63 protein-coding genes (1 of these 63 running past the window's edge) are annotated in these 57,671 nt (G+C 30.0%); 44 read left to right on the forward strand and 19 right to left on the reverse strand.

Annotated features, from left to right (window positions below; all coding sequences use genetic code 11):
* Window positions 1-295: 295 nt before the first annotated feature.
* Complete coding sequence (locus tag ACJDT4_RS18335) at window positions 296-853, reverse strand: flavin reductase family protein (protein ID WP_406789039.1); 558 nt, start codon at window positions 851-853, stop codon at window positions 296-298.
* A 511-nt stretch (window positions 854-1,364) separates the two neighbouring features.
* On the opposite strand from ACJDT4_RS18335, the gene ACJDT4_RS18340 reads away from it, so the two are divergent.
* Entirely contained in the window at window positions 1,365-1,706 is a 342-nt protein-coding gene (locus ACJDT4_RS18340) for a winged helix-turn-helix transcriptional regulator (protein ID WP_406789040.1), read from the forward strand.
* Here the strand turns inward: ACJDT4_RS18340 and ACJDT4_RS18345 are convergent.
* From ACJDT4_RS18345 to asd, 3 genes are all read right to left on the reverse strand, one after another.
* Window positions 1,691-1,933: a hypothetical protein gene (locus tag ACJDT4_RS18345; protein ID WP_406789041.1), complete on the reverse strand. Its 243-nt coding sequence runs from the start codon at window positions 1,931-1,933 to the stop codon at window positions 1,691-1,693. The genes ACJDT4_RS18340 and ACJDT4_RS18345 overlap by 16 nt on opposite strands.
* Before the next feature lie 61 nt (window positions 1,934-1,994).
* Window positions 1,995-2,534 (reverse strand): nitroreductase family protein, encoded by a 540-nt coding sequence (locus ACJDT4_RS18350; protein ID WP_406789152.1) that lies wholly within the window; start codon window positions 2,532-2,534, stop codon window positions 1,995-1,997.
* 412 nt (window positions 2,535-2,946) lie between these two features.
* Window positions 2,947-4,029, reverse strand: a complete 1,083-nt coding sequence (asd, locus tag ACJDT4_RS18355) for an aspartate-semialdehyde dehydrogenase (protein WP_406789042.1) — start codon at window positions 4,027-4,029, stop codon at window positions 2,947-2,949.
* A gap of 285 nt (window positions 4,030-4,314) precedes the next feature.
* On the opposite strand from asd, the gene ACJDT4_RS18360 reads away from it, so the two are divergent.
* The 6 genes from ACJDT4_RS18360 (at window position 4,315) to ACJDT4_RS18385 (ending at window position 7,351) form a co-directional block, all read left to right on the forward strand.
* The gene (locus tag ACJDT4_RS18360; protein ID WP_406789043.1) at window positions 4,315-4,887 is read left to right on the forward strand and encodes a zinc dependent phospholipase C family protein; all 573 of its coding nucleotides are present in this window, start codon (window positions 4,315-4,317) and stop codon (window positions 4,885-4,887) included.
* Between the two features lie 72 nt (window positions 4,888-4,959).
* Window positions 4,960-5,325 (forward strand): hypothetical protein, encoded by a 366-nt coding sequence (locus ACJDT4_RS18365; protein WP_406789044.1) that lies wholly within the window; start codon window positions 4,960-4,962, stop codon window positions 5,323-5,325.
* Window positions 5,318-5,929, forward strand: coding sequence for a DedA family protein (locus tag ACJDT4_RS18370; protein WP_406789045.1), 612 nt, complete (start codon window positions 5,318-5,320; stop codon window positions 5,927-5,929). Before ACJDT4_RS18365 ends, ACJDT4_RS18370 begins: the two co-directional genes overlap by 8 nt.
* A gap of 89 nt (window positions 5,930-6,018) precedes the next feature.
* Window positions 6,019-6,498 (forward strand): S-ribosylhomocysteine lyase, encoded by a 480-nt coding sequence (locus ACJDT4_RS18375; RefSeq protein WP_406789046.1) that lies wholly within the window; start codon window positions 6,019-6,021, stop codon window positions 6,496-6,498.
* 343 nt (window positions 6,499-6,841) lie between these two features.
* Window positions 6,842-7,021 (forward strand): hypothetical protein, encoded by a 180-nt coding sequence (locus ACJDT4_RS18380; protein ID WP_406789047.1) that lies wholly within the window; start codon window positions 6,842-6,844, stop codon window positions 7,019-7,021.
* A gap of 9 nt (window positions 7,022-7,030) precedes the next feature.
* On the forward strand, window positions 7,031-7,351 hold the full coding sequence (locus ACJDT4_RS18385; protein WP_406789048.1) for a DUF402 domain-containing protein: 321 nt from the start codon (window positions 7,031-7,033) through the stop codon (window positions 7,349-7,351).
* 431 nt (window positions 7,352-7,782) lie between these two features.
* On the opposite strand, the gene ACJDT4_RS18390 is transcribed toward ACJDT4_RS18385, so the two are convergent.
* Together ACJDT4_RS18390 and ACJDT4_RS18395 are read right to left on the reverse strand one after the other, a co-directional pair.
* Window positions 7,783-8,247 (reverse strand): chemotaxis protein CheX, encoded by a 465-nt coding sequence (locus tag ACJDT4_RS18390; protein WP_406789049.1) that lies wholly within the window; start codon window positions 8,245-8,247, stop codon window positions 7,783-7,785.
* Entirely contained in the window at window positions 8,229-9,101 is an 873-nt protein-coding gene (locus ACJDT4_RS18395; protein WP_406789050.1) for a response regulator, read from the reverse strand. The genes ACJDT4_RS18390 and ACJDT4_RS18395 overlap by 19 nt, the downstream gene beginning before the upstream one ends.
* 466 nt (window positions 9,102-9,567) lie before the next feature.
* Between ACJDT4_RS18395 and ACJDT4_RS18400 the strand changes: the two genes are divergently transcribed.
* The 8 genes from ACJDT4_RS18400 to ACJDT4_RS18435 all read left to right on the forward strand — a co-directional run bounded on the left by ACJDT4_RS18400 (window position 9,568) and on the right by ACJDT4_RS18435 (window position 19,060).
* Window positions 9,568-11,178 (forward strand): RNA polymerase sigma factor, encoded by a 1,611-nt coding sequence (locus ACJDT4_RS18400; protein WP_406789051.1) that lies wholly within the window; start codon window positions 9,568-9,570, stop codon window positions 11,176-11,178.
* Window positions 11,171-12,910 carry an ABC transporter ATP-binding protein gene (locus ACJDT4_RS18405; protein WP_406789052.1) on the forward strand — a complete coding sequence of 580 codons (1,740 nt, stop codon included), beginning with the start codon at window positions 11,171-11,173 and terminating at the stop codon, window positions 12,908-12,910. The genes ACJDT4_RS18400 and ACJDT4_RS18405 overlap by 8 nt, the downstream gene beginning before the upstream one ends.
* Window positions 12,907-14,634, forward strand: coding sequence for an ABC transporter ATP-binding protein (locus tag ACJDT4_RS18410; RefSeq protein ID WP_406789053.1), 1,728 nt, complete (start codon window positions 12,907-12,909; stop codon window positions 14,632-14,634). Before ACJDT4_RS18405 ends, ACJDT4_RS18410 begins: the two co-directional genes overlap by 4 nt.
* A 62-nt stretch (window positions 14,635-14,696) precedes the next feature.
* The gene (locus ACJDT4_RS18415; RefSeq protein WP_406789054.1) at window positions 14,697-16,241 is read left to right on the forward strand and encodes an FAD-dependent oxidoreductase; all 1,545 of its coding nucleotides are present in this window, start codon (window positions 14,697-14,699) and stop codon (window positions 16,239-16,241) included.
* Window positions 16,242-16,413: 172 nt separating this feature from the next.
* Window positions 16,414-16,776, forward strand: a complete 363-nt coding sequence (locus ACJDT4_RS18420) for a GNAT family N-acetyltransferase (RefSeq protein ID WP_406789055.1) — start codon at window positions 16,414-16,416, stop codon at window positions 16,774-16,776.
* Between the two features lie 40 nt (window positions 16,777-16,816).
* Window positions 16,817-17,461, forward strand: a complete 645-nt coding sequence (locus tag ACJDT4_RS18425) for a serine hydrolase domain-containing protein (protein ID WP_406789056.1) — start codon at window positions 16,817-16,819, stop codon at window positions 17,459-17,461.
* A 14-nt stretch (window positions 17,462-17,475) separates the two neighbouring features.
* Entirely contained in the window at window positions 17,476-18,354 is an 879-nt protein-coding gene (locus tag ACJDT4_RS18430) for a GNAT family N-acetyltransferase (protein WP_406789057.1), read from the forward strand.
* Window positions 18,335-19,060: an MBL fold metallo-hydrolase gene (locus ACJDT4_RS18435; protein ID WP_406789058.1), complete on the forward strand. Its 726-nt coding sequence runs from the start codon at window positions 18,335-18,337 to the stop codon at window positions 19,058-19,060. The genes ACJDT4_RS18430 and ACJDT4_RS18435 overlap by 20 nt, the downstream gene beginning before the upstream one ends.
* Here the strand turns inward: ACJDT4_RS18435 and ACJDT4_RS18440 are convergent.
* On the reverse strand, window positions 19,040-19,960 hold the full coding sequence (locus tag ACJDT4_RS18440) for a LysR family transcriptional regulator (protein ID WP_406789059.1): 921 nt from the start codon (window positions 19,958-19,960) through the stop codon (window positions 19,040-19,042). The genes ACJDT4_RS18435 and ACJDT4_RS18440 overlap by 21 nt on opposite strands.
* A gap of 222 nt (window positions 19,961-20,182) precedes the next feature.
* Between ACJDT4_RS18440 and ACJDT4_RS18445 the strand changes: the two genes are divergently transcribed.
* Entirely contained in the window at window positions 20,183-20,524 is a 342-nt protein-coding gene (locus ACJDT4_RS18445) for a GlpM family protein (protein WP_406789060.1), read from the forward strand.
* A gap of 85 nt (window positions 20,525-20,609) precedes the next feature.
* Window positions 20,610-21,059, forward strand: a complete 450-nt coding sequence (locus tag ACJDT4_RS18450) for a GNAT family N-acetyltransferase (RefSeq protein ID WP_406789061.1) — start codon at window positions 20,610-20,612, stop codon at window positions 21,057-21,059.
* 334 nt (window positions 21,060-21,393) lie between these two features.
* On the opposite strand, the gene ACJDT4_RS18455 is transcribed toward ACJDT4_RS18450, so the two are convergent.
* The gene (locus ACJDT4_RS18455) at window positions 21,394-21,588 is read right to left on the reverse strand and encodes an RNA polymerase sigma factor (protein ID WP_406789062.1); all 195 of its coding nucleotides are present in this window, start codon (window positions 21,586-21,588) and stop codon (window positions 21,394-21,396) included.
* A gap of 129 nt (window positions 21,589-21,717) precedes the next feature.
* Here ACJDT4_RS18455 and ACJDT4_RS18460 point away from each other — a divergent pair, with 129 nt between their 5' ends.
* The 23 genes from ACJDT4_RS18460 (at window position 21,718) to ACJDT4_RS18570 (ending at window position 45,196) form a co-directional block, all read left to right on the forward strand.
* The gene (locus tag ACJDT4_RS18460; protein ID WP_406789063.1) at window positions 21,718-22,815 is read left to right on the forward strand and encodes a heparan-alpha-glucosaminide N-acetyltransferase domain-containing protein; all 1,098 of its coding nucleotides are present in this window, start codon (window positions 21,718-21,720) and stop codon (window positions 22,813-22,815) included.
* Window positions 22,816-22,942: 127 nt separating this feature from the next.
* Window positions 22,943-24,142: a glutamyl-tRNA reductase gene (hemA, locus tag ACJDT4_RS18465; RefSeq protein ID WP_406789064.1), complete on the forward strand. Its 1,200-nt coding sequence runs from the start codon at window positions 22,943-22,945 to the stop codon at window positions 24,140-24,142.
* Window positions 24,100-24,753, forward strand: coding sequence for an NAD(P)-dependent oxidoreductase (locus ACJDT4_RS18470; RefSeq protein ID WP_406789065.1), 654 nt, complete (start codon window positions 24,100-24,102; stop codon window positions 24,751-24,753). The genes hemA and ACJDT4_RS18470 overlap by 43 nt, the downstream gene beginning before the upstream one ends.
* Complete coding sequence (hemC, locus tag ACJDT4_RS18475) at window positions 24,750-25,622, forward strand: hydroxymethylbilane synthase (RefSeq protein ID WP_406789066.1); 873 nt, start codon at window positions 24,750-24,752, stop codon at window positions 25,620-25,622. Before ACJDT4_RS18470 ends, hemC begins: the two co-directional genes overlap by 4 nt.
* A 2-nt stretch (window positions 25,623-25,624) precedes the next feature.
* A complete protein-coding gene (gene cobA, locus ACJDT4_RS18480) occupies window positions 25,625-27,091 on the forward strand; it encodes a uroporphyrinogen-III C-methyltransferase (RefSeq protein WP_406789067.1) in 1,467 nt (488 codons plus the stop codon).
* A complete protein-coding gene (hemL, locus tag ACJDT4_RS18485) occupies window positions 27,084-28,352 on the forward strand; it encodes a glutamate-1-semialdehyde 2,1-aminomutase (RefSeq protein ID WP_406789068.1) in 1,269 nt (422 codons plus the stop codon). The genes cobA and hemL overlap by 8 nt, the downstream gene beginning before the upstream one ends.
* 27 nt (window positions 28,353-28,379) lie before the next feature.
* Entirely contained in the window at window positions 28,380-29,348 is a 969-nt protein-coding gene (gene hemB, locus ACJDT4_RS18490; RefSeq protein ID WP_406789069.1) for a porphobilinogen synthase, read from the forward strand.
* Window positions 29,349-29,664: 316 nt separating this feature from the next.
* Window positions 29,665-30,900 (forward strand): ROK family transcriptional regulator, encoded by a 1,236-nt coding sequence (locus ACJDT4_RS18495; RefSeq protein ID WP_406789070.1) that lies wholly within the window; start codon window positions 29,665-29,667, stop codon window positions 30,898-30,900.
* A 20-nt stretch (window positions 30,901-30,920) separates the two neighbouring features.
* The gene (gene thiS / locus ACJDT4_RS18500) at window positions 30,921-31,136 is read left to right on the forward strand and encodes a sulfur carrier protein ThiS (RefSeq protein WP_406789071.1); all 216 of its coding nucleotides are present in this window, start codon (window positions 30,921-30,923) and stop codon (window positions 31,134-31,136) included.
* Complete coding sequence (locus ACJDT4_RS18505; protein ID WP_406789072.1) at window positions 31,126-31,950, forward strand: HesA/MoeB/ThiF family protein; 825 nt, start codon at window positions 31,126-31,128, stop codon at window positions 31,948-31,950. Before thiS ends, ACJDT4_RS18505 begins: the two co-directional genes overlap by 11 nt.
* Before the next feature lie 4 nt (window positions 31,951-31,954).
* The gene (locus ACJDT4_RS18510) at window positions 31,955-32,365 is read left to right on the forward strand and encodes a M67 family metallopeptidase (RefSeq protein ID WP_406789073.1); all 411 of its coding nucleotides are present in this window, start codon (window positions 31,955-31,957) and stop codon (window positions 32,363-32,365) included.
* A gap of 14 nt (window positions 32,366-32,379) precedes the next feature.
* Window positions 32,380-34,692 (forward strand): sulfurtransferase TusA family protein, encoded by a 2,313-nt coding sequence (locus tag ACJDT4_RS18515; RefSeq protein ID WP_406789074.1) that lies wholly within the window; start codon window positions 32,380-32,382, stop codon window positions 34,690-34,692.
* 21 nt (window positions 34,693-34,713) lie between these two features.
* Window positions 34,714-35,943: an O-acetylhomoserine aminocarboxypropyltransferase/cysteine synthase family protein gene (locus tag ACJDT4_RS18520; protein WP_406789075.1), complete on the forward strand. Its 1,230-nt coding sequence runs from the start codon at window positions 34,714-34,716 to the stop codon at window positions 35,941-35,943.
* A gap of 10 nt (window positions 35,944-35,953) precedes the next feature.
* On the forward strand, window positions 35,954-36,562 hold the full coding sequence (gene cysC / locus ACJDT4_RS18525) for an adenylyl-sulfate kinase (RefSeq protein ID WP_406789076.1): 609 nt from the start codon (window positions 35,954-35,956) through the stop codon (window positions 36,560-36,562).
* 2 nt (window positions 36,563-36,564) lie between these two features.
* Entirely contained in the window at window positions 36,565-38,250 is a 1,686-nt protein-coding gene (locus tag ACJDT4_RS18530; protein ID WP_406789077.1) for an adenylyl-sulfate reductase subunit alpha, read from the forward strand.
* Window positions 38,234-38,548: a 4Fe-4S dicluster domain-containing protein gene (locus ACJDT4_RS18535; RefSeq protein ID WP_406789078.1), complete on the forward strand. Its 315-nt coding sequence runs from the start codon at window positions 38,234-38,236 to the stop codon at window positions 38,546-38,548. The genes ACJDT4_RS18530 and ACJDT4_RS18535 overlap by 17 nt, the downstream gene beginning before the upstream one ends.
* A gap of 26 nt (window positions 38,549-38,574) precedes the next feature.
* The gene (locus ACJDT4_RS18540) at window positions 38,575-39,603 is read left to right on the forward strand and encodes an aliphatic sulfonate ABC transporter substrate-binding protein (protein WP_406789079.1); all 1,029 of its coding nucleotides are present in this window, start codon (window positions 38,575-38,577) and stop codon (window positions 39,601-39,603) included.
* A gap of 20 nt (window positions 39,604-39,623) precedes the next feature.
* Window positions 39,624-40,463 carry an ABC transporter ATP-binding protein gene (locus ACJDT4_RS18545; RefSeq protein WP_406789080.1) on the forward strand — a complete coding sequence of 280 codons (840 nt, stop codon included), beginning with the start codon at window positions 39,624-39,626 and terminating at the stop codon, window positions 40,461-40,463.
* Entirely contained in the window at window positions 40,375-41,172 is a 798-nt protein-coding gene (locus ACJDT4_RS18550; RefSeq protein ID WP_406789081.1) for an ABC transporter permease, read from the forward strand. Before ACJDT4_RS18545 ends, ACJDT4_RS18550 begins: the two co-directional genes overlap by 89 nt.
* A 12-nt stretch (window positions 41,173-41,184) precedes the next feature.
* Complete coding sequence (gene cysD / locus ACJDT4_RS18555) at window positions 41,185-41,985, forward strand: sulfate adenylyltransferase subunit CysD (protein WP_406789082.1); 801 nt, start codon at window positions 41,185-41,187, stop codon at window positions 41,983-41,985.
* A 12-nt stretch (window positions 41,986-41,997) separates the two neighbouring features.
* Entirely contained in the window at window positions 41,998-43,734 is a 1,737-nt protein-coding gene (locus ACJDT4_RS18560) for a GTP-binding protein (RefSeq protein ID WP_406789083.1), read from the forward strand.
* 158 nt (window positions 43,735-43,892) lie between these two features.
* Window positions 43,893-44,669 carry a sirohydrochlorin cobaltochelatase gene (locus tag ACJDT4_RS18565; protein WP_406789084.1) on the forward strand — a complete coding sequence of 259 codons (777 nt, stop codon included), beginning with the start codon at window positions 43,893-43,895 and terminating at the stop codon, window positions 44,667-44,669.
* Between the two features lie 218 nt (window positions 44,670-44,887).
* Complete coding sequence (locus ACJDT4_RS18570) at window positions 44,888-45,196, forward strand: alpha/beta fold hydrolase (RefSeq protein WP_406789085.1); 309 nt, start codon at window positions 44,888-44,890, stop codon at window positions 45,194-45,196.
* 125 nt (window positions 45,197-45,321) lie between these two features.
* On the opposite strand, the gene ACJDT4_RS18575 is transcribed toward ACJDT4_RS18570, so the two are convergent.
* Window positions 45,322-45,822, reverse strand: a complete 501-nt coding sequence (locus tag ACJDT4_RS18575; RefSeq protein WP_406789086.1) for an AAA family ATPase — start codon at window positions 45,820-45,822, stop codon at window positions 45,322-45,324.
* A gap of 171 nt (window positions 45,823-45,993) precedes the next feature.
* On the opposite strand from ACJDT4_RS18575, the gene mntA reads away from it, so the two are divergent.
* Both mntA and ACJDT4_RS18585 read left to right on the forward strand, forming a co-directional pair.
* Complete coding sequence (mntA, locus tag ACJDT4_RS18580) at window positions 45,994-46,416, forward strand: type VII toxin-antitoxin system MntA family adenylyltransferase antitoxin (RefSeq protein ID WP_406789087.1); 423 nt, start codon at window positions 45,994-45,996, stop codon at window positions 46,414-46,416.
* Complete coding sequence (locus tag ACJDT4_RS18585; protein WP_406789088.1) at window positions 46,397-46,576, forward strand: hypothetical protein; 180 nt, start codon at window positions 46,397-46,399, stop codon at window positions 46,574-46,576. The genes mntA and ACJDT4_RS18585 overlap by 20 nt, the downstream gene beginning before the upstream one ends.
* A gap of 259 nt (window positions 46,577-46,835) precedes the next feature.
* On the opposite strand, the gene ACJDT4_RS18590 is transcribed toward ACJDT4_RS18585, so the two are convergent.
* The 7 genes from ACJDT4_RS18590 to ACJDT4_RS18620 form a co-directional block, all read right to left on the reverse strand.
* Window positions 46,836-47,042 (reverse strand): helix-turn-helix domain-containing protein, encoded by a 207-nt coding sequence (locus ACJDT4_RS18590; RefSeq protein ID WP_406789089.1) that lies wholly within the window; start codon window positions 47,040-47,042, stop codon window positions 46,836-46,838.
* A gap of 11 nt (window positions 47,043-47,053) precedes the next feature.
* A complete protein-coding gene (locus tag ACJDT4_RS18595; RefSeq protein ID WP_406789090.1) occupies window positions 47,054-47,518 on the reverse strand; it encodes a DUF2975 domain-containing protein in 465 nt (154 codons plus the stop codon).
* 363 nt (window positions 47,519-47,881) lie between these two features.
* A complete protein-coding gene (locus ACJDT4_RS18600) occupies window positions 47,882-48,490 on the reverse strand; it encodes a response regulator transcription factor (RefSeq protein ID WP_406789091.1) in 609 nt (202 codons plus the stop codon).
* Window positions 48,468-50,039 (reverse strand): sensor histidine kinase, encoded by a 1,572-nt coding sequence (locus ACJDT4_RS18605; protein ID WP_406789092.1) that lies wholly within the window; start codon window positions 50,037-50,039, stop codon window positions 48,468-48,470. The genes ACJDT4_RS18600 and ACJDT4_RS18605 overlap by 23 nt, the downstream gene beginning before the upstream one ends.
* Before the next feature lie 19 nt (window positions 50,040-50,058).
* Window positions 50,059-52,026 (reverse strand): FtsX-like permease family protein, encoded by a 1,968-nt coding sequence (locus tag ACJDT4_RS18610; RefSeq protein ID WP_406789093.1) that lies wholly within the window; start codon window positions 52,024-52,026, stop codon window positions 50,059-50,061.
* Window positions 52,027-52,041: 15 nt separating this feature from the next.
* Window positions 52,042-52,779 carry an ABC transporter ATP-binding protein gene (locus tag ACJDT4_RS18615; RefSeq protein ID WP_406789094.1) on the reverse strand — a complete coding sequence of 246 codons (738 nt, stop codon included), beginning with the start codon at window positions 52,777-52,779 and terminating at the stop codon, window positions 52,042-52,044.
* A 201-nt stretch (window positions 52,780-52,980) separates the two neighbouring features.
* Window positions 52,981-53,586: a sugar O-acetyltransferase gene (locus ACJDT4_RS18620; protein ID WP_406789095.1), complete on the reverse strand. Its 606-nt coding sequence runs from the start codon at window positions 53,584-53,586 to the stop codon at window positions 52,981-52,983.
* Window positions 53,587-53,809: 223 nt separating this feature from the next.
* Here ACJDT4_RS18620 and ACJDT4_RS18625 point away from each other — a divergent pair, with 223 nt between their 5' ends.
* Complete coding sequence (locus ACJDT4_RS18625; RefSeq protein ID WP_406789096.1) at window positions 53,810-55,141, forward strand: aminotransferase-like domain-containing protein; 1,332 nt, start codon at window positions 53,810-53,812, stop codon at window positions 55,139-55,141.
* Here the strand turns inward: ACJDT4_RS18625 and ACJDT4_RS18630 are convergent.
* Window positions 55,138-56,019, reverse strand: a complete 882-nt coding sequence (locus ACJDT4_RS18630) for a hypothetical protein (protein ID WP_406789097.1) — start codon at window positions 56,017-56,019, stop codon at window positions 55,138-55,140. The two genes, ACJDT4_RS18625 and ACJDT4_RS18630, sit on opposite strands and share 4 nt — an antisense overlap.
* A gap of 353 nt (window positions 56,020-56,372) precedes the next feature.
* Here ACJDT4_RS18630 and kduD point away from each other — a divergent pair, with 353 nt between their 5' ends.
* Window positions 56,373-57,152 carry a 2-dehydro-3-deoxy-D-gluconate 5-dehydrogenase KduD gene (kduD, locus tag ACJDT4_RS18635; RefSeq protein WP_406789098.1) on the forward strand — a complete coding sequence of 260 codons (780 nt, stop codon included), beginning with the start codon at window positions 56,373-56,375 and terminating at the stop codon, window positions 57,150-57,152.
* A gap of 36 nt (window positions 57,153-57,188) precedes the next feature.
* On the opposite strand, the gene ACJDT4_RS18640 is transcribed toward kduD, so the two are convergent.
* Together ACJDT4_RS18640 and ACJDT4_RS18645 are read right to left on the reverse strand one after the other, a co-directional pair.
* Window positions 57,189-57,464: an STAS domain-containing protein gene (locus ACJDT4_RS18640; protein ID WP_406789099.1), complete on the reverse strand. Its 276-nt coding sequence runs from the start codon at window positions 57,462-57,464 to the stop codon at window positions 57,189-57,191.
* A gap of 11 nt (window positions 57,465-57,475) precedes the next feature.
* Window positions 57,476-57,671: the final stretch of a methyl-accepting chemotaxis protein gene (locus tag ACJDT4_RS18645; RefSeq protein ID WP_406789100.1), read on the reverse strand. The gene runs 1,070 nt beyond the window's last position; 196 of the gene's 1,266 nt are visible here — the last part of the coding sequence; its start codon lies beyond the right edge, outside the window; it ends in the stop codon at window positions 57,476-57,478.

Genomic DNA, 57,671 nt, shown 5'->3' on the forward strand with positions numbered 1-57,671 from the left:
ATTATAATAAAAATAAGTGCAGATTACTTAATCAAATGAGATTAAGTATCTACACTTATAGTACAAGACAATTGAAATATCTTAGCATTTTACAATTTTTGAACCAAGATTTATTAGGATTTTTTTAAATCGCTTCTTCAGCATTGTTACTTCGCTCCACGGTAGTGCAAGGAAAAAATTCCTCCGTACCTATGGAATTTTAGGCATGAATCTTTGTAATCAATTAAATTTTTACATAATATATTGCTTTTAATTTCTATTAATTAATTTTATTTAAACTATTCCTTCAATGATGTTACTTCGCACCTACACTCCAGGCTTTTCCTATTTTTTTTCCAACATTGTAATAATTGAATTCGTATATAGAAAGTAATATAGGATTAATTTTTTTCAAATCTAAAGTGTCATTTGTAAAATATTTTTCTTCAGTATAAACTTCTATTACTTTGCCTATAAAAATCACATTACTTCCGCCTAAATCTAATTCTTGTATAAGTTCACATTCAACATTAACCGGGCATTCCTCAATCATTGGAGCATTTTTAAGTTCACCATAGAAGTTATTAAAAAGTTTTGATTTGTCAACAGTATTTCCCGATACAATACCGCAATAATCTGTTACTTCTAGCATTTCCACGGATGGAATGTTAATACTAAAAGAATTGTTTTGTCTAATACCATCACAAGTATAATGAGATTTATTAAGTGAAATTGACATCATGGCAGGGGTGCGATTTACTATGCTACAGAACGAAACATTTAAATAGTTAGTTTTATCATTTACAGTTGTACCAACGAGTACTGTAGGTAGTGGGTAAAGATAACCTTTGTTTCCAATTTTCATTTTATTCATTAGATACATCTCCTTGTATTACATTTATGTATATGCAATATAGATAAATAAGCTGAAAGCTCAAAGTAGCTGATGTTAAAACTTTGCAAGTAATATTTTGGAAGCTTTAATCAGTTGACAATGTACAGAGGACAATTGACAGTTAAGGATGATTTATCTTTCGCTTCTCTCAGATAAATCTTTAATTATAACTAATGATGCTTAGCTTTGCTAAGCGAGAAAAATAGGCAATTTTTAAGAATTGGCGTAAGCATTAAGTTTAAGACTTTCTGTAGTGAAACGGAAAAAAAGTCAACCTTAACTATCATCTGTCAATTGTCCATTGTCAACTGATATATGTTCATATAACCAACATGTTCCAAAACAGAATTCAGCTAATTTTAATCTTTCAAGTTGTTCATCTGCAGTACTATCATTACTTTAAACTAAGATTATATATTGTACAAGTACCTACATTTTTGTATAATACTATATAAAAGGTAAGTATAGACAAATTGGAGATGTGTAATTTATGTCAATAAAGGATAAAAAAATATATACTTGTCCTATAGATTTTACTATTGATTTAATTAGTGGTAAGTGGAGTATGTGGATTTTATGGACGTTACAAAATGGAGATGGACCTCTTCGTTTTGGACAAATTAGGAGAAGTATACCTAATATCACTGAAAAAATGTTGATGCAGGAACTTAAAAAATTTGAAGGCTATGGCATTATAAATAGGAAGGTATATCCAGAAGTGCCACCCAAAGTAGAATATTCCCTAACTGAAGCAGGCAAAAGCCTAAAACCTATAATGGTATTAATAAAACAGTGGGGAAATGAGCATTTATGCATTCAAGAAAAATTGTAAAATAAAAACTGGATTTTTATTATAAGTATTACGCAAGGTTCATATTTTTCTGTAATCAAAACATCTTTATAATTATTTATGCTGAGCAGTTCTGCATGTGGGACAACAAAAACTAATGCACATTTATAACTTTGCTTATATTCACTAAAATCTATATTAGAAATTTCAAATAGAATGTTAGGATCTTTATTGAAAATATTTACGATGTTATTATATAGATTAGCCATGTGAGATCTCCTTATAAGTTTTATTCAGTATTCTTTTAAAACATAGCTATTCAATTAAATATTACCAGGATTCATAATGAACTATATTATCAAGGCTTTTTCTTGGACGAGTATTAGGAGTTTCATTAGGATAGCCGATTGTTATAACGCCAACTACATATTTATCAGGGGGGATATTTAGGATTGGTCTAATTTCTTCTTGTGTAAATTCTGCAACCCAGCAAACTCCTAAACCTAAATTATTTGCTTGTAGGAGCATGTAGCCTGTTGAAATTGAAGTGTCTCTAATTATGCGCTTCACCTCATCTTGAGGACTGTTATCATCGATTGTGATTGATATGTCTTTTTTTATTCTGCATCGAACATCTGCAACACTTACAATAAAAACAGGAGCTGTTAGCATCCATTTTTGATTGTGACAAGCCTCTGTTATTTTTTGTTTCATTACTTCAGATTTTACCACTATGTAATGCCATGGTTGAGTGTTATTCCCTGATGGTGCTAATCTTCCACTTTCCAATATTTCAACTATTTTTTCATTTTCAACTTTTTTGTTAATATAATTTCTTATGCTTCTACGCATCTGAATTTCTTTAATTATCAATTTATTCACCTCTATGTAGTTTATTATCTTACTTAATTTTCACATATCATAAAAATTGTGAAGTAACGCATAACGAAAGAATTTACTGATTGAAGGCAGCAAATAATGAAAGCTTTGACGATGTATAGCACGTCAAAAGTAAACATACGCGGGGTTTGGGCTTTGCCCATTATCCTTCTATAACCAAAAGCAAACACTGTTTAAGCAACAGGCAAAAACTAAAAGCAAGCAGAAATTAAGAACACGAGGTTTGGGCGAATATATAGATGACTAATACAAGTTAAAGAAGGATAATGGGATTACATCCCAAACCCCGTATATGATCGTTATCCTTCTATAATATAGGTAGGTACTTGCTTAAATTTACCACCTTAGATTTATAGAATTTTTTTAATGCGACGAGGCATTGTTACTTCGCAATTAAATATCCTTGAGCCTTTAAAAGTTCTGCAGTTAATACTCCACCGCCAGCTGCTCCACGCAAAGTATTGTGGGAAAGGCAAACGAATTTATAGTCATATACCTTGTCTTCTCTAAGTCTTCCCATAGTTATACCCATTCCATGTTCATAATCCCGATCTAGCTTAGTTTGAGGTCTGTTGTCTTCGGTAAAATAATGCAAAAACTTCTTAGGGGCACTTGGAAGATTAGCAACTAAGTTTGAAGGTTTATAGTTTTCCCATGAGGATATTATTTCTTCCCTTGAAGGCTTTTTTTCAAAACTTACAAAAACAGCTGCTAAATGTCCATCTGATACTGGAACTCTTATACATTGAGTTGTTATAATTGGACTTTCAGCATTTACAATTTGATTGTTTTTTATTTTACCCCATATTTTTAATGGCTCATTTTCACTTTTTTCTTCTTCTCCACCAATAAAAGGTATTACATTATCTATTATCTCAGGAAAGTCGTTAAAGGTTTTGCCAGCACCTGATATGGCTTGGTAAGTGCATGCAAGTATTGTTTTAGGTTTAAATTCAAGTAGTGCGCTAATTGGAGGAACGTAACTTTGAATTGAGCAGTTTGGTTTAACTGCAATAAAGCCTCTTTTTGTTCCAAGACGCTTTTTTTGAGCTTCAATTATTGCTGTATGCTCTCCATTTATTTCTGGTATAATCATAGGAACATCAGCAGCATATCTGTTAGCAGAGTTATTTGAAATTACTGGTGTCTCATGCTTTGCATATGCCTCTTCTAATTTTCTTGTTTCCTCTTTATTTAATGAAATTGCACAAAATACAAAATCAACCTCATTACAGATTTCATCAATGCTTAAAGCATCTTTAACTATCAACTTCTTTACATTTTCAGGGATTGGCTCGTTCATTTTCCATCTATTTTTAACTGCTTCTTCATAGGTTAGACCAGAAGACTTTTTACTTGCAGCAATTACAGTAACTTCAAACCAAGGGTGATTTTTTAAAAGGCATGCAAATCTCTGTCCTACCATGCCTGTACCGCCTATTAATCCAACTTTTAACTTATTCATGTTAGCACCTTCTTATTAATATTTCTTACATTTATAGTAGCATATAAGGTTGGATTAGTAAAATTGATAATTTCAATATAAATAATCAAAAATTTTGATAGAAGGCTATAATGTACATAAAAATGATTTTCAATAGCTAATACTAAATTGGGTTAAAATAAGTACTATATTTTTTACGTAAATAGTAATTTACATTAATATACAAACAATTAACAGAATCTTAGTTTCAAATAACTATATACAATAATATTATTATAGTAATAGCAAAGAGAAGAGGGTGATGGAATGATTACAAATACCCATATATTATTTTCAAAAATTTTATATGAAAGTTGTTTGAAGGATTTGAATTTTAAGCTTAGGAAGTATAAATTCATGTATGGTAATATTAAACCAGATATATTTTGTAATCATTTTAAAGACAACCATACAATAAAAGATAGCATAAATATTGTAGAAGATTATTCTAAAGAATTAATAAGATGTAAAAGTGATATAGATAAATTTTCAATTAAATTAGGAGTAATATGTCATTATGTATGTGATTATTTTTGCATATATCACACAGAGGGTTATGTTAATAATAGCATATTTGAGCATATTAGCTACGAAAAAAAGCTTCATGCTAAAGTAATAGAAATGGTTGAAAAGAAGAAAATAAAAACTGGAAACAGCTTGGCAGAAAAAGATATAGTTAAATTTGTTTATAAAATGCAAGAAAAATACTTAAATGAAAAACAATCTTTAATTACGGATATAAATTATGCACTAGAAACTGCCAATGCAGTAGCAGAGGGAATTATATACTATAGTATTTTAGAGAATGGGAAGATAAATAATTTTGAGCACATATCTTAACAGCATATATTATTATTTTAATTATGGCCGATTTGGATTATAATAATTATAAAAAATACAAATAGGTGTGTTATGAAGAAAAAAGGAAAATTAAGTATATTATCAATATTAATTATTATTATTGTGATTTTAATAGCAAAGCATTCTTTATTATTGCATAAGGAAATAAAAACTATTAAGCCGCCTACAATAGAAAACAGGCAGTTAGGAAATATGAGTGTTTATAAATGGGTGACTGTAAGAGATTTAGCAGCAAGACATAATATAAGGGAAGAGGATATTTTTAAAGCTTTAGAAATTAAACCAGAAAAAGGTGATGAGCATATACCTATTAGGGCGTTATTAAAAAAATATAATAAGAATCCACAATACATTAAAAGCAATCTAAGGAAAATAATAAAAACTCATAGAAATATAGAGGGTATAAGATATGAGTAGCTTTATGGAATTGTTGATGCAATATTTCCGTCAGTATAACATATTGTTTTTGAGTGTTCTAATGATACTTCAAGGAATTGGAGTACCCATTGGAATGTCAATGCTGGTAATAGCCTGTGGTGCTTTTGCATATGCTGGTGAGTTTAATATAATCAGTATTTTGCTAGAGGTCTGGATTTTTGCATGGCTTGGTGATTGTGCAGGATACTTTTTGTGGAGAATTATTGGATATAGGGTTCTTAATAAATTTCCTAAGATAAATAATTATTTTGAGCCTAAAATATTAAAAGCACATAATTATTTAGACAAGCATGGGAAATTAGCTGTATTTTTAACGAGATTTTTAATTTCACCCATGGGACCATTTGTTAATGCTTCAGCTGGTATTGTAAATTATAGTTTGGTTGAGTTTAGTTTATTTGCCTTACTTGGAGAACTTTTTTGGACAATTATATATATTGCGCTTGGATACTGGTTTGGAGATTCGTGGGAAAACATAATACCATTGGTATCACAATTTGGACAAATAATTACATATGTAGTTATTTTAATGATAATAGTGTATATGTTTATTAAAATTATTAGGGGGAAAAATAAGAAATAAATTCAGAATTATAAATTTATTTTTAAATACAATACTTGAAAGTTAACTTTATAAATGCTACTATACAAGTATGTAAAGGAGGAATTAATATGGAGAAAATTGCAAGCTTCACAGTTAATCATTTAAAGTTAAAGCCAGGTGTTTATGTTTCGAGAAAAGATAAGTTTGGTGATGTAGTTATAACTACCTTTGATATAAGGATGACAAGTCCTAATGATGAGCCAGTTATGAATACAGCTGAGGTTCATACTATTGAGCATTTAGGGGCAACTTTTTTAAGAAATCACAAAGAATATTCAACAAAGACTGTATACTTTGGACCAATGGGATGTAGAACAGGGTTTTATTTAATTTTGCACGGAGATTATAAGTCCAGCGATATCGTGGATTTATTAAAAGAAATGTATAAGTTTATGGCAGATTTTGAAGGGGATGTACCTGGCGCTGCTGCAAAAGACTGCGGGAATTATTTGGATATGAATTTGCCAATGGCAAAATATTTATCAAAAAAATATCTATCCGAAGTTTTAGAAAACATAGGTGAAGATAGACTTAATTATCCACAATAAAGGATTAGTGTAGACAGACAAGCTGAAATATAAAAATTGCATATGTCAAATGTATACTGAAAAATTGGAAGTTGAAGCAATGCACAATTTACAATGAATGACGATTTTTCTCCGCTGCCTCTGCGAAAATCTAAAACTTAATGCCTGCGCATAGTGTAAAGTATAGTGCTCAGCGTAGCTGATTCTATTAAGTTCTAAGATTTACCTGAGAGTAGCGAAAGGCAAATCATCCTTAATTGTGCATTGAGTCAATTTTTAGTTTAACAGAATCAATTTGATATTAGCAATTTTTATATTTCAGTTTTTTTATAGAAAAGGTGCAGGAGCGAGGTGAATATAAATAATGAAAAGAACCTTTGCAAACAGGCCCAATTGGACAAGACTTATAAATAAAAGATTTAAACTTAAGTATATAGAACAAAAAGAATTTAAGGGATATGTGTCAATAATTTATGCTGATAATGTGAGAGAACCGCTAGGTGTAAAAGCGGGAAATAAGAAGTTATGTGTGCTGGACAATTGATTTATATGGATGCAGCATTTCCCAAGTGACTGCAAATATGCCTTAACTACTATGTTTAATGGTAAGCAGGAGGTTGTACAATGGTATTTTGATATATGTGATGGTAATAAACTTAGCTCTTCAGGAATTCCATATTATGATGATTTATATTTAGATGTTGTTTTTCTTCCAACTGATGAATTGATATTATTAGATGGAGATGAACTTCAGCAAGCCTTGAAAGATAAGGATATTACAAAAGACCAATATGAATTAGCTTATGGGGAAGCACAAATGATTATGAAGAATATGCAAGAAAATAAGGACTTGTTGCTATTTGACAGTAAATAGAATTTGAAACAACTAATGTAAATAAACGAATTATACAATAAAAATAATGATAAATTGTTTAAATAATGATCTATAAAGATTCACTCAAAAATTCCGTAGGAACGGAGGAATTTTTTCATTGTACTACCGTGTGAGTGAAGTAACAATGCTGAAGGAACGATTTAAAAAAATCATAATAAATCTTGGCTCAAAAATTGTAAAATACTTAGATATTTCAATTTGTTTGAGCGATAGCGAGTATAAACATATGCGAGGTTTGGGCTTTGCCCATTATCCTTCTTGAACTCAAAGTAAGCACTATTTTAAAATAGCCACCAAGATTTATAGGATTTATTATTGAAAGTGCTTTTATCTTATTCTAGAAGGATAATGGGCTGACGCCCAAACCTCGGGCATGTTTATGCGACGAAGCATTGTTACTTCACGTTATATTATGCAATATTATCAATTGCCACATTTATTTCAAAAGGAAGATTGCAAACTCTCATTTCTATGCATATTACTTTATCTGCATTTGTTGTAGCGGTAGAATCACCGTATATCATAGTTGGAGTTGAGATATCTATCATTATGCTATTTTTTGAGAAAGTTGTAGAAGCATTTGCAGTAAGCATATTAGATAATTCTGAAATTGCGCTTTGTGCCATTGCATCAAACTCTTTTATTTCCATGCCCATCATCATTGCAGAAGCTATTTTTTTTGCGCATTCTATGCTTGTACCATAAATTATATTGCCTTTAAAATCCCCAACTATTCCAACATTTATTAGCACACCTGGGCTTTTTACGTATTTCTCTTTTATTGATAAATTTCCTTTTTTTAAATCATTTATACCAAGTTGCGGCATTACATTTATAAAAGCAGAAATAAAAGGATTTACATATTTGACATCCATTCTACAGACCTCCTTTGAAAACCTACACTCATGTATATATTACCAAATGCGGTTGAAGCATTTGAACAAGAGACGTTTTCTAATTGTGATTTTGATATAGTAAGTGAATTGCCATGAAATATAGTTGGAGGTGAGACTCTAAATCCAAATATTTTATTTTTTCTATTTAATACAGAACAAGCATTTCCTGAAATTACATTAGATAGTTCACTAAGTACATTAAATACTTCTTGAGGATTTTTTACTTCTCTTTTTAATAAAAATGCTGCAAGTTTATTAGCTGTTTCAGGTGAAATGTCAAATAATACTCTTCCTGAATACTTACCTATTATTCCAATAGTAATAGAAATTCCGCTAGAGACTTTTTCGTTCTCTGGAAGTGTATTTGAAAATTTAGGAATTGATTTCGTTAGTTTATTAAATGTATCTACAAAACATTCTTTGAAAACCGAATAATATATTGGGTCTAATGTTTCATATAATTCGTTATCTGCTGTAATTCTATTTATACTTAAAGAAAGTTCCTCTTTGTCAATTGGTTTTTGGACATATCCAGATATATTGCTTTTTTTAGCTTTTCTTATTATTTCATCGTCCATCATTGAACTTATCATTATTACTTTTATCTTTGGATTTATCTTATGAATAGCTTTTGTACATTCAAATCCATCTGCCCCAGGCATTGTTACATCCATGGTTACAATGTCTGGAGAGGTATTTTTAACAACATTTACAGCCTCTTCTAGTGAACTTGCATCACCAACAACATTACAACCAATTTCGGTGAGAATATCCTTGATTAAGACAATGGAAAAAGGAGAGTCATCTACAATAGCAATTTTTACTTGTTTCATAATTCCACCAACTTTCTTTGATATGATTATTTAAATTATACATTGAATAGAATTGTTGTGCAATTCTTATTATTATAAATTGTTGAAAAATATTTACATAAATTAGTTTATGTACTTTTTTGTTGGAAACAAAAGATTTGTGTATATTGTAGATTTAAATAGGAATATCAAATAAAAAAAGTACGAGTATAATTGAAGTTCATATCCACTCATTTGATGGAGGAAAGCCAATATTTAGATTTTGCAAAAAATTGATAGAAGGGGAAGAATAGAAATGAAACTATAAAGCAAAAGTATAGAAGTGGCAGTACAATAGATAAATTAGCAGAAGAGTTTTTTTATCTGCTGCAAGTATAAAAAAATTATATATGCGAGCAAATAATTTTAGGATAGGTTGAAATTTTTTTTTAAAACACCTATCCTTTTTTTGTTTTTTGGTATTTTATATATATGAGGTGAATTTTACATGGAAAATCAAATTGCAATTGAAAAGCAACTTATAGATAAGCTTATAAATGAAAATTTGGAAAAAATCTTTGGCTTCGCAGTAAAGCGCACAGAAGACAGCAGCGAGGCAGAAGATTTAATGCAGGATATACTTTTAGAGGTTTATAAATCTTATATGAAAATTAAATATTATGAAGGTAAAGATGCTCTTTTAGGATGGCTTTGGACTGTAGCTAGGTATACATATTATAAGTGGCTTGGAAGAAAAAATAAAAATTCTGTTACATATATCGAAGGAATAGGAACAGAAAAGTTGAAATTGCAAGCTAATATAGATGAAAAAATTATAAAAGATGAAGAATACAACTTCTTGCGAAGAGAGATAAGTTTGCTTTCTAAAAGTTATAGGGAAGTAGTTGTAAGCTATTACGTTCATGATAAAAAATTCAGTGAGATAGCAGAAGAAATGGACATAGCTGTAACGACAGTAAAATGGCGGCTTCATGAAGCTAAAAGAATGTTAAAGGAGAGAATGGAAAAAGTGAAAAATTATACAGAAAGAACCTATTCACCTGGAAAGTTAAGTGTAATAACAGAAGGAACTTTTATATCACCATATTCAGGGTTTTATTTAAAGAATCAAGTAAAAAGCTTACTTAGGCAAAATATACTTCTTTATGCAGCAAATAAGACTGTGAGTATTGAAGATATAAGCCTAGAACTTGGAGTCCCAAGAGTATACTTAGAAGAAGATATTGAAGCACTTGTAAGTGAAGATGTTTTGAAAAAAGTAAGTAATGATAAATATAGAACCAATTTTCTTATATTGTCAAAGGAAAGTCAGAAAGCAATAATACCACTTTTAAAGGAGCTAGCTGAAGCTGTAGCTAAAAATATAATAGAAATATTAAAAAAATATGATTTAAAGTATGCACAGCCTAAAAGGAATTTTAAAGAGTTTATGTGGATTATATTTCCGGAAATATTATCTGACTTTTTTGAAGGACAAGCTATTTGTAATGAAATGTCTATGAGACCTCATGGAAATAAGTGGTGCATGCTTGGCTTTGAAGAAGGAGAAATACTCAAAGGAGTACAAAGGGAATATACAACAAGCAAGTATCCTGTAATTGGATTATTGGAAGTTGTAAACTGTGAACAAAACTCAAATGAAAAAATAATCTCGGAAAAGGAAGGCAAATTTTATATTAAGGTTGTAGGTAATAATGTGAATGTAAATATACTAAGTAAGGATGAAGAAGAAATTGCATATAGACTTTTAAATAAAAAAATAATTAAAAAGCAAGGAGAAATTTTAAGTTCCAATGTAACTGTTTTTAGTAAAGAAGAGTACATAAAGTTAAACAAAGAAATTGAAGCAATAAAAAATATGATGGATGTAAATTTGTTTAAAAGATTATGGAAAAATATGTTAAATGAATTGTATAAGGCCTCAAAAATTATAGGTAAAAAGGAAGTACAAGAAGGTGCTTGTACACTTTTTAATATTCTCCACGAATATGCTATTGAATATTTAAAGAACAATAAGCTTATAAGTATTCCTAAAGATGAAAATGAGTTCATGGATAATATTTATTTTGTTATAGAAGGAATTGGTGAGGATGAATAAAAGTGATATAAGAAGACTTGTATTAAGCTTAAAACCGTATTATTTAATTATATTTGTTTGCAGCTTAATATTGCTTTGCGATGCAGCTATAAAAGTTAGAATTCAATATGGAATTCAAAAGGTCATGGATAGTGTTGTTAATAAAAATAGTAGTGTTTTTATTAAATATTTGTGGCTTTCAATAGGATTAACTGCACTTGGTATGGTTACAGCTTATTTTTCAAAATATTTTTCGGAAAAATTTTGTAACTTATTTAACTATAATACTAGAAATAAGTTGATTTCACATGTACAGGAATTGCCAGTTTATGTTTTAAAAAAATATTCCAGTGGAGATTTAATTTCAAGAATAAACAATGATTTGCCCATCTTAGTTCAATTCTTAAATGGAAGTTTGCAGTGCGTAGCTAATTTAGTACTAATAATTTTAGCTTCAGCTTACATGATTTATATTAGTCCTAAGTTATTCTTAGTTACCTTCATATTAATGCCGCTATCAACCTTAATATATGACAAAATTAATAGACCAGTACAAGAATATTCATCAAAATTAATGAAGGACTCTTCTAAAGTAAACGACATACTTCAAGATGTTCTTTCAGGAATGTATGTTTTAAAAGCGTTTAAGCTTGAAAAGATATTTTATAAAAAGTTTGAAGATATTTCAAAAGGTATAAAATTTAAAAATCTTAAAATAGATAAATTGAATGCATATTTAACTCCTATTTTTTTAATAGTTAAGCTAGCACCTCAGTTAATATATATAACCTACGGAGGGTACCTTGCTATTCATAAGGAAATGTCAATTGGAGGTCTTTTTGCATTTTCTACGCTTGTGTTTTATGTGGCAGGACCAGTAGAAATTATTTTGAATTTTATAGGAAGTGCAAGGGGGTCTATTCCAGCAGTAAAAAGGATATTTGAAATTATTGATTTAAAGCTTGAAGAGAATAATAAAAAGGATCTAAAAGTTAATTATGAAAGTGATCCAATTGAATTTGAAAATGCTACATTTTCTTACGATGGAAAGAATAAGGTTTTTCAAAATATTTCATTTAAAGCTTCAAAAGCAAGTTATACAGCATTGGTTGGAAGTAGTGGAATTGGTAAAAGTACAATTTTAAAGCTTATATGTGGTTTTTACAACTTAGATGATGGAAAAATAAAGGTATTTGGAAATGATATTGCAGATGTAAATATTAAAAGTGTAAGAAAACTTGTTACTTATATGTCACAGGAAAGTTACCTTTATCCTATCACAATTTCGGAGAATATAGCTATGGGAAAAGAAAATGTTTCTATGGAGGAGATAATAAAGGCTGCTAAACTTGCAAATGCTCATGAATTTATAGAAAAATTACCGAGCGGCTATGATACTTTAATTGGAGAAGGTGGAGGTGGACTTTCAGGAGGTCAGTGCCAGAGAATTGCTTTGGCACGTATGATACTTAAAGATGCGGAAATAGTTCTTTTGGATGAGCCAACGGCAGCACTAGATGCTAAGGCGGAGGCAATATTAAGTGAAACTTTAGAAAAAATAACAAAGAATAAAACTGTAATAGTTGTGGCCCATAAATTAGCTACTATAAAAAATGCTTCAAACATAATTGTATTTGATAAAAATGGAATTATAGAAATGGGAACTCATAAAAAATTAATGGAGAAGAAAGGTGCATATAGAAGGTTATATGAAAATAGTTTTGGGGCAAATAAGGGAGGCTTAGCAATATGAAAAATGGGGGATTAAGCCAAATTTTATCTCTTATGAGAAAAAGAAAAAAGCTATATATTTTTTCAATGATAGTCGAAAATGCAGTAACCTCTATTTGTTTTAATTTAATAATTGCTTTTATTACTCAAGATGTATTTAATGGCATTATATATGGCAAAATGGGGTTAATAAGAGAGGCTTTATTAATTGCAGCCTTAGCCTTTATTATAGGAATAATAATAGATCCTATTGCTTCTTATATTAGACATTTGTGTATTAGAAAAACTATGCAGGAAGTAAGAAGTTCGACCTTTAGTAAATTAGAAAAAATCAAAATTAGTGAATTTGACAAGGAACACAGCGGAAAATTTATTTCAATTTTAACTAATGATATTAACAATATAGAAGGTGCATATGTGACGCAGATAAGGCTGCTTTTTTTTGCAGTAATACACAGTTTTACTGCACTTGCAATTGTATTTTATATGCAGTGGCAATTAGGACTAATTATAATTTTATTTGGAATTATTACAATAGCAGTAAACAAAGTATTATCATTAAAAATTAGTTTTCTAAATGACAATATGCAAAAATTAATAGGAAACATTACGGAGAGAATAATAGACCTAATAAATGGCAGTGCAATTACAAAAATGTTTTTGCAGGAAAATAAGGTATACGGCTATTACAAAAAAGAAAGTGATAAAGCGTACAAGGTTTCAATGGAACTTACAAAATTTGATGCAATATTTGAAGGAGCAAATGTATTTTTATCTAGTTTTCAGTATATAGGAGTTTTGGCTATAGCTCTTTATATGGTTTTTAAAGGCTATCTTATTATTGGTACAGTTGCAGCAGTAGTAAATCTTATGGGAAATGCAAATTATGTATTTCAAAGCATTGGAAGTTTTATGAAAGATATTAAAAAGTCATCGGCTTCATTAAAAAGACTTAATGCCTTTATGGAAATTGAAGAGGAAAATTTAGAAGGCAAACAAATATTAAAGGAAAAGGCTGAAGGTTTTGATATAAAGTTAAAAAATTTAAATTTTGGATATAATGATAATTTAATATTAAAGGGAGTTAATTTAACAGCAGAAAAAGAAAAAATGACTGCTGTTGTTGGGGGGAGTGGCTGTGGTAAAAGTACGATAATTAAGATTTTGTTGGGATTCTACAGCATTGGTAAAGATAACATTTATATAGGGGATAGTGATTTATCCAAGCTTAATCTTAATTCTATTAGAGAAAAAATAGCTTATGTTCATCAAAAACCTTATTTATTTAATGCAACTATTGAAGAAAATATAGCTTATGGAAATGAAAAAGCTTCGAAGGAAGATATAATAAATGCTGCAAGAAAAGCAAATGCACATGATTTTATAATAAAACTTCCTAATGGATATGAAACTGTAGTGGAAAAAGATGGCGAAGGCTTATCAGGTGGACAAAAACAGCGTATAGCGTTAGCAAGAGCATTACTTAAAAATGCACCTATAATGCTTTTGGATGAACCAACTTCAGCTTTGGACACGGAATCAGAAAAATTAATTGTAACTTCTCTTGATAAAGCCTGCAAAGATAAAACCTTAATTGTAATAGCTCATAGATTATTTACCATTGAAAATGCGGATAAGATATATGTTATGGATGGTGGAAAGGTAATTGAAGAGGGAAAGCATGAAGAACTTATAAAAATACCATCTAGATATAAAGAATTATATGACCTTCAATATGGAAAATGAATAATTTAGTGTAAATATCAAATGCTAACAATAGGAAAAATTATTTGTAGAGGAGAATTTCTATGGGAAATGTAAATAATGAATATTTAAAATCTTATTGGGTAGCATCAACAAAAGGCACAAATTATCCTTCTTTAAAGGAAGATATAAAGGTGGATGTTGCAATTGTAGGTGGAGGAATTGTTGGAATAACAGCAGGTTATCTTTTAAGTATGCAGGGAGTAAAAACAGCAGTTTTGGAAGCTAGCAAAATACTTCAAGGAGCTACTGGCTTTACTACTGCTAAAGTTACATCACAGCATGGTTTGACCTATGGCAAGATAATAAATTCTATGGGTATAGAACGCGCTAAAGAGTACGCCGAAGCCAATGAAGCGTCTATAGGCTTTATTGAAAAGACAATAAATGATTTAAATATAGAATGCGATTTTGAAAGAATGCCAGCAGGTGTGTACACAAACGATGATAAATATGCTAAAGACATTGAAAAGGAATTAGAAGTAGTTTCAATGCTTGGGATAAAGGCAAAAATCATAGATAAACTGCCCATTAACATACCTATAAAATCGGCACTTATTTTTGAAAATCAAGCTCAATTTCATCCTAGAAAATATCTGATTCCTATGGCAGAGAAAATAATTAAAGCTGGAAATAATATATATGAAAATACAGAAGTATTTGAAGTTGAACCGGGAAATCCAATTAAACTTGTTACAACTAATGGAAGAAAGGTAACTGCGGGAAAGGTTATTATTTGTTCTCATTTTCCATGCTATGATGGGGGTGGACTTTATTTAACAAGACTTAGACCGGAAAGATCTTATGCTATTGCGGCTCATATAAAGGAAGAATTCCCTAAAATTATGCTCATAAATGCAGAAGATCCTACTCGTTCCTTAAGGTATCAAAGAGATGGAGAAAAACAGCTTGTGCTGGTTGGAGGAGAAAATCATAAGGTAGCTCATGGAGAGGACTTTGAGGTGCATTATGATAATTTAGAGAAATTTGCAAGAGATATTTTTACTATTGAAGATATTCCTTATAGATGGTCACTTCAAGATTACATAACGGTGGATACTATTCCATATGTAGGTAAACTCATGAGTTCAAAGGAAAATATATATGTTGCAACAGGCTTTAGAAAATGGGGCATGACAAACGGAACTGCAGCAGCTAGAATACTTGTAGATGAAATTTTGGGTGTACATAATCCATGGAAAGAGGTATTTGATCCAACAAGAAAGTTTACAGCCAAGGCTTATGGAAAATTATTCACTGAAAACTTTGATGTAGCAAAGGAGCTTATTATAGGAAAATTAAAATCAGGAGAAAAAGATATAAACATAGAAAAGGGTGAAGGAAAAGTAGTAGAGCTGGATGGTCACAAGTATGGAGCTTATAGGGATGATGATGGCAAACTTCACATAGTTAATATTACTTGTACGCATGTTGGATGTGAATTAAAATGGAATGATGCCGAAAAATCCTGGGATTGCCCTTGTCATGGTTCTAGATTTACTTATGATGGGGAAATATTAGAAGGTCCAGCTACTCACAGGCTCAATCACTACAAAGAAAAGAAAAATAAAGTGGATTGGAATTTATAAATAAAATTTTGAAATAATTGTAATTGTGACTTTGCTTTGATATATTTTTAGAATTTTCTATAAAATTAATAATAAATTCAAAAAATCTCAAAGGAATATTTGGTATAATTATAGAATAAAGTTAATTAAACTAGATAAAACTAAATCAAATATAAGAATGGAGTGATTTGAATTGTACAATATTAAAAGAGCAAATTTGAATGACGAAAATAAGCTTATAAATTTAGTTAAACCAAAGTTATTAGGTGAAAAGACTGATGAAAACGCTAAAAATGCATTAGATGAGTTCCTTAAGGATGATAATTTTAGGGTTTTTATACTTAGAGAAGATGAGGCTTTAAAAGGTTTTTGCAGTATTGAAATTAAATCAAGTGCAGATGAAAGTAAAGAGGAATCTGCAGAAATTGTTATGATGAATGTTAATATTGATTCAAAAGAAAAAAGTTATAAAAAAATGCTGTTAGAATATGTTAATGACTATTTAAAGCAAATAGGTATTAAAGAAATGTATGCTAAAGTATGGAGGATGGCATAGTAAGAACGGCTCCTCTTAGTAACCGTATTCAGATGAAAATATGTATTTTAATTGCAGAGAGTTTAATGATCTCTGCAATTTTTTATGTAAAGAATATATAAAAAAGTTTTTGGTATATATTTTTGTACTTTTAGGACTTGCTATCGAAGGTGTTACAGGTATGAGTTATAGGGAATATGTAGATAAAAATATTTTTAAGGCAGCAAATATGCAGCATACAAAGTTTTGTGCAATGGATGATGTAAATGAAAATACAGCAGAAGGTTATGATCCAGTAGAAGATAAAGAAGGAAATATTATTTCTTGGAGAAAGAATATATTTTCATATCCACCAATAGGTTCCCCTGATGGAGGAGCATATTTAACTGCAGGAGATTTAGATATATTTTTTAGGGCATTAAAAGATGGTAAATTATTGTCAAAAGAATCCACAGAAGAAATATTAAAACCTCATGTGCTTCAAAAGGAACTTCCAGATAAAACACTTATGACAGGCTACGCTTTCTTTTTTAGATTAGATAAAAATAAAAAGGTATATCGTATATCTAAGGAGGGTGGAAATGCAGGAGTGGAGGCTATGTTTGGATATTATCCTGAGATTGATACAACAAGCGTTATTTTAGCTAATCAGCCATGTGATTTATGGGATATGTATTATGAAATTGAAGCCTTATTGATTGAATGAAAGGATAGAGTTTTATGATTATAAAAGAACTGTGTAAAAGTGATATTAAACTTGCAGCAAAGTTTATAGAAAGCAAAAATAAATATGAAGAAAGTAATGTTGGGTATTGCAGTGATACTTATGAAGAAATATGTGAGGATTTAACCGATGAACTTGAAGAAGCTTATGCTGAGAATCCATTTGTTTTAGCCTATGAAGGGGATAAGCTTGTGGGGGTAGTTGGACTTGATTATGACGATGAAAATAAAAGTGCTGAAGTTTGGGGACCATTTGTAGAATATGAGAATTGGCAGCATTGTGCAATGGAAATGTGGAAGGAGCTCATAAAGAGAATTCCTAGGAAAACGAAAATTACATTTTTTTATACAGCCCAAAATGCAAATTGTATAGCATTTGCAGAAAAGCTCAGTACAAAAAATATCAATCATTATTTTATAATGGAACTTAAGAAAACAAATTTCAAGCTTAAGGTTGAAGATGGTATATGCACGGAATTAAGTGATAAATTTTATGAGGATTTTATAAACCTTCATGAGAGTACGTTTAAAGATTCATATTATTCAGGTAAGCAGATAATTGAAAAAATAAGTGACAATAATAAGGTTTTTATTATAGAAGAGGATAATGATTTAAAGGGATATATTTATGTTGAAGCAAATGCTGAATTTAATGAAGGAAATATAAATTTTTTAGGTGTAAAAGATTCAGAAAGAAATAAAGGTTTTGGAAAAAAACTTCTTGTATGTGGAATTAATTTTTTGACATGCCGCCATAATATAGATAAGATGGAATTAACTATAAGAAAGGGAAATACTCCGGCAATGAATTTGTATAAAGCTGCTGGTTTCGTAATTAAAAAGGAGTTAAAAGCGTATGAAGGAAGAAATGATTAATTTTATAGGTACAGGAAGTGCTTTTAATACAAAGCTTGGTGATAATAGTGCTTTTATAAAGGAAGAAAATAGTTTAATTCTAATAGACTGCGGCGGAACTGTTTTTAGTAAATTGAGGGAGCTTAATTTATTAAATGGAATAGAAAATTTGTATATTGTAATTACTCATACTCATCCAGATCATGTTGGCAGCCTTGGAGATTTAATATTTTATTCGTATTATATTTTAAAGCATAAGGCAAAGGTGTTTTTTCCTCAAAAGGCCATAATGGAAAGCTTTTTAACGAATGTAGGTGTAAGTAGTAAGCAGTATGAATTTAACAACTTAGATTTTGCAGAAATAAATGATGCTAATTTTGGTAAAGTAAATATAAAATTTTTGCCTGTTACACATACAGATACAATACCAACCTATGGTTTTATAATGAATTTAAATGGAAGTGCCGTTTACTACAGCGGCGATTCAAATAATTTAAGCAGTGAAATAATTGATAAACTTAAAAGCGGAGAAATTAAAACAATTTATCATGATACTTGTGGACTAGATTACGCTGGTAATCCTCATTTGTCTATAAAAAAGCTTTGCAAAATGGTGCCAGAAGAATTTAGAAGCAAGGTTTACTGTATGCATCTTGATGAAAACATAACTGAGAAACAGATAATGGATAGTGGATTTAATATTGCATTACGCATCTTTGGGAGCTGATTTGCTTAAAGCTATCTTTAAAAAATCAATGTATGTTGATATTTCTTTTGGAAGAAGAACATCATAGCGCCTTACTAAGCCTAGTTTAATAATATTTGGTCCTTTTAGTGGTATACAAATTATATTTGAATTCATATAATTTTTGTTAATGCAGCCGCTGCCTATATTATAGCTATTTGTATTTGCCAGTAAATTATTCATAGCTCCACGATCTCTTAGATAAACTAATTTACTTACAGCGTTTATATTGACAGATTCTTCTGCAAAATAAAGTGGTACATCATCCTTATGATATGTGAGATATGGGTAGTGTTTTAATTGCTCTAAGGTAATGGAATTTAGCTGTGCTAGTGGATGTTCTTTTCGAAGGAAGACATGCTGCTTAAGGGAAATTAAAGGAGTAAATATAAGTGATTTTGATATAAAGTAACGTTCAAAAAAGTCATGACTTAAATTAGTAATAGATAGAATTCCAAGTATACTTCTATTTGTATGTACATCTTCAATTACATCAGTTGATTTCCCTTCTCTAAGAGTTATTTCATATTTCATGTCATCAAGATAGTTCATAAGATTAGCTAATGCTTCTACAGCAAAACCGTAATGCTGAGAGGAAATTGAAAACTTTGTTAAGTCGGCTGCTTTTTGTTTGTTAAAATGATAGACTGTAGATTCTGCTTGTTCTATAAGCATTTTGGCATAGAATAATAATTCTGTGCCTTCTTTTGTAAATATGACCCCTTTGTTAGTCCTATCTAAAATTGTAATTCCGAGCTCATCCTCTAGATTTCGTATTGCTTTACTGATGCTAGGCTGTGTTATATAAAGTGCAGAAGCAGCTTTGGTTATGGAGTTTTGCTTGGAAATTTCTGTTAAATATCTACACTGTTGGAGTGTCATATTATCACCCTTCATTGTTCATAATTAAAACTTAGATATAACTTAATTCTATGGCTGACGATAAAAAAAGTCAATTAGTTTTTTTATATGAATGGTGATATAATTTGATTCATACGAGAATAAAGGTGTTTTAAATTATGTAATTAAAATAGACAAAAGTAATTGCCATACAGCTGTATAGAATGTTTGTATTTAAAAATATAATTAAGAGGGTGATTTATAATGAATTTAGTTATAAAATGTGTTGCAGCTGTTATTATTATGATTGGTGTTCACTTTGTGTCAAAAACAAAAAATTTCTATATTGCTGGACTGGTTTTAGGTTTTCCTGGGCTTAGTATAATTGCATACTATTTTATGTATAGGGAGCAGGGAGCACTAAAGGTCAGAATGACAACACATTTTGCAATGCTGGCGGTTATACCATTTTTATGTTTTCTTGTAGCATTAAATTTTGCTTTGAAAAAGAACAATATATTTTATTCTATTTTGATATCCAGCGTGGTTTGGATAGTGCTATCATTAGTGGTGATTTTTATATGGAACAAGAAAAGTTTTATATAAGGCTATTGAAAAGTTTTTGCGATACAATAAATAATTATTTTAGTTATTTTATTGAAGATGCCTTAATTGAAGGTGAGATAATAATATGAAGATTATAGAAAAGGATCCACACTCGCAAGATGCTTTTGAAATGATGGAGGAATTATCACAAACATTGAAGAAAATAACAGGTGACAGTGGAAAAAGTTCCTTTAATGTTCAGGATATTGCTGACGCTCGTGCTGTGTTTGTAGTAGCATATAGTGACCAAGGAGAGCCTATTGGCTGCGGAGCGATACGTCCAATTAATGAAAACACTGCTGAAGTTAAAAGGATGTATGCTAAAAGCAAAGCTAAAGGTATTGGAACTGCAATTTTATCTTATCTAGAAGGACAAGCAAAGAAATTAGGATATTCTAAATTTTGGCTTGAAACCCGACTAATAAATAAAAGAGCAGTAAATTTTTACGAGAGAAGAGGATATCACCGTATAGCTAATTATGGGAAATATGCTGGTAGAGCAGAATCAGTATGCTTTGAGAAGGCGATGATATAGATACATGACTTGGAACTTGAAAATTACTAATTTGAGGTTATCCCGGCAAACTGAAATTTGTCGAGCAGAGTGAAGGGTTTTAATTCGCTCTGCTCATTAAAAAACTAAGGGTTTCACTTTCGTGAAAGGTGAAGGGTTTGACATAGCTTTGCTTATCAAAAGTGAAGAGTTTTGCCACAGCAAAAGGTTAATGATATTTTTCTTCCGCTTTGCTACGGAAAAATTATTAATTTAATTTAAAGATTTTCCGTAGAGAAACGGAGGAAAATCAACCTTAGTTTTTTACCGCAGGTAAAATCCTTCACTTTTTATGTGCATAGCATCATAAAGCCCTTCACCTCGTATAATTTTTAATTGCTTTAACAAGTTTTATTAGAGCATTTTGTGTAATATCATAAGCTGCATGATAATCTCCAACATTTCTATATATAAAGGAAAATATTAATTTATAATGCCTTTTTATTAAAACCTCCATTGCATACTCATTCCCGTTTTGAATTTCTTTAATTAATTCTTCATCGGTAGACATCTCATCACCTCCCATATATAATAACGCAAAATTTTGCATAAAAGTTTTAAATAAAATTTAAGAGTGACATAAAAAATTATTTTGATAAGTATATATAGTGTAATATGAAAAAGAAATGGGGGATTAATTTTGAATGAAAGAGATTATTCATTGGATTGTATTAAAGGAATTGCCTGCATATTTATGATATTAATACATGCAATAACCTTAGTTACTGTTGGAAAATCAAATGTAGATGGTATTTTTGGAGTATTAGCCTTTTTTGGAGGAACTGCTCCAGTACTTTTCTTTGCTGTTTCAGGAATAACATCTTCTGCTTTTCAGGTTAAAAAATCTATAAAAGCAATTATTCCAGCTTATCTAATATTTGGAGTGCTAGGAGTATCTTACATTGGTATATGGAGAGCTAATATTTACAGCAGTAGTTTATGTGATATACTGCAAATGATGGCTATGGCGGTTATCATTATAGTATTGATTGAAAAAATTATAAAACCAAGTAAAATCTTTTATTTAGTTGCTTCAATAGCAGTTTTTCTTATACATTATTTTATAACATCAAAAATACCTGCATTTCCAGTAAAAGATTTTTTGTTTGCACCAGCTGTATTTCCTATATTTCCGTGGATTTCAATGGTGCTTTTGGGAATTTTTTTATATAGAATAGATAAAAAGTGGAATTTATTAATAGGAACTTCTGTATTTGTGGTTTCTATTTTAGTATCAATGGTTACAAAGGTGGATTTTTTTAATAAGTTTAATATGTCAGTTGGTTATTTTGCTGTTAGTATTTTTGTAATGAGCACAGTCTTTTTTATTTCAAGGACAATAAAATTTAAAAAGCTAAATAATCCAATATTATATTTTGGAAAAAATTCACTGCTGTTTTTATATGTACATTTACTAGCTATAAAAGTATTTGCACCATTTACTAATAATGTTTTATTAAGATGGATAGCTGTTTTAATTCTTGCTTACCTTTTAATGCTAGGCATACAGTTTATTAATAGGTATATAGAAAAAGCTTTTAGTAATATTGTAATTTGGATTTTAATGATAGTTGCAGTGGTTTTTATACCATTATTTATTGGAAATGTGAATTTGATTTTTTCTTTAGAAATGTTAATTGGAATATTATTTTCTGCTAATTATCATAAATTATCTGGAATTATAGAAAAAACTTTTTCACATAAATTAAATTTAGTTGGTTTAAAGATGAAAAGTTGAAAAATCTTATACATGAATAATATTTTAATAATAAAGTTAAGTTGTTTATTGAAAATTTAAAGTATATAATATACATATGTTTACAAGGAAATGAAAATATGTTTAGGATGAGGGGAAAAGGAGACTTATGATACAGGTTTTAGGTTTGAAGAAAAATTTAAAAATTGACATAAGAGAAAAATTTTCAATAATACAAAAACATGTAGAAGAAAAAACTATCCTTTTAAGTGAAGTCTGCAATGAGGTTGTTTTGCTAAGTACCTGCAATAGAACGGAGATTTATTTTAGTAGTAGTAAAAGCCCAAATAAGATTATAGATGAAATTTTTGAAAAAATGAATTGGGATAATACTTTTAAAGATAGCTTTTTTTATTATAAAAATGAAGAAGCAATTGAGCATTTGATGGATGTAGTGTGTGGTTTTGATTCGCTTATATTAGGTGAAGATCAAATTCTTGGACAAGTTAAGGAAGCATATGAAGTAGCTTTAAGACTTGGTATACTTAAAAGTAAGCTAAAAAAACTTTTTCAACTTGTTGTAACCTGTGGTAAGGAATTCAGAAATGTATCCCAGTTAAATATGATACCAGTTTCATCTTCATCAATAGCTGTAAATGAAGCCAGAAAAAAAGGCTGCGCTAAGTTCATGGTGCTTGGCTTTGGAAATGTTGGGGAACTTGTATGCAAATATATTTTATCAGGAAAATTTGATGTTCTATATATAGTAGTAAGGAATATAAATGTAGTTAATATTGATGATAAAAGGGTAAAAGTTATTCCTTTTTGTGATAGACAAATTCATTATAATGAGGTGGATTGTGTAATATCATGTACTTCAGCACCTCATACTGTAATATGGAAAAATCAGCTCCCGATTAATAAAAAGTTGGAAATTTTTGATCTTGCTGTTCCAAGGGACGCAGAAGAAGAGGTCTATAAAATGAACAACGTACATGTATATGATATTGATGAAATAAGTTCAATTGACCTTTATAATAAAGAAAAAAGAAAAAGTATAATGATTAAAAACAGATATATAATTGATAAATATATTATAGAATTTTTTGAATGGGATAAGATACAAAAGGTTGTTGATGATATAATAAAAATAAAAAAATATGGTGAAAATGTATATAAAAAAAGGTATAGAACTTTTAAAAATAAACAGCATACAAAAGACAATGAAAAATTGGCAAGTACTCTTATAAAAAGTGCTTCTGACGCCTATACAAACAGGGCAATAGAGGTACTTAAAGAAGAGCAATTAAAGGGATGTGGAGATGAATGCCTGAGGATAATAAGAAAGATATTTTACGAGGTTCAATAGGGAATTCTTTTATAGCTTTAATACCCTCTAAAGTAAAGGTTTTTATAGTAGGAGGAGGCAGGGCAGCCTTTATAAAAACAAAAAGTTTTGCTAGTAGAGGGTGCAAGGTAGTTGTAATATCGAAGAAATTCAACGATAAATTTGAAATTTTTAGAGGATTTTCAAATGTTAAATTTATAGAACATGAATATGTAAGAGATTATATTTATGAAGCTCATATGGTTGTGATAGCTACTAATGATAAGAAACTAAATGGTGAAATACGGAGAGATTGTGACAGGGTAAATAAACTTTATATGGATTGCAGTGAACCAGAAAAGGGAATGTATGTTATGCCATGTGAGCGTGATTTAAAAAATTTTTCTATTGCTGTGAAGGTGAAAGGTAAAAGTCCTAAAACATCAATTTATCTTGCAGAAAAGGCAAAGGCTTATTTAGAAGATTATGAAGAATTTGCTGACTTTACGGTGAAATTAAGAAATAAGCTTAAAAGTGATAAAAAGAAAAAGATTATGGAATTTGTATGTTCTGATGATTTTTATTTTTTTTATAGAATGGGAAAAGCAGAATTGATACTAAAATTATTTTATGGGGAGGGCAATGAAATTTGAAACTTGTAATAGCAACAAGAAAAAGTAAGCTTGCTCAAATTCAAACAGAAATTGTAATGAATTTACTTGAAAATAAATATGGAATTTTATCGGAGAAACTATTAATGGAGACGCTCGGGGATAAAATACTGGATAAATCCTTAAGTGACATAGGAGGAAAAGGACTTTTTGTAAAAGAAATTGAACAGGCTTTATTTTATGATAAGGCAGATGCAGCAGTACATAGCATGAAGGATGTACCCTTTGAACTTCCACCTATGTTTGAAATTGCGGCGGTGGTTTCAAAAGAAGATCCAAGAGATGTTTTTGTGTCAAGAGAAGGAATCCATTTTAATGAACTTAAAAAAGGTGCGGTTATTGGAACTAGCAGCAACAGGAGGGCAGCTCAATTGAAGCTTTTAAGGCAGGACATAAAAGTTGTTCCTATAAGAGGAAATGTTCAAACTAGAATTGGGAAAATGAAAGAACAAAATTTGGATGGTATAATACTTGCCGCTGCAGGACTTAAAAGGTTAAAGGAAGAAAAGGTAATAACTGATTATTTTTCAGAAGAGGAAATGGTTCCAGCAGTTGGGCAGGGATTACTCGGCATAGAAGTGAAAAAAGATAGTAAAAATAAAGAGATATTTGAAAAGCTAGATGATTTGAAAAATAGATACTGCGCTTATGCAGAAAGAAGCTTTATGCGTGAATTAAATGGAGATTGTCACTCAACTTTAGGAGCGCATGCGAAAATCTATGGAGATGTTATGCATATTATTGGATTCTTTGAGCTTAATGGTAAGATGATAAAAAAAGATATAAGTGGCGAAGCTGAAAATTATGTGAGGCTTGGGCAAAAATTAGCTGAGAAAATTTTGGAGGGATAAAAATGCCGAAGGGTAAGGTGTATATAATAGGAGCAGGACCGGGGGATGAAGAATTAATAACTGTAAAGGCAGTTAGAAAGCTTAAAGAATGTACAGCAGTTTTATATGATAGACTTATTGGAAAAGAAATACTAAAACATTTAAATGAAACCTGCAAAATTTATTATTGTGGTAAAGAACCCGGTTGCCACTATAAAACTCAGAATGAAATAAATGACATGCTTGTAGAACTGGCGAAAGAGGGAAATATAGTAGGAAGAATTAAAGGAGGAGATCCTTATATATTTGGCAGGGGAAGTGAAGAAGCTTTAAGATTTTCAAAAGAAGGTATAGAATTTGAAGTGCTTTCTGGAATAACCTCCCCGGTGGCAGTTCTAAATTACGCAGGTATACCAGTTACACATAGAAATATATCAAGAAGCTTTCATGTTTTTACAGCTAAAACTGCCGATGATTATGCTATAAATTTTAAAGCAGCAGCAGAGCTTCAAGGAACACTTATATTTTTAATGGGCTTTGAAAAACTTAAAGAAATAACTGAAGGTTTAATAGAAAACGGAATGAATGCTTTAACGCCGTGTGCCGTTGTTATGCGTGGAACTACAAGTTTCCAGAAGAAAGCCGTTGGAAAACTTTTAAATATAAGTGAAAAATGCAAATTAAATGGAATTAAATCGCCCTGTATAATAGTGGTTGGCGAGGTAGTTAATTTTAGCGAAGAATTAAATTGGTATGAGAAGAAGCCACTTTTTGGAAGAAATATATGTATAACGAGAGCTAAAAAGCAAAGCAAAGAAATGCATGAAAAACTTTTAGATTTGGGAGCTGAGGTTACAGAAATAAATTCAATAGAGATAAAAAATACAGCCGAAAATTTAAAAGCTTATATAAAAAATCTGCAGGATTATGATTACATAGTTTTAACAAGTGTAAATGCGGTTGAAATTTTATTTGATTATCTTTCAAGTCAGGCTTATGATATAAGAAAAATAAAAGCTGAATTTGCTGTTATAGGAAATGCAACTAAAGAAGCTCTAAAAAAGAGAGGCATTTTGGCAAAAATAGTTTCAAGGAAGCATAATGGGCATGATCTTTTTGATGAACTTAAGAAGGTTATAAGTAAAGATAAAAGTGTGTTTATACCTAGAAGTAAAAATTCAAGAGAATATATTAAAGTTGAACTTGAAAAATTGGGTGTCAAAGTTGATGAATGTTTTATATATGAAACTGTACCCGGAGAAATTTACAATAAAAATGCTTTTGATGATGTTGATACAGTAATATTTACGAGTCCTTCTACTGTAAGAAATATGATAAGCATGGTTGGCATAGAAAAAATAAAAAGTAAAAAGATAATAGCAATTGGACATATAACAGGAAGTGAGCTTGAAAAAGTTGGTGCGCAGTATTCTATTCCTAATGAATGCAGCACAGAAGGGATAATTAAGGAGTGTTTAATAAATGAATAATAAAGATATTTTTCAAGAGTCTAGAAAATATATGCCAGGTGGAGTAAATAGTCCTGTTAGAGCATATACAGCTTTAAATATTGATCCTCCAATAATAAAAAGAGGACAAGGATCTCATATTTTTGATGAGGATGGAAATGAGTATATAGATTTTGTTGAAGCCTGGGGACCTATGATTTTAGGTCATAATAATAAAAAAGTTATGGATGCCGTAAAAGTTTATCTTGAGTATGGAGTCGGCTTTGGAGCACCAACTGAAATAGAGTTGAAGCTTGCAAAGTACATATGTACAACAGTAGACAATGTTGACATGCTTAGAATGGTTAATTCGGGAACAGAAGCTACTATGAGTGCTGTAAAGCTCGCAAGAGGATATACAAAAAGAGATAAAATAGTGAAATTTGCAGGTGGGTATCATGGCCATTTTGATGGATTTTTAGTAGAAGCTGGTTCTGGCGTATTAACAGAAAATATACCAGGTTCACCAGGAGTTCCAAAGGGAAGTATAGAAAATACTCTTATAGCTCAGTATAATGATATAGAAAGTGTAAAGGCACTTTTTGAAAGGTATAAAGATGAAATAGCAGCTGTAATAATAGAACCTGTAGCAGGGAATATGGGAGTTATTCCAGCTAAAAGAGAATTTCTAGTTTCACTTAGAAATATGTGTACACAAAATGGAGCAATATTAATATTTGATGAAGTAATGTCGGGTTTTAGAGTTGCGTATAAGGGAGCCCAAAGCCTGTATGGAATAAAGCCGGATTTAACTACTTTTGCTAAAATAATGGGCGGTGGATTCCCATGTGGAGCTTATGGCGGAAGAAGAGATATAATGGAAAAACTTTCTCCAACAGGACCAGTTTATCAAGCAGGTACTATGTCTGGAAATCCTATTGTAATGTCAGCAGGTTATGCTTCACTTAAAGAACTTCACGATAATTTAGACTGCTATAAATACATGGAGAAGCTTGGTCAAAAACTTGAAGCTGGAATAAATGAAATTGCAAAAGAAAAGGGAATAAGCCTTATAGTAAATAGATGTGTAAATATGATGACAGTATTTTTTACTGATTGCAGTGAGGTTAGTACTTACAGTGATGCAAAAAAATCAAATACAAAGATGTTTTCTAGATTTGCGGAGCACATGATAAAAGGTGGAGTATATGTACCACCCTCGCAATTTGAGGCAATGTTTTTAGGAACCGCACATACAGAAGCTGATATAGATAAGTTTTTAGAAGTTATGAAAACAATGTAAAAATAATTATAAAACGAAGGTGAAAAAATGTTTAGAAGACATAGAAGACTTAGAAAAAATAGTTATATAAGAGATATGGTAAGGGAAACTGCCATAACTTCAGATGATTTTATTTATCCGCTATTTGTGGTTGAGGGAGAAAATATAAAAAAAGAAATATCCTCTCTCCCTGATTGTTATCATTATTCGTTGGACAGGCTACCAGAGATAATAGATGAAATAAGAGAAGCGGGAGTAAAGGGTGTAATTTTATTTGGAATACCAGATTACAAAGATGAAGTTGGCTCTTCAGCTTTTGACGACAATGGAATAATACAGAAGGCAATAAGAAAAATAAGAGAAATTGATAAGGATATATTTATAATTACAGATGTTTGTATGTGCGAGTATACAAGCCACGGTCATTGTGGAATAATTCATGATGAGTATGTTGATAATGATGAAACTATAAAATACATTGCAAAAATAGCGCTTTCTCATGCAAAAGCTGGAGCTGATATGGTGGCACCTTCAGATATGATGGATGGAAGGATAGAAGCTATAAGAAACGCTCTTGATGAAAATGGATATAAAAATGTTTCAATAATGGCATATAGTGCAAAATACTGTTCTTCATTTTACGGACCATTTAGAGAAGCGGCGGATTCTGCGCCTAAATTTGGAGATAGAAAAAGCTATCAAATGGACCCTGCAAATTCAAGAGAAGCTATGCTCGAAATAGAGGATGACATAAATGAAGGTGCTGATATAATAATGGTTAAACCTGCTTTATCTTATCTTGATATAATAAATAAAGCGAGAACTAAGTATGACGTTCCCGTTGCGGCTTATAGTGTAAGCGGTGAATATGCAATGATAAAAGCAGGTGCGAAACTTGGATATATAAATGAAAAAGCAATTGTACTTGAATCACTTTTATCAATAAAAAGAGCAGGAGCCGATATTATAATAACTTATTATGCAATTGAAGCTTCAAAATGGCTAAAAAAACGATAAAATAGATATTGACTTTTTCGTGATAAGGTGATAAATTAAAAACATAATAATCATATTAAATTTATAGGATTTGATTTTTATATTTAGTAGGTTAAAGAATGTTAACGTGGTTAAATTAAATGTAATTAAGCTGACTAGTAAAACTAGAGGTTTGATTTTACAAAAGTTTGTTTATAAATTATGTTAACATAGTGTACTAGGCATAATATAATTAAATATAAGCTGATTGACTAGATAAACTAGAGGTCAGGTTTTATTAATAATCTCATTAATAACTAAGTGTGTTTTAGTTGTTAGTGGTGATTACTAGTAGAGCTTGACTTTTTTTATTATGCCGCACACTTTTAACCAACGAGGTAAGAAGTATGGAGGAGGGGACAGTGAAATTATATTTGAAAAATGCAGCTATGAGCTATTTAGCGGGATGACTTCTACTGGAAAAAAAATATTTAATTTACTTCAAAAAAAAGGTGCTATGCCTAAAAGTGAAATTTCAAATATTACAGGGATAAAATTAACAACGTTAAATCGCATAATGGAGCCACTTGAGGGTAATAGAATTTTAGTTCAGTACTGCATAGGTGAATCCACGGGTGGGAGAAAGCCAATAGTTTATAATATTAATTTATGTAATTTTTATATAATTGGTATAAATATTTCTGTAGAAGAAGTAGAAATTGCTTTTACTAATTTAAAACTTGAGATATTGCATAAAGAAATGTTTAAAATGAATTACTCATTTACACCAGAGAAGGTACTGGATTATATAGTTAAATCAATAAATAAAGTTTATATAGAACTAAATTTAGATTTTTTAAGTTTATTTGGAATTGGGGTATCTGTCCAGGGAAGTTTTCAATTTAAAAGTGGAGTTATGCATGACTGCACAAATACGTGGAGTGATGTAAAAATAAAAAATATCTTAGAAGAAAAGTTGGGAGTTTATGTTGTTATTGAAAATGGTGCAAATGCTGCAGCAGAAGCAGAATATTTTTATGGATTAAAAACTGAATTTAGTAACATGACTTATATCCACTGCGGTAAAAAGTTTAGAGCTGGAATAATAGTTGATGGCAAAATTTTCAGAATGCTTAATAATGATGAAAATGTATTCGGACATATGATTGTCGATAGAGGTAAGTTTGGATGTATAGATAATTATTCATCTACTGGCGCTATAATTGAGCAATTTATTTTAAAACTGAAAAAAGGAAGAAATTCAATAATAAATAAGCCTATAGATGAAATTACCTGTAAAGATATTTGTGAAGCTGCGAAGATGAATGATGAACTTTCTATTGAAATAATAAGAAATGCTGCTATTTTGCTTGGTATAGGATTAATAAATTTAATACAAATGTTTAATCTTAAAGCAGTTGTGTTAAATGGAGAAATTATTTCATATTCTAAAATATTTTATGATACTTGCGTTGAAACAGTCTTTAAAAATATTAAATCAAAGATTGTATTTAAAAGAGGTGGATATTTAAAAGAAGATGCTATGGTTGTAGGTGCAGCAGCTGTGGTTATTGAAAAATACCTTGAAAATTAATTATATGGAGGAAAGATAAAATGACTTTAAAAATTAATGGAAAAGAAAAAGAACTAGAAAAGAGCCTAACTGTAAGCGAGATACTTGTTCATGAAAATGTAGAAATGCCAGATATGGTAACTGTGCAGCTTAATGGCGAATATTTAGATAGAAATAAATTTGATGAAACTGTACTTAAAGAAAATGATGAAATAGACTTTTTATATTTTATGGGAGGTGGAAGTCTTGGAATTTAGTGAAGAGCAGATAGAGAGATACTCTAGACATATTATTTTATCTGAAGTTGGAGTAGAGGGACAGGGAAAACTGCTAAATTCTAAAGTACTTGTTATAGGAACAGGGGGGCTTGGAGCACCAGCAGCTATGTATCTTGCAGCTGCTGGAATTGGCACAATTGGACTTGTGGATGGAGATGTAGTTGATTTATCAAATCTTCAAAGGCAAATAATACATCAGACGAAAGATGTAGGAAAGCCAAAGGTTCAATCTGGAAAAGAAACAATTAATGAGATGAATCCAGATGTAAAAGTAATAACTTATAATGAAGTTGTTACCTCGCAAAATATACTTGATATTATAAAAGATTATGATTTTATAATTGATGGGACGGATAATTTTGCAGCTAAATTTCTAATAAACGATGCCTGTGTGTTAGCTAAAAAGCCATTTTCACACGCTGGGATTATAAGATTTCAAGGACAACTCACGACCTATATACCTGATAATGGAACACCATGTTATAGATGTATATTTCAGTCACCACCTCCCAAAGGAGTAGTTCCAACTTGTAGAGAAGCAGGAGTCATAGGTGCTATGGGAGGAATAATTGGTACTCTTCAAGCACTTGAAGCGATTAAATATATATTAGGAGTAGGAGAAACACTTGCAGGTTATCTTTTAACTTTTGATGCAATTAAAATGGAATTTAGTAAGATAAAAGTATCAAAAAATAAAAGGTGCGGTGTTTGCAGTGATAATCCTACCATAAAAACTCTTATTGATTATGAAAATCCATCTTGTGATTTAAAATCAGGAAAATTAAAAGGGTGATAAAATGATTTATTTAAAAAAGTCAGAATATAGTGTGATTTTACAGCAGGCAAGAAGAGAATATGACAATGAATGCTGCGGTTTTCTTGCAGGGGTAAAAAAAGCTGGAGATGTTTACATAAATAAGGCATATGCATTAGTTAATGTAGATAACAGCAGTGAGCATTTTTCAATGAATCCAAAGGAACAATTTGAAAAAGTAAAGCTTATTAGAAAAGAAAATATGGAGCTCCTTGGAAATTACCATTCTCATCCGCATTCTCCTTCAAGGCCATCTGAAGAGGACAAGAGATTAGCATTTGATCCAAATATAATTTATGCCATATTATCTCTTCAAAATAAAGAAAAGCCGGTTTTTAATCTGTTTAAGATAAATAAAAACAATGTAGAAAAGCTTGAATATGAAATAATTTGAAAAGAGGTGCTTTTATGCTTCATATAACTGAAAAAAATTTAAAAGAAGTAGAGGATTTTAAAGAAAAGGCAGAACAGTATTTAAATGGACAAATAGACCCACTTAGATTTAAGGCATTTAGAGTATCAATGGGGGTTTATGAGCAAAGAGAAAAAGAAAATTACATGATAAGGATGAGACTCCCGGGTGGATTTGTAACATTTGATCAAATAAAAGTCATAAGCAGCTTAGGTAAAAAGTACTCTCATGGTAAACTTCACCTTACCTCAAGAGAAGATGCACAGTTTCATAAGGTTGAGCTTAAAGATGTGTATCCTATAATGAAAGAGCTTATAAATGTAGGAATAATAACAAAAGGTACAGGCGGAAATACTGTAAGAAATGTTGAGAGTTCGCCTCTTTCTGGAGTAGCCTATGACGATGCTTTTGATGTTGAACCTTACGTAGAGAAGGTTACAAATTATTTAATTAAAGATCCGAGCAATATGAATTTGCCGAGAAAATACAAAATAGCATTTTCAAATAATGAAAAGGATACTGCTAATGCTTCAATTTCAGATTTGGGTTTTATAGCAGAAATTAAAAATGGCAAAAAAGGTTTTAAAGTATTTGCAGCTGGTGGACTTGGAGGAAAGCCAAGAGCTTCTATAAAAATTGAAGATTTTATAGAAGCAAAAGATGTGCTTTATTACGTAGTTGCACTAAAAAGGCTTTTTGAAAAAGAAGGGGATAGAACAAATAAAAGTAAAGCAAGGATAAGATTTATTTCATATAGATTTGGAGATGAAAAATTTAAAGAATTACTCAAGGCAGAATTAGAAAATGTTAAAAAAGAAGAAAATTTGGATTTAATAATTGATGATGTGAAAAATAAAGCTAAATATGAAACATTAGAATATATAGATAATTTAGAAGAAAAGCATGAAAATGTAATATTTAAGCAGAAGCAAAAGGGTTATTATTCAGTTTACATTCATCCTCAGAGTGGAAATCTTAAAACAGCTGATTTGGATAAGGTAATAAAATTTTTAGAGGATTTAAATTACGAAATAACAATTAGATTTACAAATACACAAGGTTTTTATATAAGAGATTTAAAAGGCAGTGATGCAGCTAAGCTTGCAGATATAATAAAAGAGTTTTCATCACAATTTAATTTGTACAATTCTTCAACTTGTGCGGGAGCTTCAACCTGTCAGCTTGGACTTTGTCTGTCACAAAATTTGCTCACAGCTATAAAAGATAAGTTTAAAACTGCATCCTTTGAAGTGAAAAGTGCACTCCCTAAAATATATATATCTGGATGTCTTAATTCCTGTGCTCAACATGAAAAAGGAGCTATAGGGTTGAATGGTAGGGCAACAAGAACGGAAGATGGTTTGGTTCCAATGTATACAGTATCAATGGGAGGCTATGTTGGGGGAGAGGGTGCAAAGCTTGCAAGTAAAATTGGCGATGTACCAGCGAAAAAGGTTCCTGATTACCTTTTAGAATTAGCAGAATTAAAGAATAAAACTAAGTATTTGGATTTTTATGAGTTCTTAAAAAATGATATTGAAGAAATAAAAAAATTAACAGAAAGATATTCAACGATAGAAAGTTACTGTGCAAGCCCGGATCTATATTATGATTTTGGAACTGACAAGAAATTTTCGCTTGAAGGAAGAGGAAAAGGTGAATGCAGTACTGGAGTTCTTGATGTAATAAAAATGGATATATCTAACGCAGAAGCATATCTTGATGAATATAAAAATTCAAAGGAAAACTTAAAGTTATATGAAGCAGCACTTTCTGCAGCAAGATCTCTTTTAATATTAAAAGGAGTAGATAGCACAAAGGAAAGAGAAATATTTAAAGAATTTGTCAAAAATTTTGTAGATGAAGGATATTTAAAGTCAAGCATTAAGGAATTAATAGATACGCTAATTGATTTTAAAATTGGCGATGTTAAAGATATATCAGATAAATTTAAGGATGTAGAGTACGTTGTTAAAAAAGTAAGGGATATGTTTGAATCTTTGAATGGCAAGCTTGATATAACTCTTCCAAAGGAAAATGAAATTAAAAAAGAAGACAGTAAGCAAGATAAAAAGGAAGCCTTAGGTTACAAAGTTGTTGATTTTAGAGGAGTAAAATGTCCAATAAATTTTGTTAAAGTAAAAATAGAACTTTCAAAAGTAAATTCAGGAGATCAAATAGGCTTCTACCTTGACGATGGCGATCCAATAACAAATGTTCCTAGAAGTGTTGAAAAGGAAGGAAATAAAATAATATCTATTGATGATAAATTTGAAGGATATAATCTCCTTGTAATAGAGAAAAAGTAAAAATGGAAGAGGTGTAAAAGCATGAAGTTTGCGACAAAGCTTATTCATGGTAACTATAATTTAGAAAAAAACGGTGCCACCAATATTCCAGTGTATATGTCAAATGCTTATGCACATACTTCCCCTGAGGAATTGGAAAGCATATTTCAAGGGGAAGCCTTGGGATATGCGTATACTAGAGTATCAAATCCAACAGTGACAACTTTGGAAAGGAGAATATCAAGTTTAGAAGGTGGATTAGCGTCAACAGCGGCAGCATCTGGTATGAGCGCTATATATATGGCAGTTACCAATATAGTTAAAAGTGGCGATGAGATAATAGCAGCTTCTGGATTGTATGGTGGTACGTATACTTTACTTGCAAATTTAAAAGATATAGGAGTAAAAGTTACCTTTTTAGATGAGTTAAATGAAACCTCCCTTTTAAATTCAATAACAGAAAAAACAAAGCTTGTATATGCTGAAACTATAGGAAATCCAAAGCTTGATATTTTAGATATTGAAAAGGTAGGAGAGATTTGTAGAGATAATAATATAATTTTTATGGTTGATTCAACTATTTCAACTCCGTATCTTGTGAATCCCATAAATTATGGTGCTGATGTTGTAATTCATTCAACATCAAAATACATCAATGGAACTTCAAATGCTATAGGTGGCATTATAGTTGATGGCGGAAGCGACAAATATAAAACAGATAAATATAAAAATTTCCATGATTACTTTAATAAGTTTGGAAAACTTGCTTTTACCGCCAAACTTAAAGCTTCTATTGGAAGGGATATAGGGGCAGCAATGTCACCATTTAATGCATTTTTGACTTTAACAGGAATTGAAACTTTGGAACTAAGAATGAAAAAGCACTGCAGCAATGCAATAAAGATAGCAAAATACCTTGAAAAAAATGAGAAAGTGGTAAAAGTAAATTATCCTAATTTAAAGACATCAAAGTATTATGATTTGTCTGAAAAGTATTACAGTGAAGGAGCTTCTGGAATACTTACCTTTAGGCTTGGTACAAAGGAAAAAGCGTTTAAGTTTATAACAAATTTAAAACTTATATTAAACCTAACTAATATAGGTGATACGAAGACAATAATAATACATCCAGCTTCTACAATTTGTGCCCATAATGCAAATGAAGAAAAAGAAAAAATGGAAGTATATGATGACCTTTTGAGATTGTCTGTTGGCATAGAAGCTGCAGAAGACATAATAAGTGATATAGAAAATGCGCTGAAAGCAATTTGAGGTGGAAACAATGGAAAATAAAAAAAATACCAATATACGCTGGCAGGAAACTAAAATTAAAAGAAAAGATAGAGAAAAATTGCTAAAACAGAAGGGAGTAGTATTGTGGTTTACTGGCCTTTCGGGTTCTGGTAAATCAACAGTTGCTTCTATGCTTGAAGGAGAACTTCACAAAGAAGGTTATATTACTTATCTTTTAGATGGTGATAATTTGAGATACGGCTTGAATTCAGATCTGGGTTTTACAAGGTTAGATAGAAGTGAAAATATAAGAAGAGTTTCGGAAGTAGCAAAATTGTTTGTTGATGCAGGAGTTATAACAATTACAACTTTTATATCACCTTTTAAAAACGATAGAAATAATGTAAGAAAATTATTGGGAGAAGATTTTATTGAAGTTTATGTAGATTGCCCAATAGAAGAATGTGAAAAGAGAGATCCAAAAGGGATATACAAAAGGGCAAGAAGTGGAAATATTAAAAATTTTACAGGAATTGATTCGCCATATGAAATACCAGAAAATCCTGAAATGACAATAAAAACGTATGAAATTACAAAGGAGCAGTGTGTTAAAGAAATAATGGATTATTTGGGCAAAAATAAAATCATAGGAGAATAACAATGGAATTATCGTATGAAGTTTTAAAAACAGATCTTCTTGTAATAGGAGGAGGTGCAGCAGGATGTTTTGCAGCCCTAAGTGCTGCAAAAAAACCTAGTATTCAAATATTAATTATAGAAAAGGCTAATATAAAGAGAAGCGGCTGTCTTGCAGCTGGTGTTAATGCTTTAAATGCTTACATAACTGAAAATGAAACTCCAAATTCCTTTGTTGATTATGTAAAAAGTGAATTTAATGGAGTAATAAGAGAAGATTTAGTATACACTGCTGCTAAAAGGCTTAATTCGGTTACAAAAGAAATTGAAAGAGATGGACTTACTATTTTAAAAGATGAGAATGGTAATTATGTTTCACGAGGAAAGAGAAGTATAAAAATAAATGGCGAAAATATAAAGCCTATTTTATCTGAAGCTGTTAATAAAAAGAAAAATATAAGTGTTTTAAATGAAGTTAATGCATTTGACTATATTGTTAAAAATGGCAGAGTGATAGGAGTTTATACTTTTTCAATACGTGAACCTAAAGTATATGTAATTTATGCAAAAGCAGTAATATGTTCAACTGGTGGAGCGGCAGGAGTATACAAACCTAATAATCCAGGATTTTCAAGACACAAAATGTGGTATTCACCTTTTAATACAGGTGCTGGATATGCAATGGGCATAAGAGCAGGAGCAGAAATGACTACTTTTGAAATGAGATTTATTGCACTTAGATGTAAGGATACTATTGCTCCAACAGGTACTATAGCCCAGGGGGTTAAAATTCTGCAAGTAAATTCTGATTTAGAAGAATATATAAAGGAATATGGAAAACCAACTACTATTAATAGACTTTACAGTACAGTAATGGAAAACTTGAAGGGAAAAGGACCTTGTTATTTAAAAACTCAGGGAATAACTGAGAATCAGGTTAAAGATTTATTTAAGGCGTATTTGAACATGGCACCTGCACAGGCTTTAAGGTGGTTTGATAATGAAATAAATCCATCAAAGCAAAATGTGGAAATTGAAGGAACAGAACCATATATAGTTGGCGGACATGGCGCAAGTGGCTATTGGGTAGATACCAGTAGAAAAACTACTTTAGATGGACTTTATGCAGCTGGTGATGTTGCAGGAGGAAGTCCTAAAAAATATGTAACAGGATGTTTTGCAGAAGGAGAAATAGCAGCAGAAAATGCAGTTAAATATATTGAAAAACAAAGCCTTGAGGAAATTCCAAAGGATGAAATAGATAAAAAAGTTAGAAAGTTAAATAGCTTTTTTACAAATAAAAGTGATTTTAAGGATTACGAACTTGAAGAAGCAATGCAAAAAATAATGGATGAATATTGTGGAGGAATTTCTCAGCACTATAAGTACACAAATAAGAAACTTGAAATGGCTGAAAAAAGTATTGATAAGCTTTTGAAGCTTTCTTTGAAATTAAAAGCTTCGGATTGCCATGAACTTTTATTTATATATGAACTCATAGATAGGCTATATGTTGCTAAAACCCTTATAGCTCATTTAAAAGCAAGAAAAGAAACAAGATGGAAATGTTATGAAGAAAATGGAAGCTATCCTGAAAAAGATGATAAAAATTGGCTTAAGTATGTAAATTCAGTATACAAAGATGGGAAAATAAATGTCATATTTAGAAATCTGGTTGGAAGGAATGAATTCTATGAGCATAAAAATTGACACAAAAAAATGTGTTGGGTGTGGCAAATGTATTAAAGTATGTCCCGGAAGTTTAATTTATAAAAACGAATATAAAAAGGCATTTATAAAATATCCACAAAACTGTTGGGGCTGCACTGCATGTCTTAAAGAATGTAGAAGTCAGGCAATAAAATATTATTTAGGTGCTGATATTGGTGGAAATGGAGCTTATTTGTATGTAGTAGAGGATGGCTCTGAATTAAAGTGGTACATGAACAGTAGTGATGGAAGAAAAATGACTGTAAGTACAAATAGAAAAGAGTCAAACAAATATTAAAAAATATAAAATTAGGGGGCTTTTTTATGAAAAGAAATAGAGGTGTTTTATGTTTTGGATTGATTTTACTGGTGACTAGTTTATTATCTGGATGCGGTAAAAGTAATAAAAATTTATCAGAAGTGAAAATTGCATATTTTCCTAATATAACTCATTCTCAAGCTTTAGCTCAAAAAGAGGATGGATCACTGCAAAAAGCATTTGGAAATAAAATTAAAGTTAAATGGCAGAAATTTAATGCAGGTTCTTCTGAGGTTGAAGCATTTTTAGCTGGAGATGTTGATATTGGATATATAGGACCTGGTCCAGCAATAAATGGTTATATAAAGTCAAAAGGTGAAATGCAGGTTATTGCTGGGGGAGCAGATGCAGCTGCAATTCTTGTAAGTAGAAATGGATCAAATATAAAATCAGTAAAAGATTTAAATGGAAAAAAAGTTGCAATACCACAGTTTGGAAATACCCAAGATTTGAATTTGAGAATATTACTTGCCGAAAATGGTTTAAAGGATAAAACAAAGGGAGGAACGGTGGAGATTATTCAAGCTGAAAATCCAGACATAAAAACTCTTTTAGATAAAGGTTCAATTGATGCAGCATTAGTTCCTGAGCCTTGGGGTTCAAGACTAGTAAAAGAAGTTGGAGCAAAAGTTGTACTTGATTATGATGAAATTTGGAAAAATGGGAAGTATCCAACAGCAGTTGTTGTAGCAAGGAAAGATTTTATAAAAGATCATCCAGATATAGTTGAGAAGTTTTTAAAGATTCATGTGCAGAAAACGCAATATATAATTGACAATACTGATAAGAGTGAAGATCTAATAAATAAACAACTTAAAGAAGTAACAGGTAAGGATTTAGCTAAGGATATTTTAAATTCATCATTTAAAAGAATAAAAGTTACAAATAATCCGGAAAAGGGTGCAATTATAGACATGGCCGATTGGTCTTTAAAAGAAGGTTTTATAAAGAAGAAATCAGATCTTAAAGGAATGTTTGATTTTGATATATTAAATAAAGTTTTAAAGTCTCAAGGACAGAGTGAAATTAATTAAAGTTAAGAGGAGGGAGAAATTTGAGTATTGAAATAAAAGATGTAAGTAAGGATTTTATTTCAAAGGAAAAAACAACACATACGCTTGATAACATAAATCTTTCTATAAAAAGTGGGGAATTTATATGCTTACTTGGACCGTCTGGTTGTGGAAAGTCTACATTGCTAAATATAATAGCTGGACTTGAAAAAACTAGTTCTGGAAAACTTTATTTAAATGATAAAGAAATAAAAAATCCGGGCACTGATAGAGCTTTTATGTTTCAAGATTCTGCACTTTTTCCATGGCTTAATGTAATACAAAATGTGGAATTTGGAATGAAAATAAAAAATGTTCCAAAGGAAGAAAGACGGGAAAAGGCTTTGAAATATTTAAAGATGGTTCATTTAACTAAGTTCCAAAATTCTTATATACATGAACTATCAGGAGGTATGAGGCAGAGAGTTGCCCTTGCAAGAGCTCTAACACTTGATTCAGAAGTTTTACTCATGGATGAGCCATTTTCAGCTTTAGATAGTCAAACTAGAAATATATTACAGATTGAACTTCAAAATATATGGTGGGAAACAAAGAAAACTATAATATTTGTAACTCATAATGTCGAAGAAGCTGTACTTTTGGCTGATAAAGTTGTAATGATGTCAGCAAATCCAGGAAAAATAAAGAAAGTATTTGATATTAAATTAGGGAGACCAAGACAAGCTCAAAGCTTAGATTTGACCTATGTTTCGGCTGAAATTATGAAAGAACTTAAGGAGGAGGTAGAGAAGGTTGCAAAAGCTGAGTACGATAGCGATTGGGATTTTGAAAAAAGTTCTATTTTATATAATTCTGATAATGATTTGGGAGCTGGTCTATAAAATTTTTGTAGATACATTAAACTTATGGAAACCATATACTTTTCCATCGCCTATGGATGTCTTAAATACACTTATTGATTTGATAGGAGATAATACTTTATTTTTAGCGATAATCGCAAGTTTAAGAAGGCTTTTTATAGGATATATTATATCGCTTGTAGTTGGAATTTTAGTTGGCTTATTTATTGTAAAATATAAATACATTGATGAAAATTTAAGCCCATTAATATTAGGACTTCAAACAATTCCGAGTGTATGTTGGATACCATTTGCAATACTTTGGTATGGAATTAATGAAAATTCAATTTTGTTTGTAACTGTAATAGGTTCTATTTTTTCAATTGCAATATCAACTGAAGCTGCAATTAAAAATGTAAATCCTATCTACGTTAAAGCAGCAAGAACTATGGGAGCAAGTGGAAGAAAGTTATATTTTAACGTTGTAATTCCTTCTGCACTTCCAGGTATAGTATCTGGGATGAAACAAGGATGGTCTTTTGCATGGAGGGCACTTATGGCTGGAGAAATGTTGTCTGCAAGCAAAGGACTTGGTCAGGTATTAATGGCGGGAAGAGATTTGGGAGATGTAAGTCAGGTTATGGCTGTAATGATTGTAATTGTAGCCTTTGGACTTATTTTTGATAAATTACTGTTTGGAAAATTTGAAAAAAGTATTAGATATAAATGTGGTCTTGAAAGAAAAAATTAGGAGGAATTAAAAATGGATCATTTGGATAGATTGGAAGCTGAAAGTATTTATATTTTAAGAGAGGCTTATAAGCATTTTGGTAAATTAGGGATGCTTTGGTCTATAGGAAAGGATTCAACTGTAATGTTGTGGCTTGCGGAAAAAGCTTTTTTTGGAAATTGTCCATTTCCACTTATTCATGTTGACACAACTCATAAAATACCGGAAATGATTAAATTTAGAGATAAAGTTGCTAAAGAATATAATCTTAATTTGATAGTAAATACAAATTGGGATGCAATTAAAGCAGGTATGGGTCCTGAAAAAGGAAGGCTTGAATGCTGCAAAGCTTTAAAAACAGATGGACTTCAGCAAGTTATAGATAAGTATAAATTTGAAGGACTTATAGTTGGAATAAGAAGAGATGAAGAAGGTTCTAGATCAAAGGAAAGAGTATTTAGCGAGAGAAACGCTGAATCTGAGTGGGATTACACTGATCAGCCGCCAGAACTTTGGGATCAATTTAAAACTGATTTTAAAAAGGGAAATCATATAAGAATTCACCCACTACTTGCTTGGACAGAAATAGATATATGGGAATACATCAAAAGAGAAAATATACCTGTAGTGGATTTATATTTTTCTAAAAATGGGAAGAGATATAGGAGCTTGGGATGTGCACCATGTACAAGTCCCATAGATTCAAACGCATCAAATCTAGATGAAATTATAGAAGAACTTAAAAATACAAATGAAACTGAAAGAAGTGGAAGAGCTCAGGACAAAGCAGATCCACATGCACTTGAAAAACTTAGAAAACATGGATATATGTAAGGGGGAAGCAAAATGAAAAGTTCAAGAGAAAATTTAAATATAGTAGTCGTTGGACATGTAGATCATGGAAAGTCAACTTTAATTGGAAGGCTTCTTTATGATACAAATTCTTTACCTGATGGTGCTATTGAAAAAGTAAAAAAAATATCAAAAGAAGAGGGAAAAAAATTTGAATATGCTTTTTTATTAGATGCTTTTGAGGAGGAACAAAGGCAAGGAATAACAATAGATATAACTATGATTCGTTTTTTTACTAAAAAAAGAGATTATGTAATAATTGATGCACCGGGGCATAAGGAGTTTTTGAAGAACATGGTTTCGGGAGCAGCAAGTGCAGAAGCAGCAATCTTAGTTATAGATGCAAATGAAGGAATACAAGAACAATCTAAGAGGCATGGATATATTTTATCACTTTTAGGAATAAAAAAAGTTTATGTTGCTGTAAATAAAATGGATTTAGTTGATTATTCTGAGGAAAGATACAATGAAATAGTTGAGCAGTTTAATAAATTTTTAAATAATCTTAATATATACCCTATGGGATATATTCCAATATCAGCTTTTTTAGGTGACAATGTAGCTTCAAAATCAGATAAGATGCCATGGTATAATGGGGATTCAATACTTGAAAGCATGGATAAGATTGAAAAGGAAAAAGGAATAGAGCATAAATCCTTAAGACTTCCAATACAGGATATATACAAGTTTGACAGCAAAAGAATTATAGCTGGAAGAATAGAATCGGGTTCTTTAAGTGTTGGAGATGAAATAGTTTTTTGCCCATCAGGTAAGACTACGAAAGTTAAGTCATTGGAATTTTGGCAGAAAAAAGATAATAAAAATCAGGTTTCAGCTGGGATGTCCGTTGGAATTACTGTAGAAGATGAATTTTATAATAAAAGGGGAGAAGTAATAGTACACAAGGAGGATATTGCTGCAACTTCAAATTTTTTTAATGCAAATATATTTTGGTTAGGTAAAGAGCCTCTTAAAAAGGGAAAAAAATATAGACTTAAAATAGCAACACAGGAGATAGAGGTACAAATTGATAAAATAAAAAAGGTAATAGATGCAGCTACACTTGAGCATAAAGAAAATACAGAAGTTGTAAATAAAAATGATGTCGCAGAGGTTATAGTAAAGTCTAATTCTCTTATATGCTTTGATACTTTTAATAAAAATGAGGCTATGGGTAGATTTGTAATTATAGACAATTATAACACAAGTGGTGGTGGAATTATTCTTGGAACAGCAGAAACTTCAAAGAATAATGTACAAAATATCAAAAGTGCTATAAATTCAATTGAAAGAGAAAGTAGAATGGGACAAAAGGGCAAAGTAATCTGGATTACTGGACTTGATGATGAAGTTAATTCTAAAATTGCGGTTAAGTTAGAAAAAGAATTATTTGATGCTGGTAAAAAAGTATATTATTTAAACACTAATAGTTTGACAGAAGGCATCATTGATAATAAAGTTAATGCAATAGCAAATTTTGCAAAAATGTTTTCAGATAATGGGCTTGTAACGATAGTTTCTAATGTAAGCAAGTTTAGCAAAGAAAGAAAATATGCTAAAGATATAATAGGAAAGTCTAAATATATAGAGGTATTTGTGGATGAAAAAAATAATACTGAAAATGAGGAATATGAAAAATCAGATTATCCAGTAATTTCTGTTGCTTTAAATAATAATGATGATTTTGTAGATAAGAGTGATGAACTTCTAGACATAATCTCTTTAAGTTGAATTTGCAGTAATATTGGTTTACAATTAAATGCAGTGGATTTTGATACTTCTATACTTAAAAGTCGGTGACAATCCGCTGCATATCCCAAACCCCGGGAAATATCTGGGGCTTTTTTTAGTATAAAAAATGTAATTTATATTAAATGGAGGACAAAGCGTTGAAAAAATCAATACTTGTTGTTAGTTTTGGAACTACATTTGCAAATGCAGGAAAAATTACAATAGACGCAATAGAAAACAGGATAAAAAATGAATATGCTGCTTATGAAGTGCGAAGAGCTTTTACATCCCAAACAGTAATAAAAATACTTAAAGACAGGTATGGGATATTTGTAGACACACCAGAAGAAGCACTTAAAAAACTATATGAGGATGGATATGAAGAAGTATTTATTCAGCCGCTTCATTTAATTCCTGGAAGTGAATATAGCAATTTAAAAAATTTGATAGAAATAACAAGAGGAGAAAATTTATTTAAAAAAGTTAAACTTGGAACTCCAGCTGTATATAGTAATGAAGATTATGAATTGTTAATAGATGCAATAAAAGATATTATAGATAGAAAAGAAGCTGTTATTTTTATGGGCCATGGCTCTTATAGCTATTCTAATAAGTGCTATTTAAAACTTCAGGCTTTATTAAATGATAAAGGCTATAAGGATGTATTTATAGGAGTTATGGAAGGACAACCATGTATAAAGAGTGTAATTAATTGGGTTAAAGAGAATAAAATAAAAGAAGTAATGCTTGTGCCTTTTATGCTAGTTGCTGGAACTCATGTTAAAAAAGATATGTGTGGTAACGAAAATTCATGGAAAAAAATCCTTGAAAAAGAAGGAATAAAAGTAAAAGTTTATCTTCATGGACTTGGTGAACTAGCAAAATTTCAGGAAATTTACTTAAAGCATTTAGAGAAAATTATAAGTGTCGTGTAAAATACGTTTACAGAAGCTATGGAACTATTCATACTCATTCCCGTTTTGAATTTCTTTGATTAATTCTTCATCGGTAGACATAGCCTTTTTTGGAGGAACTAAATTTTATACATGAAAAATATTTAAAGCTTGACATGTGAAGGCTTTTGGTGAAAATTATAGAAAGGAGAGGTTATACTTAGTGGCTTTTTAGTCCATTATTTGAACCACTTATGGGAATGAATAGTAATACTATAGAAAAAATTATGCCGTTAAGCCAAAGACACGATGGAATTGTTTTAGATGCTAAAATTGCAAATACTGATATGGACAATCATTATGAAAAATATGATATGAGCAGGCTAAAAGTTCCAACATTAATTGTGCATGCAGAAGATGATAAATTAGCGGATTATAATAAAGCAAAGCTGTGGTCAAAAAAAATACCAAATTGTACTTTTGTGTCGTTAAAAATAGGTGGACATCTTATGACAGGGCATTCTAATGAAATTAGCGAAGCGTTTAATAAGTTCACTCAAAAGAAATAAATAAAGCCATTTGCAAAATCCACCCAAACCCCAATTTTAATAGTACTGGTATGTTGGTTTTGAGCATTATTTTAAAGGGGATAATATATGGTTCACACATTAAGGGCTTGTTGCTCAAAAGTTCCTTAATGTGTGAATTCTAATATTTTTTTTACCACTTCATCAGTGGAAATTTCGCTTGTATCAATTTTTATAGTATTCATATTCTTATATAGAGGAATGCGCTCTAAACTTCTATTTATACATTCTTTGTCCCTTAAGCCATTTGATACATCCATAGATATTCTCTTCTTTAAGCTTTCTTCATTGCACATAAGAGTTATTTTTATTACTTCAAATTCTAAGTCATCTAATTTGTCTAAAATTAAATCAAATATTTCTTCTAAGTGTATTACCCAGTTGAATATTACATAGTCAAAATTAGAATTAGTTAGAAAGTTTCTTAATAGATATGTAATATTTTTTTCAACCATTAATTTGTTTTCCTCATTTGGGGTAAAAGGATTCATCATCCAGCACCAGTCTCCGTCCAGCCATACTGAATTTTGAAGTTCTTTGTTTAGTTTTTTACAAGTGGCAGTTTTTCCAACGCCCATGGGTCCGTTTATTATTATTAATTTTTTCAATTTTAATCACCTTGTCTATATATTTTTTATTATATATTTATAATAGCATGAATTTATAATGAAATGCTGCGCTTGTTCTTTTAGTAATTAAAGTGGTGAATAAATTTTGTTTAAATGGACAGAAGAAATACTGTATAATATAAATATAAAAATAAAAGAAGTGGTGATAGTATGAGTATTATAGATGAAAAGAGTAAGATATTAAATAAGCTTAATTCATCTGGGTTTAGTGATTTCATAAGCAAGTTTGATATTTCTACTGTTATTGTTTTTGGCAGCATTTGTAATGATGAATTTAATGAGTTTTCAGATGTTGATATAGCTGTTTTAGGTGAGAATAAGTTAAAATTAGATAGTGTTTTAGATATAGAATTATTTTTAGAAGAATTTTTGGAAAGAGAAATAGATGTATTAGATTTAAGAAGTGATAATTTGGATATATTTATTAAAATTAACATTTTAAATGATGGAAAGATTATATACTGCAATGATAATAAAGAAGAATTTGAAAAGTTCTGTGATGAAACTGACTGGATTTATAGGGAAAATGAAAATTTTATGTATTTTAGGAGAGTTGATTTGTTATCGGATTGATGAGGAAACATATATTTTTCTTGAAAAATCACGCTTAATGAGAAATAGAATTTCTCACAGGTATAAGGAACCAAGTCATGAAGAGCTATTTTCGCATATTGTTAAAGATAAGGATAAAATTGATACAATCATTGAAATTGCAAGCGGTTATTTAAAATAAAAATAAGAACATGTATAAATCTTAATTTGTGCATGTTCTTATTTTTATATATTTGTGTGTAATTATATGGATGAATATGAATTTTGATGTATAATATTAAGTATAATACTAATTTTACATTAGAAATAAAGGGAGATAAAATTAATCCCACGAAGCATTGTTACTTCACAAATTTTAGTTTATAAGTATGAATTTGGTAGTATTTGTAATGGTGAATTTAATGAATATAGTTCTTTTAGTTGAAAATAAATTAAAATTTTTAATCTTCCACATATTGTAGTAAATCTCCAGGCTGACATTTTAATTCACGGCAAATTGAATCTAGTGTGGAGAAACGTATAGCTTTACCCCTATTATTCTTTAATATGGATAAATTTGCAGTTGTTATGCCAACTCTAGTAGAAAGTTCTGAAAGAGAAATTTTACATTTTGCCATTGCTACATCTAAATTAACAACTATAGCCATAGTGTCCTCCTTTAAATTGTAAGGTCATTTTCATTTTTTATTTTTAATGCAGCTTTAAATATTTCTGCTAAAATTAGTGATAGACACCCAAGTATTATATAAATAAAGATGCTATTATCAATACTAAAAAAACCAAGATCAATAATTATTAAAAAATGTTTAGGATGTTGATTATTTAAAATATTAAATATACCTAAAAGAAAAGTACAATTTCCAATGTTTTTAAATCTTTTTATATTTTTTTCGATAAAAGGGCTTTTATCTATTACTGTACATATGATACATCTTAGTTCATACAGTTGAAATAAAAATATCCCAGCAGCTAAGATTACAATGGAGGCATAGATTATTGCATTACCAAGTGGCTTTTTAATAAATATACTAATTAAAAATAGTATAAGTATAGGAATAGTGCATACAATTACAAGACTTAAACATTTCTTTAACATTTTCGATGTAGTTAACTTGTTATCCATTTTTAATCTACCTTTCAAATTAGCTTATAAGTAAAGTATACTAAAAAGCATATCATTTTTCAATATGTTTTTAATGAATATCAATAAAATGATAATATAAGTATACTATTTATTATAAGTATGGGGTTAATTGAAAGATTAGATGCCACTTTGTAAAACGAAAAACCATGTTTGTAATTCAAAACTTAATTCTTGTAAATGAAACGCAGTTTTTGTAACCTAAAATCCAGTTTTGTAAGCGAAGAGCCACATTTGTAATCCAAATGCTGTGCTTGTTCTTTTAGTAATTAAAGTAGTGAATAAATTTTGTTTAAATGGACAGAAGAAATACTATATAATATAACGGCAGATAGTACATTAAATTTACAATAAATGAGGCTTTATGTATCCAAGCTGAATTCCTTTAGTGACAGCTTCTAGTGAAGAAGTTACATTAAGTTTGTCAAATATATGCTGAAGGTGATTAGAAATTGTGCGCTCGCTGGAGTAAAGCATGTGTGCAATTTCTTTTCGTTTGCAGCCACTACACAAGAGCTGCAAGATTTGTTTCTCACTTTCGGTGAGTTCCTCAATATAGTTGACTTCAGAAGAAAAATACTCCTTTCCATTACTTATATCAATTAATATTTGCAGTAACTTATCTGGTAGTATGTTTTTATTTATAAAGCCCTTTGATCCAATTTTTTTTGCTTCGTAGCGGTATACAGGTAAATCATAACCTGTTAAAATTACAATTTTGGAGGTTCTAATTGTAGCTAAAATGGATTTAGCGAGAACTAGACCATCTTCACTGCTTATGTTGCTAAGATTTATATCAATTAAAATAATATCAGGATGATTTTTGGCTATATATGGTATAACCTTTGAGATATCTTGTATGGATTTAAAACTTTTTATTTGAGAATAATCTTCTAGAGCTATTTCCAAACTTTTTGAAAATAATGCATGATCATCTATTAATAAAATATTCATATGAGTTATCACCTTTCATTGGAATATTAACTTCAGTACATAAACCAGATGGTTTTCGCTTTGACATTTTTACAGTACCATCAAGGAAAATTATTTGTTCTTTAATAGAGGATAAACCTTTATGTGAATTACAATTAATATTTTCAAGATTAGGTAAATCAGTACCATCATTTTCTACAATAAGCTTGATTTTCTTATTTTCTTCATATAAGCTTATCCATAAATTATTGCAGTTTGAATGTTTAAAGGAATTTGTAGTAAGCTCCTTTAGTATTCTGTAAATAATTAAATTGTAGGGTTCTACTAGAAAAAATTTATCATCGCAGTTGAAGTTAATTTTCACATTGTTGCCGTGGTATCTTTCAGATATTGAATTTAAAAGATTTTTGAAATTTTCTTTTAAAGTAAGACTTTGAAGTATAGTAGGATGATACTCTTGCATTTGACTTCTTATGGAAATATTCAAATTATCAAGTGTTTGAATTATCAATTCCTTAATTTTTGGTTTTTCAGCTTTATTTACAATATTTTTTATTGACAGTAAGTCTTGAAGTATTTCATCATGAAGGTAATTTGAAAAATCTTTTCTCAAATTTTCTTCCTTCAAGATTTGTCTTAAACTACTGCTGTAAAAGCTTTGCATGCCTATAATTAAAGAATCTTGTTTTGTTAAAATATTTTTATAGGTTAAAGCTAAGTACAACAAAACAAAAAAGACTATGCTGTGAATAATAATAAAATAGCTTATAACATCAAACTTTAAGATGGCTCCAATTACAAGTATAAAACATAAAAGTAGAGCTAAAATTAAAGCTTTATTTTTAAAACTTAAATTTACATATGTCTTTAATTCTGGACGGCTAGCATGGATAATGCTAAGAATACTGAATAAAGGAAGCATTACAATTACATAAAGTGCCGAATTAGATAAATAATTTGAGTTCTTTAAAAAAGTTAGACTATAAATTAAGTAAGGAACCACTATGATGGTTGTAGTGTAAATTAAATTTTTTCTTTCGTTTTTAAGAAAAAAGATAAGTCTATTTTTATGTATGGTAAATAGGAATAAACAGATTCCAAGACTTATAAACCACTGTAAAAAAAGTGTTATAGAAATAAATCTCATATTTAAAGTTGAGATTAAGGTTACAAAGCAGACTATTTTTAAAATAGTGTTTGTAGAAGTTTTATATTTATAATAAGAATTTTGAAAAATGAACATCATCAAAAAAGTTACTATTTTATAATTAATGAAAATACCGAGTAAAATGGCAGCCTTGAGTGTAAAATCATTGTTATATTGGAACAACATGAATTCCCAAGAATTTAAAATAAGTAAAATTGAGAATTGTGATAAAATGCCATTGCTTTTTAAATTGCTAAAGCTTACATAAGCTGAAAATATAAGCATAATTGAAATAATAAATAAAGATAATATACTTGAAGCTTCAGTATCAACGTTATTTAAATGGTAGAAGCATAAGAGTATTATTATAAAAAGTTCATTTAACAAAATTAAGTGTTGTTTTTTTTCATATGTTAGCTTCATAACTTAATCCCACCATATATTACATGTTTTTTTTCAATACCATATTGCAGCAAACTCGGTTTGTAATTATATAATAAACTATATATATTATTGTGTAAATGCCAATGCTTCCAAGCTCGGGAATCCAGTATATATTTGTATTTCCAATTAAGTTTGGCATTAAAGGCTTAAAACATTCCAGAGCAAAAAGACTGTGAATGGTTCCAAGTATATATGGAATAATAAAAAGTACTGATGTTTGGCTTCTTATAATTTTCTTTATTTTTTTATTTTTATAACCTATCTTTTTTAAAATGTTAAAATCATTCTTGTCATAATAGATTCCTGAAAGACTACTGAAATACAAAAGACTTCCTGTAGCAATAAAAAATATAGCAGTAACAAAAGTAATAAGTAGAAGCGTTGAGCTGTTTTCTGTTATATATTCATTAAGCCTTTGATAAGCACCTTGAAATCTAGGATTATCTTTGAAAATAGGAGCAAGTTTTTCATAAAGTAATTTATTACTTTTCATGTTTTTGCCGAAAATACTGATTACCTTGTTGTGCTGAAGGTTAAGTTTCTCAATTTTGTTGTAAAGGTCATCTGAAATAATAAGGGTTCCAATACTGTTATTAAAGCCAATTGGATTGTTTAGAGTGCTTGCTATTACATTTACTTTTAAAGTGTTACTTTGATTAAGATTTAATTCAAAAATTTTTCCTTTAAAATCATCAGTTTTATCTTGCTGATATTTAACTAAAACACAATTATTTTTGGTTAAGTTCTCTAAGGATGATTTTTTATTTTGAAGTTTCATAAGCTCTTTGTAATCTTTCACAGATATAAGTTCAAAGCCATTAGGCTTATTAAGTCTATACTCATAAGGAAGATTTTTAGAAGAGGAGGTTACTTTAATTAAGGAAGTTTTTTTATAGAAAAAGTTTTTTTCTCCAACTTCTTTTCTTACAAGGTTAATTGCTGTATTTGTTTTTTGTGTATTATCCATAGGAAATTCAAATGCAGCAGGAATAACTCGGTCTAAGCTTTTAAATGGAAAGTAGATTGTAATTAAGGTTACTCCAAGCACTGTTAAAGTTACAGCAGATATAAGTGTTGATGTAATAAGTGTTTTTGCGTTTGTTCTTATGCGATAAACAAATTTTGGAATAACAATTATATTTATTTGTCTATAAAAATTTTTTTTATGTTTTTTTAACTTTAATATGGCATAAGGTAAAAAGGAATTTATAAATAATACTGTCCCAAGCACAACAAATAAAAGAGTTAAAGTTGCCATAGGAGCAAAGCCAATAGTTATCCATAAGGAAGTTTTTCCAAGGGTTATATTAAAGGCTAAAGCATATCCGCATATTAAGGTTATAAATCCTAAGGTTGCTTTCCAAATTTTTGGTTTTACCTCATTTTCACTTTTTTTATCTACATGCACAAGGGACAATAGAGAATTTTTTTTAAGAAATAGAGAATTAGATATAAATAAAGCAAATATAATAAATATTACAAATAAAGAAGTGAATATAATAGCTTTTACACTAATGAAATCCATTCTTGATAAATCTACCTTTAATCCTAAAAGATGAATTATGAGGATTACAAAGCCTCTATGAAGGAAGCAACCTAAAAAAATTCCAATAATAAGAGAACTTAAACAAATTAACAAGTTTTCAAAGAACAGTAAAACAATCATGCTGCTTTTTTTAAAGCCTAATAAAGCATAAATTGCAAGTTCTTTTACTCTTCTTTTAATGAAAAAGGAATTAGAATATGACATATAAAATATAACAAAACACATAAGAAATATTGAAATGGCTTTGGACATAGTTTCTACTCTACCATCCCTAGATATTCGCCCTAATATAACTTCGTTATTTGAAAAAGTTACGAAACTAAAAAATACCATTATTATAAATGAGGTTGAAAATAAATATAGGGAGTACATGGAAAAGTTTTTTTTGAGATTTTTTTTAGCAATAGTAAATAAATTCATAGTTTAAAATCCTCCTTAAAGATTAGCTATTTCTTCTAAAATTTTATCGAGAAAAACTTTTCTTGTAAGGGTACCCTTATTTAATTCAGTTTTAATTTGTCCATCTTTAAATATTATAATTCGTTTAGCATAACTTGCTGCATTAGCATCGTGTGTAACCATTAAAATAGTTGTTTGCAATTCTTTGTTTACTTCACTTAATTTTTCAAGAAGTTCAGTAGCTGAATTTGAGTCTAAAGCTCCAGTAGGTTCATCACCAAATAATATATTTGGACTTTTAACGATGGCTCTTGCTGCTGAGACTCTTTGCCTTTGACCACCAGATAACTCATTTGGGTATTTGGATAAAAGATGTCCTATTCCAAAGCGATTTGCTAGAGCTTGTACAGAATTTTCAATTTCATTTGGAGATTTATGAAGTAGGGTTAATGGAACTGCTATGTTTTCTCCTACTGTTAGGCTGTCTAGTAAAAGGTATTCTTGAAAAATGAAACCTAAATTATTTTTTCTAAAGTCAGTGGCACTGCTATCATTCAAATTTTTAATATTTACTCCATTTATAAAGATGTCACCGCTAGTTAACTTATCTATTGTAGAAAGTACATTTAACAAGGTGGTTTTTCCAGAACCTGAGGCACCCATTATGGCTATAAATTCTCCATTTTCTATTTGAAACGAAACCTTATTTAAAGCTGGTTTTTGATTTTTATTATAAATTTTTGTTGCGTTTTTAGCTATTAATAATGTAGACATTTTATTTCTCCCTTCAATTTTTATAAGTAAAGTATATAATCTAAAAGGAGTTTTGAAATGAGTAAAAAGCGCATATTTTTATTTTGAACTTCAATGGGATGAAAGAAAAGGCATGATATGAGCAAATATGTTTTGTAGTTTGCTCATACATTTTCAAGCTTATAGAGATGAGGTTTTTAAATGAATATGCGGATCCATTGATTATAGTAAGTCCAGTTTTGAGTCTTTTTCTGTAATCATCCTTACTGGCTTACAAGGGTTGCCATATGCAATATAGTTGTCTGGTATATCTTTTGTAACGACACTTCCAGCGCCAATGACGGCATTGTTTCCTATATGCACGCCGCCGCAAACTACAACATTGCAAGCAATCCAAACATTATTTCCAATGTGTATTTCATCTGCATATTCGGATACAGATACATGCCCGTCTTTGTATTTCATTGCAGTTCTTTCCTCTGCAATAAGTGGGTGTGAGCTTGCCATGAGAGAAACATTTGGTCCAAGCATTACATTATCGCCTATGTAAATTCTACCATCATCTAAAATTGTTGTATTAAAATTGGCAAAGAAGTTTTCACCGATGAAGGTATGGCAGCCATAGTTAAACTGCACGGGACCTTGGAAATAATATTTTTTTCCAATCTTTCCGATGAATTCTCTGATGATTGGCAGTCGATTTTCATCATATTCATCAAGTGAATTGAATTTTTGACAAAGCACATGAGCTTTATGCTTAATATTACGAAGTTCTTTTGTGCGAGCATCAAATAATCTTCCAGCAAATATTTTTTCTTCTTCAGTCATGAGATTACCTCCTAAAATAAAAAGTATGTTATGCTTAAAGTATAAGCTTGCATTAGTATGAAAAACAATTATAAAAACTTGAAGGTGAACTGGTACAGAAATATGCTAGTGAACAGTTGATAATAGATAGAGGATAGTTAAAAAATGATAGTTGAGTAGTTTAACAATATTAATTAACCATCAATGTTTAACCGCCAATTGCTAACTGAAAAGGTGGGATAGTTTGAATAAATACGAGAAGATTATAAAATATATAAAGAGAAAAATTGTGACTTGTGATATTAAAGCTGGTGAAAAGCTGCCATCTATAAGAAGTATTTCAGAGGAGTTTAAGTGCAGCAAAGCTACGGTTGTTAAAGCATATGAAATTATGGAAAATGAAAAGATAATTTATTCTATACCTAAAAGTGGATACTATCTTATTGAAAATAGTTTTAAAAAAGGCTTAATGGAGAATGATGAAAAAGTAGATTTTGAGTCAGCAGCGCAAGATAAGTCAGTTTTACCATATAAAGAATTTCACCACTGTGCAGATATAGCAATAGATTTATATAAAAATAGTCTTTTTAGTGCCGACTATGCACAGGGACATCCCAATTTAATTGAAGTTGTAAGAAAGCAGCTTGAAAATTATCAGGTATTTGCAAATAAGGAGAATATATTTATAACTTCAGGGTCGCAGCAGGCTATAAATATTTTAAATATAATGGATTTTAGAAATAATAAAGAAAATGTGCTTGTAGAAGAGCCGACCTATTATGGGGTATTGAAATCTTTAGAGCTTAATCATATAAAAACTATAGGTATAAAAAGAGGAGCTAATGGAATAGACTTTGATGAGTTTGAGGAAATTCTTAAATTAAAAAGTATAAAGTTTTTTTATACTATACCTAGATTTCACAATCCTACAGGTTTTTCTTATGATACTGAGGACAAAAAAATAATATTAAAGCTTTGCAAAAAATATGATGTATATATAGTTGAAGATGATTATTTAGGAGATTTAGAGCTTGATAATAAATCCGATCCAATATATGCTTTGGATATGGAATCAAGAGTTATATATTTAAAAACGTATTCTAAAGTACTTTTTCCAGGTATTAGAGTTTCAGCTGCTGTTATTCCAAATAAATTAGCTAAGATTTTTAAGGAATATAAAAAGTGGAATGATTTAAATACAAGCATATTAGCACAAGGGACTTTAGAAATTTATATTAAAAGTGGTATGTTTGATGAAAATATTAAAAGGCTTAGAAAAATATACAGTGAAAGAATGAATTACCTTAAAGAATTGACACAAAATTTAAATAGTCCCAATATAAAATGGTACATACCTAAGTCTGGCTTTTTTGCAAGTTTTGAAATAAAAAAAAGAGTGGATGTAAATAGAATCATTGAAAAGTTAAAAGCTAAAAATATAATAATTATGGATGCAGCTAAATTTTATTTAAATAATAATAATGACAAGTTTATAAGAATAAGTGTAAGCAGAACCAATTTACACAAAATAAAAAAAGGTATTTATGAAATAACTAAAGCTGTAGAAGAGGGCTAATATCCTCTTCTATTTTGATATATTCTCCAAAGTGGACATGGAGAATAGGATGTTCTATTAATTGGTAGGCATTTGTATATATCTATTGTTACCGGTTGCCAATTGCCACTGCTGTCCTTAATAAATTGACCAACCTCAACATCCGTACCATTGGTTAGCTCGAAAAATTGAATTTTGTATTCCTTGCCATCATTACCTGTAAAATAAACATTTTTAACATATCCTTTTTGCTCAATTGGGTGCATTGTTTTTATAAGATTGCACCAATCACCGTAGGTTACGCCTACATAGCTTTCAGCATCGTGAGACCAACCATGATATGCAGCACATAAAAAGTCCTCTCCACGTATATCTATATTAGAAATTTTATATTTACCATTTTCATTTTTTAGGTACATAAATCCATAGTAATATGCAAAACTTGTGTTGCCATTTGTAGATGGTTCTATTGTTTCTACTTCAAAAAAGTATTTATAGGTATCTTTAGGTACAGTTTGATTAGTTAAATTATTAAGTTTCACTAAGTTTATATGTCCGACATCAGTGAAGGCTTTCAGATATTCTGAATATGGCAAAGTGTTTTGATATTCTTTTGTAAAAAAATTATAGGAAATTGGATAGGGGGATTTGCCATCGCCAATGCTTCCGCAGCCACCTTTTGATATGCTTTCCGCCTCACGGAGTATGCTGAAGTAATTTAAAATCGTATTTTCAGGAGAAGTAAATAGATAGTCAGGTAAAATTATCTTTGTGTAATCTGGATTTGAATATTTATCGTAAAAAGTATAGTCAAAATTTCTAACGTTTAATGCAGGAAGTTTAGAAGGTCTAAAATATCTTTCATTTATTTTTGCAGTATCATAATTTGAAGTATCCAATTTGTATACACTCCATTAAGTAGTATTCACTGTAATAGTATATTCAATTTAGATATTGGGTGTTATAATAGATGTGTAAATGAACTTAATATAAGAAGGAGAAAAAAATATTAAGAGAATTAGGTTATAAAATTTAAAAAATTAATATTGTAGTTAAAATAGATTAGCTGTATAGAAGATATACCTTGTAGAATAGGCTTTTTATATGTCATATTTTATAATGTGTATTTTATTTTTTTGAATTTTATTAACTAATTGTACCATTTGCATATGTAATAAATAAATTATTAGATATGATACCTAATCTAAAATGATAGTGTTTATTAATATAAATATATTCAGGAGGAAGAATTATGTCATTAGAAGATTTTTCATTAGATTTTTTTAGTCTGAAGGGGAAAGTAGCAATTGTTACTGGCGGTAATACAGGACTTGGACAAGGATATACTGTGGCTTTGGCTAAGGCAGGTGCTGATTTGCTTGTAACTACCCATGATAAAAAGAATTGGGAAGAAACAAGAGCATTGGTTGAAAAGGCAGGAAGAAAGATAGAATTTATAGAAGGAGATTTAACTGATAAAGAATATAGAGATAAAATAGTAGAAAAATGTATGAACATCTATGGAAAAATTGATATTCTTGTAAACAATGCAGGAACTATACGAAGAGCTCCACTTCTTGAGTACAAGGATGAAGACTGGCAAGCAGTTTTAGATATAAATTTGAACGCTCTTTATTATTTAAGCCAAAAAGTAGCTAAAATAATGGTAAAACAAGAATCAGGAAAAATAATAAATGTAGCATCTATGTTAACTTTTCAAGGTGGAAAATTTGTACCACCATATACTGCAAGTAAGCATGCGGTAGCTGGAGTTACAAAGGCATTTGCTAATGAGCTTGCTTGCCATAATATACAAGTAAACGCAATAGCACCTGGATACATAAAAACAGCAAATACCGAGCCAATAAGAGCTGATATAAATAGAAATAATGAAATATTATCTAGAATACCAGCTGAAAAATGGGGTGAACCAGCTGATCTTATGGGAACAGTAGTATTTCTTGCAAGTAGGGCTTCAGATTATGTTAATGGTCATATATTAGCTGTTGATGGTGGTTGGCTTGTTAGATAGATATAAAAATTGCTAGGAGATTTCTCCTAGCAATTTTTATATGATTTTAAATACTTTATCTAGTCTAGTGAGTTTAAATATTTTTAAAACTTGGGGATTTGTTATTGAATGCAATACAAAAGTTCCGTTAAGTTCATTGCATCTCTTATATACACTAACTAAAACACCTAAGCCTGTACTGTCAATAAAAGTACATTTGCTAAAATCTAATGTTAAATTTTTTTCACCATTTTCAATTAAATCATTAAGTTTTTTTCTATATTCAGAAGCTTCTTCAACAGAAAAATTTTCTGGTATTATAATGTCTTTCATCAATTTCACCTCTAAGCATTGAATTTTTCAATTAATTTGTTCATATCAATTGCAGTTTCACTTGTATGCTCTGCACTAGCAGCAACATTTTGTATAGCAGATGCCTGCTCTTCAGATGCAGCAGCTACTTGCTCACTGCTTTCAGTGTTCTTTTCTGTAATACTTGCAACTGAATCTATTAGTTTTATTATTTGTTCTGAACTTGCA

The sequence above is a fragment of the Clostridium neuense genome, assembly GCF_045310695.1.
GTDB lineage: Bacteria > Bacillota > Clostridia > Clostridiales > Clostridiaceae > Clostridium_S > Clostridium_S neuense.

What these genes read in the sequence shown, in the direction of transcription:
- ACJDT4_RS18335 (WP_406789039.1), bottom strand. Translation starts at nt 853, where the DNA reads ATGAATAAAATGAAAATTGGAAACAAAGGTTATCTTTACCCACTACCT.
- ACJDT4_RS18340 (WP_406789040.1), top strand. Translation starts at nt 1,365, where the DNA reads ATGTCAATAAAGGATAAAAAAATATATACTTGTCCTATAGATTTTACT.
- ACJDT4_RS18345 (WP_406789041.1), bottom strand. Translation starts at nt 1,933, where the DNA reads ATGGCTAATCTATATAATAACATCGTAAATATTTTCAATAAAGATCCT.
- asd (WP_406789042.1), bottom strand. Translation starts at nt 4,029, where the DNA reads ATGAATAAGTTAAAAGTTGGATTAATAGGCGGTACAGGCATGGTAGGA.
- ACJDT4_RS18360 (WP_406789043.1), top strand. Translation starts at nt 4,315, where the DNA reads ATGATTACAAATACCCATATATTATTTTCAAAAATTTTATATGAAAGT.
- ACJDT4_RS18365 (WP_406789044.1), top strand. Translation starts at nt 4,960, where the DNA reads ATGAAGAAAAAAGGAAAATTAAGTATATTATCAATATTAATTATTATT.
- ACJDT4_RS18370 (WP_406789045.1), top strand. Translation starts at nt 5,318, where the DNA reads ATGAGTAGCTTTATGGAATTGTTGATGCAATATTTCCGTCAGTATAAC.
- ACJDT4_RS18375 (WP_406789046.1), top strand. Translation starts at nt 6,019, where the DNA reads ATGGAGAAAATTGCAAGCTTCACAGTTAATCATTTAAAGTTAAAGCCA.
- ACJDT4_RS18380 (WP_406789047.1), top strand. Translation starts at nt 6,842, where the DNA reads ATGAAAAGAACCTTTGCAAACAGGCCCAATTGGACAAGACTTATAAAT.
- ACJDT4_RS18385 (WP_406789048.1), top strand. Translation starts at nt 7,031, where the DNA reads ATGCAGCATTTCCCAAGTGACTGCAAATATGCCTTAACTACTATGTTT.
- ACJDT4_RS18390 (WP_406789049.1), bottom strand. Translation starts at nt 8,247, where the DNA reads ATGGATGTCAAATATGTAAATCCTTTTATTTCTGCTTTTATAAATGTA.
- ACJDT4_RS18395 (WP_406789050.1), bottom strand. Translation starts at nt 9,101, where the DNA reads ATGAAACAAGTAAAAATTGCTATTGTAGATGACTCTCCTTTTTCCATT.
- ACJDT4_RS18400 (WP_406789051.1), top strand. Translation starts at nt 9,568, where the DNA reads ATGGAAAATCAAATTGCAATTGAAAAGCAACTTATAGATAAGCTTATA.
- ACJDT4_RS18405 (WP_406789052.1), top strand. Translation starts at nt 11,171, where the DNA reads ATGAATAAAAGTGATATAAGAAGACTTGTATTAAGCTTAAAACCGTAT.
- ACJDT4_RS18410 (WP_406789053.1), top strand. Translation starts at nt 12,907, where the DNA reads ATGAAAAATGGGGGATTAAGCCAAATTTTATCTCTTATGAGAAAAAGA.
- ACJDT4_RS18415 (WP_406789054.1), top strand. Translation starts at nt 14,697, where the DNA reads ATGGGAAATGTAAATAATGAATATTTAAAATCTTATTGGGTAGCATCA.
- ACJDT4_RS18425 (WP_406789056.1), top strand. Translation starts at nt 16,817, where the DNA reads ATGTATTTTAATTGCAGAGAGTTTAATGATCTCTGCAATTTTTTATGT.
- ACJDT4_RS18430 (WP_406789057.1), top strand. Translation starts at nt 17,476, where the DNA reads ATGATTATAAAAGAACTGTGTAAAAGTGATATTAAACTTGCAGCAAAG.
- ACJDT4_RS18435 (WP_406789058.1), top strand. Translation starts at nt 18,335, where the DNA reads ATGAAGGAAGAAATGATTAATTTTATAGGTACAGGAAGTGCTTTTAAT.
- ACJDT4_RS18440 (WP_406789059.1), bottom strand. Translation starts at nt 19,960, where the DNA reads ATGACACTCCAACAGTGTAGATATTTAACAGAAATTTCCAAGCAAAAC.
- ACJDT4_RS18445 (WP_406789060.1), top strand. Translation starts at nt 20,183, where the DNA reads ATGAATTTAGTTATAAAATGTGTTGCAGCTGTTATTATTATGATTGGT.
- ACJDT4_RS18450 (WP_406789061.1), top strand. Translation starts at nt 20,610, where the DNA reads ATGAAGATTATAGAAAAGGATCCACACTCGCAAGATGCTTTTGAAATG.
- ACJDT4_RS18455 (WP_406789062.1), bottom strand. Translation starts at nt 21,588, where the DNA reads ATGTCTACCGATGAAGAATTAATTAAAGAAATTCAAAACGGGAATGAG.
- hemA (WP_406789064.1), top strand. Translation starts at nt 22,943, where the DNA reads ATGATACAGGTTTTAGGTTTGAAGAAAAATTTAAAAATTGACATAAGA.
- ACJDT4_RS18470 (WP_406789065.1), top strand. Translation starts at nt 24,100, where the DNA reads ATGCCTGAGGATAATAAGAAAGATATTTTACGAGGTTCAATAGGGAAT.
- cobA (WP_406789067.1), top strand. Translation starts at nt 25,625, where the DNA reads ATGCCGAAGGGTAAGGTGTATATAATAGGAGCAGGACCGGGGGATGAA.
- hemL (WP_406789068.1), top strand. Translation starts at nt 27,084, where the DNA reads ATGAATAATAAAGATATTTTTCAAGAGTCTAGAAAATATATGCCAGGT.
- hemB (WP_406789069.1), top strand. Translation starts at nt 28,380, where the DNA reads ATGTTTAGAAGACATAGAAGACTTAGAAAAAATAGTTATATAAGAGAT.
- thiS (WP_406789071.1), top strand. Translation starts at nt 30,921, where the DNA reads ATGACTTTAAAAATTAATGGAAAAGAAAAAGAACTAGAAAAGAGCCTA.
- ACJDT4_RS18510 (WP_406789073.1), top strand. Translation starts at nt 31,955, where the DNA reads ATGATTTATTTAAAAAAGTCAGAATATAGTGTGATTTTACAGCAGGCA.
- ACJDT4_RS18515 (WP_406789074.1), top strand. Translation starts at nt 32,380, where the DNA reads ATGCTTCATATAACTGAAAAAAATTTAAAAGAAGTAGAGGATTTTAAA.
- ACJDT4_RS18520 (WP_406789075.1), top strand. Translation starts at nt 34,714, where the DNA reads ATGAAGTTTGCGACAAAGCTTATTCATGGTAACTATAATTTAGAAAAA.
- cysC (WP_406789076.1), top strand. Translation starts at nt 35,954, where the DNA reads ATGGAAAATAAAAAAAATACCAATATACGCTGGCAGGAAACTAAAATT.
- ACJDT4_RS18530 (WP_406789077.1), top strand. Translation starts at nt 36,565, where the DNA reads ATGGAATTATCGTATGAAGTTTTAAAAACAGATCTTCTTGTAATAGGA.
- ACJDT4_RS18535 (WP_406789078.1), top strand. Translation starts at nt 38,234, where the DNA reads ATGAGCATAAAAATTGACACAAAAAAATGTGTTGGGTGTGGCAAATGT.
- ACJDT4_RS18540 (WP_406789079.1), top strand. Translation starts at nt 38,575, where the DNA reads ATGAAAAGAAATAGAGGTGTTTTATGTTTTGGATTGATTTTACTGGTG.
- cysD (WP_406789082.1), top strand. Translation starts at nt 41,185, where the DNA reads ATGGATCATTTGGATAGATTGGAAGCTGAAAGTATTTATATTTTAAGA.
- ACJDT4_RS18560 (WP_406789083.1), top strand. Translation starts at nt 41,998, where the DNA reads ATGAAAAGTTCAAGAGAAAATTTAAATATAGTAGTCGTTGGACATGTA.
- ACJDT4_RS18570 (WP_406789085.1), top strand. Translation starts at nt 44,888, where the DNA reads ATGAATAGTAATACTATAGAAAAAATTATGCCGTTAAGCCAAAGACAC.
- mntA (WP_406789087.1), top strand. Translation starts at nt 45,994, where the DNA reads ATGAGTATTATAGATGAAAAGAGTAAGATATTAAATAAGCTTAATTCA.
- ACJDT4_RS18590 (WP_406789089.1), bottom strand. Translation starts at nt 47,042, where the DNA reads ATGGCTATAGTTGTTAATTTAGATGTAGCAATGGCAAAATGTAAAATT.
- ACJDT4_RS18595 (WP_406789090.1), bottom strand. Translation starts at nt 47,518, where the DNA reads ATGGATAACAAGTTAACTACATCGAAAATGTTAAAGAAATGTTTAAGT.
- ACJDT4_RS18600 (WP_406789091.1), bottom strand. Translation starts at nt 48,490, where the DNA reads ATGAATATTTTATTAATAGATGATCATGCATTATTTTCAAAAAGTTTG.
- ACJDT4_RS18605 (WP_406789092.1), bottom strand. Translation starts at nt 50,039, where the DNA reads ATGAAGCTAACATATGAAAAAAAACAACACTTAATTTTGTTAAATGAA.
- ACJDT4_RS18610 (WP_406789093.1), bottom strand. Translation starts at nt 52,026, where the DNA reads ATGAATTTATTTACTATTGCTAAAAAAAATCTCAAAAAAAACTTTTCC.
- ACJDT4_RS18615 (WP_406789094.1), bottom strand. Translation starts at nt 52,779, where the DNA reads ATGTCTACATTATTAATAGCTAAAAACGCAACAAAAATTTATAATAAA.
- ACJDT4_RS18620 (WP_406789095.1), bottom strand. Translation starts at nt 53,586, where the DNA reads ATGACTGAAGAAGAAAAAATATTTGCTGGAAGATTATTTGATGCTCGC.
- kduD (WP_406789098.1), top strand. Translation starts at nt 56,373, where the DNA reads ATGTCATTAGAAGATTTTTCATTAGATTTTTTTAGTCTGAAGGGGAAA.
- ACJDT4_RS18640 (WP_406789099.1), bottom strand. Translation starts at nt 57,464, where the DNA reads ATGAAAGACATTATAATACCAGAAAATTTTTCTGTTGAAGAAGCTTCT.